The organism is Arcobacter pernae (assembly GCF_049472135.1).
Taxonomy (GTDB): Bacteria; Campylobacterota; Campylobacteria; order Campylobacterales; family Arcobacteraceae; genus Arcobacter_B.
This window is the reverse complement of the sequence record NZ_JBMOVV010000006.1, coordinates 1-57,671: the sequence shown is the minus strand read 5'-3', so window position 1 is coordinate 57,671 and position 57,671 is coordinate 1. Positions and strand designations below refer to the sequence as shown.

Genomic DNA, 57,671 nt, shown 5'->3' with positions numbered 1-57,671 from the left:
ATCAAAGCCTTATGAACCAAGAGAGTTAGTTCTAAGAATCGATGCTACACTAAAAAGATATAATGATAAAGATGAAATAGAAATCAATGATTTATTTATAGACTTAAGTAAAAAAAGAGTTTTTTTAGAAAATCAACAAATTGAGTTTACAAAAATAGAATCAGAGATTTTTTTTATGTTTATTGATAACATAAACAAAGTAGTATCAAGAGAAGATATAATAAATCAAACTTCATTAAAAGAAGACACAAAAAATAGAACTATTGATATGCATGTAAGTAATATCAGGTTTAAAATAAATGATGATTCAAAAGAGTCAAAATATATAAAATCCGTTTGGGGAATAGGGTATAAATTTTGTGATAACAATTAGACAAAGACTTTTTATCTCTTTTTCTTTTATTCTTTTTATAATTATATTTATAATTGGAGTATTCTTTTATACTTTATATAACCTAAATGAAATACATAAATCTCAAAAACATAGATATGACCAGATTCGAAGAGTTGAAAAACTAAAAGAGTTTAATAACTCTTTTTCTTGGGTTGTTCTTGATGTAATAACTGATTTTGAAAAAATAAATGTTGTAAAAAAGCGTTTAGATAAATCAGATAAACTTTTTAAAACACTTATCTTACAAAAAAAAGAAACGATAAATAATTCTGAAACATCAAATGAAAAACAGAACCTTCAAATGATATTTTCACATTTTGAAACAATTGAAAAACTAATTTCACTTGAACTTTATAAGCTTGTATTAGTAGCAAAAAGTGATGAGAGTTTTTCTACTTTTAATAAAGAGTTTGAGTCAGTAAGTTTTCAAATTGATAAGCTTTTAGAAGAAGAGATTGATTATCTTCAAAGTAGACTTGATCAAACACAAAAAGAAAGAGAACAGTTTATTGATACTATAAAAGTTGAATTAGTGATACTTCTTTTATTTGCTTTTCTTTTATCTTTTATAGTCTCTTCAAGAATTACAAAACAGATAAAAGATAAGTTAGATAAATTAAATAAGGGTGTTTTACAACTATTTAAAGATGATGAAAACACTATTAAAGTTGATATTGGTGAAAACAACGAGTTAAGCGAGATTACAAATAGTCTAAACTCATATTTAGAAAAGCAAGGTGATATTATTCATTCAAGAGAAGAGCTTTTAAGAAATATAAGTCATGAACTAAAAACTCCAATAGCAAAAGGTAAGTTTTTACTTGAAAACTTGAAAAATAGTAAAGATAAGAGTGAAATAGAACATATTAACAATGTATTTATAGATATAGAAGAGCTTACTAGTAAACTTTTACAAAGGGAGAAATTAAATTTTGCTAAAGTAAATGCTTCAAAATTTAAAGTAAGTAGTTTGATATTAGAATCTTTATCAAAATTATCAATTGATGATGAATCAAAAATAGTTTTAGATATAGAAGATGATTTTGATATTGAAGGGGATAAGTATTATTTAACAATAGCATTGAAAAATTTAATAGATAATGCAATGAAATATGCTTTAGAATATCCTATTGTAATTGAAACTAAAGATAATAAACTTTATATAAAAAATATAGCTGAAAAACTTACGAGTGATTTAATATATTATATTCAACCTTTTACAAGAGAACCTAATCAACAATTAGGTCACGGTCTTGGTTTAAATATTGTAAATAAAATTTTACAAATGCATGATTTTAAACTAGATTATACATATGATAATCCTTACAACACATTTTTTATTGTGTTTAAATGTCAAGAAAGTGTAAATAAAACTTACATTTAAAACTTGACAGTTATCTACTACAATTTATATTGAACATAAAGTATATCAATTAAAGGATTTAATATGGAATTTCTTAGAAATTTAATAGTATTAGTAGTAGTATCTTTTGCAGCAATTGGTTTTATCAGCGCTAGCTTCTAATTCCAATAAATATAGTTCCTAGTAAAGCTACCAAGTGTCAATGGTAGTTTTACATCTTTTTAAATAATCTTCATTCTATAATCAAATATTCGCTATTATGTTTTTTATGAATATAATACAAAAAGAGTTTAAACTAAAATCAAAACCAAGAGGTTTTCATCTAATTACAAATGAAATACTATCAAATCTTAATGAACTTGCTAAAATTAAAATAGGTACATTAAATCTATTTATTCAACATACAAGTGCAAGTCTTACTATAAATGAAAATTGTGATAGTAGTGTAAGAGATGATATGGAAAAATTTGTAAATGATGTAGTATCAAATAAGTCTTATTTTGAGCATACCTACGAAGGTGAAGATGATATGCCTGCACATATAAAATCTTCATTATTTAGTGTAAGTTTGACAATTCCAATAACAAATGGAAAGCTAAATCTTGGAACATGGCAGGGGATTTATTTAGGTGAACATAGAGATTTTGGTGGTAGTAGGAAAATTGTTGCTACTATTATGGGAAAATAAACCTTGATATTGATATAAATACAATATTAAGGTTTATTTGATTTAATCTTTTCCATACTTTTTTAATAATGACTCGTAAAGACCTTCTTCTCTTATCTCTTCAACAATTTTTTTAAGTTTTTTTCGAGTTTCTATAGGTAAGTCTTTTCTAACAAAAATCCATTGCTTCTTATTTTTTTCAATAGTAATTACCTTACCAAAATCATTTGAGGATAAGCCAAGCTCTTTCATCCAAAAATAGTATGCTGGCTCTGAGAAAACAGCGCCATGTAAACCTTCTCTTTTGTATAAGTTAATTAATGCTTGTTTATATCCTTTTATATAGGTAATACTTCTAGGTAAGTTCTTTAATTGCTTATAAGAAGCACTTTGATGATAGATCAAGTCTTTATCTTTAAAGTCATTAATAGTTTTAATATTTGAATCTTTTTTAGTAGCAGCAATTACATTAATATAGTGTTGAATTGCTAATTTATCACCAGCTTCAAGTGCTTTTTGATGTGCTTGAGATGATAAAAGATCTACATTACCTATTTTAAGTTCATATAACATTCTAGAAAATGGACGAATTTTATGAGTATAAGGAACCCCTAAACGTTTTGCAATTTCTTCAGTTAGTTCATATATGATTCCATGTGGTTTTCCATTTTTATCAATCCATCCATATGGTGGCAATTGCATTGTTACAAGTTTTAGTGAAGTTATTTCACTATTTTGAGTTTGAGCATTGGTTACAGAAAGAGAAAAAAAGTATAAGGTGCTAAATAAAAAAAGTTTAAAGAATTTTTTAATATTCATATCTTTCTCCTTTACTTTATATCTTTAAACTATTATAGGATAAAAGAACAATTTATAGCAACTTTATTTATTCTTTAGGTGAGGAATATCTTTTTTAAACTTTTTTGTAGCAATTCATTTATATTTAATTGATTAGTAAATTATTACATCTAAAATAGTTTATAGCAAACAGTTCACTAGATTTTAGTTGCTTTTTTAAATCTTATTATGCAACTAAGTTGCATTTTGATATTATAAGAAATAAATTTTGAGTGCAACTTACTTGCATAAAATTAGAGGATTAAATTAATGAATGAGTTTATAATAAATAGTGCTTTAGATATGCATCTTCACCTAAGAGATGATGATATGCTAAAGCTTGTAGGTCCAAAAACATCAAGTACTTTTTCAGGTGCTTTAATCATGCCAAACCTTTTACCTCCTATTACTACTAAAGAAGCTTTATTAGCATACAAAAAAAGAATTAAAGAAGCTTGTAAAGGTGATGAATTTGAACCTTATGTGACTATTTTCTTTCAAGTTGATTACTCATATGAGTTTTTAAAAGAGATAAAAGATGAGATTATTGCAGTAAAGCTTTATCCTTTTGGTGTTACTACAAACTCTGAAACAGGAGTTTCTTCTATGGATGTTGAGGTTCTAAGACCAACATTGGAATCTATGCAAAAACTTGGAATTCCTTTATGTGTTCATGGTGAGACAAAAGGTTTTGTAATGGATAGAGAAAAAGAGTTTTTACCTATTTATGAGTCATTAGCTATTAATTTTCCAGATTTAAAAATCGTGATGGAGCATATTTCTTCAAAAGAGTCAATTGATTTATTAAATAAATATGATAACCTTTATGCAACAATTACAGTTCATCACTTAACGCTTACTTTAGATGATGTTGCGGGAGGAATGTTAAATCCTCATGCCTTCTGTAAACCAATTGTAAAAAGACCTGAGGATAGAGAAGCTTTACTTCAATTAGCTCTTAGTGCTCATCCAAAAGTTATGTTTGGTTCAGATTCAGCTCCTCACCAAAAAAATACAAAAGAGTGTCATCATGGAGCAGCAGGTGTATTTACTTCACCAATTGCACTTCAAGTATTAACTCAGCTTTTTGAAAAACATGGAAAACTTGATAATTTAAATGCCTTTGTTAGTTTAAATACACAAAAAATTTATAATTTAAAACCCATAAAAAAAGAGATAAAACTAATCAAAAAAGATTTTGAAGTTCCACAAAGTTATAAATATAAAGAAGAAGCTGTTGTACCATTATTTGCAGGAGAAATATTATCTTGGAGTATAGCGAAAGAAAAATAGTTGTTATTACTAACTCGTATCATTTAAACTTTAATTAAAATTAAAAAATAAACTTAAAAAATAATTCTTATTTTTAATTAAAATAAACTTGGATAGATTAAAAATATAGGATTGTTATTTACCAAATGAAGGAGTTATAATGGCCTCTTTACTTCATTTACACATCGTTACTTTTTTTATTATTTTTATTAACTTTCTAATTTTTAATAAAAAAATGTCCAATGACTTAGGTACAAAATATTTTTTAATTAACTACATCTATCATAATCATAAACAACTTAGTTGCTTTCTTATTATATATCCATTTGTGATTATATTAATCTATTTTTTATGGGCAGATGTTTTTTTACTTAGTTGCTTTTTTATATCTGTTCTTCATGTTTATTTTTTATTTGAATTAACTTCAAAAAAGAATATCACTAAAAGAGAAGCTTATATTTCTTGGTACAAATATAATGCCAAACATAGTTTTTCAATGCATGCTTATGATATGTTAAGAAATGACTTTAAATTTTTAAATGAGAAATTACATAGAGTTTTATTATTTAAATTTGAGTTGATATTTTTTATATCTTTAGTTATAGAAAGTGAAGTTTTAAACGAAGTTTTCACGATTATTGATAATATGAAATAGATTTTTAATATGTAAATTTTTATATACTTCCTTGACAAACTTTATATATGATGATATTATCATATGAATAAAATATCATATGAGGAAAAATTATGAAAAAGACATTTAAATCAAATAATATATCTTGTGGAAGTTGTGCAAATTTAATAAAGGCTTCATTAGAAGAGGAGTTTGGAGAAATAATTGTTGATTTATCAAAAGAGCCAAAAGAAGTAATAGTTGAAATACAAAATGAATCAGATGAAATAAAATTCAAAGAAGAGATGAGTGATCTTGGATTTGAAATTATAGAAGAATGATATGTGTGCTTGTGAAGAAAAAAGACTTATAAGGTCTTGTTGTGAGGATATTAGTTATATCTCAGATATAAATAAAGTACTTCCTAGTGAAAATAGTTTGGTAGAAATATCAAATGTTTTTAAAGCTTTAGCTGATCCAACTAGAGTAAAAATGTTATATGCTCTAATTGATTATGAAATCTGCGTAGGGGAGATGTCTAATCTTTTAGAAATACCTCAATCACATGTTTCACATCAGCTAAGAACATTAAAAAAGTATGGAATAGTTGACTTTACAAAAGACAAAAAGATGTCTTTCTATTTTATAAAAGATGAATATATAAAGAGTTTATTAAAACTTATTTTAAAAGAAAAGCAGTAAGTTATGTCAAAAGAAAAGATAAATTTAAACATCTCAGGTATGACTTGTGTGAACTGTTCAAATGGAATTGAAAAATTTTTAAATAAACAAAAAGGTGTAGAACATACAAAAGTTAGTTTTGCTTCAAGTGAGGGTGAGTTTGATATAGATACTTCACTTATGACAAAAGAAAAACTAATTGAAAAGATTGAAATTCTTGGATATAAAGTAGAAGAGGATTTTTCTCACTTAGAAAAAGCCCAAGAAAAAGAGTTTAAAAAACTTAAAAATCTTTTTTCAATTTCTATGACAATAACAGCCTTTATGTTTATAATCATGTTTTCAAATCTGATTGATACTTCTGCAAAACAGTATGTGATGTTTTTCCTTGCAACTATAGTACAGTTTTTTTGTGGAGCTAGATTTTATAAGCTTGCATACAAGGCTTTAAGTAATAAAAACTACGATATGAATGTTTTAGTTGCCCTTGGAACAAGTGCAGCATATTTTTATTCTACTTTTGTTGTTTTTTTACCTTCTTTTTTTCCAGAACATTTAAAGTTTTTATACTTTGATGGAGCAGCTGTAATTATCTCTTTTGTTTTACTCGGAAGATTTTTAGAAGAGCGTTCAAAACAAAAAGCAAGTGATTTTTTAAAAAAACTTATGACTTTAGCTCCTTCTCTTGCAAACTTAATTGATGAGAAAGATAATATAAAAGAAGTTCTTGCAAGTGAACTAAAAATAGATGATAAGATTTTAGTTAAAACAGGAGAAAAAATACCTGCAGATGGTGAAATTATAAAAGGTAGTGCAGATATAGATACTTCCATGATAACAGGTGAATCCCTTCCTGTTTATAAAGAGTTAGGAGATGAAGTTTTAGCAGGAACTTTAAATACAAATGGAGTAATTACTCTAAAAGTTACAAAACTTGTAAATGATACTACATTATCAAAGATTATAAATCTTCTAAAATCAGCTCAAAGTAAGCAAATACCTATTAGTAGATTTGCAGATAAAATAGCAAATATTTTTGTACCTGCTGTTATTGTTATTGCAATTACTACATTTATAGTTTGGGCTATTTTAGGAGATATGCAAAATGCAATCTTAGCTAGTATTAGTGTTCTTATTATCTCTTGTCCTTGTGCTTTAGGTCTTGCAACTCCTATTGCAATTGTAAGTTCAGTTAGTAAAGGTGCAAAAGAAGGGATTTTGATTAAGAACCCTGAAGTTTTAGAGATAATAAAAGATATAAAATATGCAATATTTGATAAAACAGGAACACTAACAAAAGGTGAAATAGCTGTAAGCAAAACAGATATAGATGAAAGATATTTCTCTATGATTTTAGCTATTGAGAGTTTAAGTGAACATCCTATTTCAAAAGCTATTGTAAACTATTTAAAAGATATAAAAAAAGAGTCTTTTGATATACAAGATTTAGAGATTATAGCTGGAAGAGGAATAAAAGCTAAAATAGATAATAAACCTATTTTACTTGGAAATAGACAACTTTTAGAAGAGAATAATATTCAGATAAAAGCTTCGCATATGAAGTTTTATAATGAAAGATTAGAGTTAGCAAATGGTGTTATTTTAGCTTCATTTGAAGATAAAAGTATAGGCTCTTTTGCTTTAGAAGATGAATTAAAGCAAAATGCAAAAGAGTTAATTCAAAATCTTAAAAATCAGAATATTAAGCCTATTTTATTAACTGGTGATAATAAAATCACTGCTTCAAAAATAGCTTCAAAAATAGGAATAAATGAAGTATATAGTGAGGTTATTCCTACACAAAAATATGATGTTATAAAAAAAGTTCAAGAAAAAGGTAGAGTTATGTTTGTTGGAGATGGAATAAATGATGCTCCTTCAATTAAACAAGCAGATATTGGCGTTACTTTAAATTCAGGAGCTGATATAAGCAAAGATGCAGGAGATATAATCTTAGTAAATAATGAGCTTAACTCTATTTCAAAAAGTATCAATTTATCTATTGAAACTATGAAAGTTATTAAGCAAAATCTTTTTTGGGCATTTATTTATAATGCAATAGGTATACCTCTTGCAGCAGGTATTTTATATCCATTTTTCGGACTTATGCTTTCACCTGTTTATGCAGGAATTGCTATGAGTTTTAGTTCTGTTACAGTAGTTTTAAACTCTCTTAGACTTAAACTAAAAAAACTTTAAATACAAGTAGAAGCTATAAAGCTTCTACTTTATTTCTACCACCTTCTTTTGCTTTGTATAAGGCTTCGTCCGCTCTTTTAATCAATTCATTTACATTTTCATCTTTTTTATAAATAGCAACTCCAAAACTAGCTGTTTTTTGCTCTTTAATACTAAATTTATTTGTTTGAATTCTATCTTTTATTTTATTTGCTAAAGTTAATATACCTTCTAAATTTGCTTCACTACAGATGATTAAAAACTCTTCTCCTCCCCATCTTCCAACTGTATCTGTTTTTCTTGAACTCTCTTCTAGAATTTGTGCAAACTCTTTTAAAACTGTATCACCCATTTGATGTCCATAAGTGTCATTTACACTTTTAAAATAGTCTATATCTATTAGAATCACACCAAAAGATTTAGAACTTCTATTTGCTCTATTAACTTCGTCGATTAAAATCTCATCAAGTTTATTTCTATTGTAAAGATTTGTTAGTTTATCGGTAATTGAAAGCTTTAAAAGTAGTCTATTCTTTTCTTCAATTTGTGCAGTTCTGTTTTTTATTTCTTCTTCTAGTTTTGTATTGTATTCATTTGATAGCTCTTTTGCTAAAATCAGATTTTTAAGCATTTTAGAGTAGTTTGAAAATAGTTTTCCAATCTCACCTTTATAGCTTGTTTGTATTTTATGATTTAGATCTCCATGGGCAATTTTATTTGTGATTTTTGTTATCTCTTCAATTGGAACAAAAAATCTTACATAATAAACTACCCCAATAGTTAAGTATAAAATAGTTAATAAAATAGTAATTGCTATTTGCATTTGTCTATTACTACTATTTAATTCCCCAAGGATTATTTCATTTGGAACACTATTTATTATAATCCAATTTGTTGTAGGAATTTTAACAGCAGATACTTGATGTGTCTCATCTTTATCATTATTTGTGTTAAATTCAAAAGAGTCATATTGCTTATTTTTAAGTTTTTTCATAACTTCACTTGAAATATTGTTTAACCATGTATATTGTGAATTTACGACTTCATTGTTTTCAAGCTTTAATTCTTTTAAGTCATTTTCATTTAGATAGTATAATAAGCCACGATATGAATCTTTATTTTTTAACTCAATTTCATTATTGAAATTTTGATTATTTGTAGAAATAGCTTTTGCATTTTGTGAAATAACAAGTAAAGTAGAACCTTTATATAGTTCAATGTTTTTCATAAATCTTTCTAATATTTGTTGTATCGTAATATCATGAGAAACTACACCTTGTAATTTTTCATTTTTATCATAAAAAGGGTAAGAAACTGTAACCATTTGACCAACTCCACCTAAGTCACTATAAGGTTCTTCCCATCCAAAAGTTTTATTTTTAAAATCAGCTGCTTCATACCAGTGTTGTGTTGTTGGGGCTGCTGCATGTTTTTCATAAGCTAAGTTTACAGTAGGGTAAATGTGAAGAATATTGTTGTATGTGCTTATATAAATATATGAGTAGTTATAGTTTTTATAAATACCATGGAATAACTCTTTTATTTTTCCTGCTGCTTCAAGTCTAAATACTGCTTCTTTATCAAAGGTTGTAGTTTTATCAACAAAAGTTTGAAGTTCATGACTTAAGTGAGGAGTTTTAGCACTATTAACTCCATCATATATAAAACTTCTTGTGTGAGTGTTTTCAATTACTTTATTTTTCCACTCTTCAATAGAGTAATTGTGATTTCTTTTAATCTCTTCATAGTTTCTCATATATGCATCAGCAACTATTTTTGTTGTATATTGAACTTTTTTTAATTCTGCATCCACTTGTTCTGAAATTTTTAAGGACATAGTTTGCATATTTTTTAAGGCTTGATTTTTTGTTTGTTCTGAAAGTGAGGTAAAAATATAGTTTAAAATCAAAAAGATTGCTAAGGCTTCAAGTACTATAACTGAGAAAAATATTTGTTTTGTTTTAAATTTATATAAAAATGACATAGTAAAGTGTCCTTGTTTTTTTCATACTTTAGAAAAGTTGTGTTACTTTTTAAATACTAGTTAATTATATCCTTTGTATCTATACACAAGAATAAATCTAAATAGGAATTTGTAAAAAAATCAAGTATTATTTAGTTAGACACTGTATAATTATTTCATTAATATTAGGAGAATATATGGATTATAAGAAGTTTGCAGACTTTTCCCCTTGTGATTATGCAGGACCATTAAAACGAGAAAGTTTTATGGATGCAGGTATTAAAGAGTTATGGCCACAGATTCCAAGAATATCTGGACCTGCATTTACTGTTGAGATGCTTGCTGGTGAAAACTTAAGTTTACATAGAGCAATTTATGAAGCACCAGCTGGTTCTATTATTGTTGCTCAATCAAATACAGTAGATTACTCTGTAATAGGTGGAAATGTTACAGCTATTGCACAAAAAAGAGGAATTGCTGGTTTTGTAATTGATGGAACAGTAAGAGATATAAAAGAAATAAGAGAACATAAAATGCCAATGTTTGGTAGAGGCGTATTGCCAATGCCAGGAGGTAAAAAGAATGCAGTTCCTGTAAATGTTCCTATTATAGCAGGTGGTATTAGTGTAAATCCTGGAGATATTATAGTTGCAGATGAAGAAGGTGTTGCTGTTATTCCTAAAGACAGAGCTGAAGAGATTTATGAACAGACTAAAGCAAATGTAGAAAAAGAAAAAGCCATGAGTTTTGAACAATGGGCAGATAATCACAAAAAGAAAATAGACTCTTTTTATAACTAAATTAAAAACTACAATAAAAGATTTTACTCTTTTATTGTAGTGTTATTAACAAATTCTTTTTCTTTAACTTCATTTTTACCGATAAACTCTTTTGCATTTGCATTATCAACAACTCTTCTTGCAATAGTTTGAGTTTGAATTGCTATATCTCTTGTAACTTGTGCAACTCTTGCATTTTGTTGTGTCTGTTGGTCAAGTTCTGCAACGGCATTATTGATTTGCTCAATACCTTCATACTGCTCTTTTGAAGCATTTTCAATATCTTGAATAAGTTCCATTGATTTATTAATATTTTCACTTAGGTTATTATATCCTTCAATCATTTTATTTGAAATCTCTTTTCCTAAGTTAGCTTCTGTTGTAGCATTTTCTACTATTTTCTTTATTTCATTTGCAGCCTCTGCACTTCTTGTTGCAAGGTTTCTAACTTCTTGTGCAACTACTGCAAAACCTTTACCAGCTTCACCTGCTGTTGCTGCTTCAACGGCAGCATTAAGAGATAAAATATTCGTTTGAAATGCGATTTGGTCAATAATAGTAATTGCTTCGTTAATTGCTCCTACTTCATTATTAATTTTATCCATTGCATCAGTTGTTTTATTAGCAAGGTTTTGACCATTTTTAGAAGAGTTAGTTAGTTCATTCGCATATTGAGCCATTTTTGTTACATTCTGAGTATTATTTGAAATATTTGATGTAATTTCTTCAAGTGCAGCTGCAGTTTCCTCTAATGAAGCAGCAGCTTGTGTTGAAGCACTACTTAATGAATCTACATTATGCATTAAAGTTGTAGCATTTTTATTTAGAGTTAACCCATTTGATTTGTTTTCAACTAGCATGTCATTTATTGTATTTGCTAAAAGGTTTAATCCTTGTGATGTTTTACCTGTAGGATTATTCACTCTATGACTAAAGTCTAATTGTTGGAATTTTACTAAAGCATTTTCAATTTTAGTCATATTTCCACATACACTATTAGCCATAATATCAAGCATATCATTGAAATTGATTTTTAATTCTTCTAAATCATTATCTTCTGTTACTTTTTCTACTCTTTGATTTAGCTTACCATCTTTAACTTGATGAACAACATTTTTAACATCATCAATTAATAGTTTATTTTCTTCTATTATGTTTTTAGTTTTATGAATGTTTTTATTAATAACTTTTGACATTTGTCCTATTTCATCATTTGTTTCATCTTTTAGTAAATGTATTTCTTCTGTTTCTTTATTTAAATAGCTAAAGAAGTTTAAAAGCCCATCTTTAAAATCTTCAATTGAGTTACTAACTGTTTTGGAAATTGTAAAAATTAATATAATTGTTATAAGAATAATAATGCTTGTAAGAATTAAGCTTAAACTTAAAAGAGTTGTTTTTTTATTTTCTAATTGTGTTTTTAATGTATCTTCTAGTTTTTTAAGTAGTGTTTCTGTTTTATGAATAGTCTCTCTCATATCTCCTTGAATACCATCTTTACTTGTAAGACCAATTTTAATTTCGTCTTTAACTAAGTTAAAGAAATCTTTTTTATATTTTACTAGACTATTTAGTATTAAATCATTAGTGATTAAATCATTATTTGAAAGCAATTTATTTATTGTGTTCTCAAACTTATTTATATATTTAGTATCTCTTCTTAGCATAAAATCTTTTTCATGTTTTCTAAGTTCATATACAATAGTTAATAACTCAAAACTATTACTTTGTTTTGCATCATTTTGTACTTTATGAACACTATCTCTTAAGCTACCATACAAACCAGATTTTTCATCTAAGCCTATTTCTATTTGCGTATTTGTAAATAAAATAAATTTATTTTTATATTCATTTACAATATTTGAGAATTTATCTAATGAAGAAGTATCAAGATTATAATTATTCATTGCAATTTTTAAATTTTTATTTCTTTGAACTAATTTATTGTAGTTTGTTTCGAATTTTGTTTTGTATTTTAAGTCTTTTCTTAAAATAAAATCTTTTTCATTTCTCCTTAGCATTAACATATCACTTTTTAGATTTTCAATCTCTTGATGAATCTTTCCATAGTCATTTGTACTTGATACAGAAAAAAACATTAAAACTGTTAAAACAGTAAATCCTAAAATAGTTCCAGCTAAAAGAAAATACAATTTCTTTTTAATTGTCAGATTTTTAAACATAAATTCCACCTATTAGTTTTTGTTATTAAATAAATAATAAATAGTTATTTATTTAAAGGAGCCGGATTTTATCTTAAAAAGGTATCAGAATAGTAACAAAATAAAAGCTTTTATATCTTTACTATGAAAACTATGCCACTTTATGCAACTTTTACACAATTTTAAGTAAACTCTCAACTTTGTTTTTGAAACAATCATGAAATGTTTAACTAAAAGGAAAACAGATGAATTCTGTAATTATTGCCGTTATGGTTATGGTTTTACTCTCACTAGTTAGAGTAAATATTGTTATTGCTTTAATAATTGGAGCAATTGTTGGGGGGCTTAGTGCTGGCTTAGATATAAATGAAACTATCAAAGCTTTCAACGCAGGTCTTGGAGATGGTGCTACAATTGCACTTAGTTATGCTATGCTTGGAACTTTTGCTGTTGCTATTTCAAAGTCAGGTATTACTGATTTATTATCAAATATGATTATAAAAAAAGTAGGAAATAGTTCTTCTTCTATGCAGTTTATTTATATTAAATATTTAATGTTAACACTTATTTTATTAGCAGCTATTTCATCTCAAAACTTAATACCTGTTCATATTGCATTTATTCCAATTTTAATACCACCACTTCTTCACTCAATGGCACAATTAGAACTAGATAGAAGAGTAGTTGCTTGTGTAATTACATTTGGTCTTGTTGCAACTTATATGTTACTTCCTATTGGTTTTGGTGGAATATTCTTAAATGAAATTTTATTAAAAAACTTAGTTGATAGTGGTGTTGAAGCCGTAAGTGGACAGTTGCCAATTGCAATGTCTATTCCTGTTTTAGGAATGTTTATAGGTTTATTAACTGCTATGTTTTTTACATATAGAAAAAAAAGAGTTTATGATATTAGTAAGGTTTTAGAAACAGAGTCTCAAAAGAAAGATATTAATGGATTTTATATCTTAATTGCATTAGTATCAATCGTAACAGCTTTAGGTTTACAACTTTATACAAACTCAATTATTTTAGGATCACTTGCAGGATTTATTATCTTTATAGTTGCAGGTGTAATTAAGGCAAATCAGACACAGGATTTCTTTACAAAAGGTCTTAAAATGATGGGAATGATTGGTTTTATTATGATTGCAGCAAATGGTTTTGCAAATGTTATAAATGAAACAGGCGGAGTTCAAACTTTAGTTGCTTCAATAAGTGATTTAATTGGTGATAATAAATCATTAGCTGTACTTTTAATGCTAATTGTTGGTTTATTTATTACTATGGGAATAGGTTCATCTTTCTCAACTATTCCAATTATTGCAACAATTTATGCACCTTTATGTATGCAACTTGATTTTTCAGTAATGGCAACAATTACAATTATTGGAACAGCAGCAGCACTAGGTGACGCAGGAAGCCCAGCTTCTGATAGTACACTTGGACCTACATCAGGATTAAACGTTGATGGTCAACATGATCATATTTGGGATACTGTTGTTCCTACATTTATTCACTATAATATTCCACTTGTAATATTTGGTTGGTTTGCAGCAGTTTATGTATTTTAAAACTAAAGTAGATTTTCTACTTTAGTTTATTTTTTCACTAGGTTCACTAAATAAGTATCCTTGTGAATAGTTTATTCCTAGAGATTTTACTACTTCTTGAACTTCATTATTATGTACAAATTCTGCAACACAAGAAATATTTGCACCTTTAGCAAAGTTTGCTAGTGCTTTTGTGATTTCATAACTCTTTTTATTTGTATTTATATCTTTTATATATTTTGCATCTATTTTAATCGAATCAATATCCAAATCGATAATTCTTTCAAAGTTTGAGTATTCTCTACCAAAATCATCAATTGCAAGTTTTACACCAAGCTCTTTTAATGCCTTAAGTTGTTTGATATGGTTCTTTTTGCCAGTAGAACTAATCCCTTCTAGAATTTCTAAGGTTACTCTAGAAGCTTTTATATTATGTATTTGTAAGGCATTTTTTAAATAAGATACTAAATAGTTTTTACTTAAATCTTCTTCTGTAATATTTATAGAGAACATATAACTATTTTTACTCATATAATCAAAGCTTTTTTCTATTATTATTTTTGTAATTGCAGGTAAAAAACCAGAAAGTTTTGCTGCTTCTAAAAACTCAAAAGGTGAAATGATTTGATTGTCTTTTTTTATTCTAGCAAGAACTTCATATTTTGTGATTACATTCTTTTCGTTATCATGAATTCCTTGAAAGAAAGGAGTAATAAAACTTTTTTCAATAGCTTCTCTTACTAAGTTTGTAGCACTGATAAAAGATTGAGTCTTTTCATAATCAATATTGTCTTCTTTTTTAAAAATATAAAATCTATTTTTACCTAAATCTTTTGCTTTCTTTAAAGCAATAGAAGAGTCTCTAAGTAGATTTTTTTCTCCATACATCGCACCAATACAAAATGTAAGATTTATTTTTAAATCACCAATATTGATAGAGTTTGAAAAGAAATAGTCCTGAATTTCTTTTATTTTATCTTCTATATTAATCTTTCCTTCATAAAGTAGGGCAAACTCGTCTGAATTAAATCTAAAACTATTATGTTGTTCAAATCTCTCTTTTAAAACAGTTGCAAGTTTTCGTAACAGTTTATCACCTATTGTAAAGCCATAAGCTGTATTTATGTAGTTGAAATTATTTACATTCATTAAAAGTAAAGTTCTTGCTTTTGTCTCAAATGTGATTTTTTCAAAATAAGATTTATTATAAAGGTTTGTAAGACTATCGTTATATGCAAGATAGTTTGTTTTCTTTTCGTTCTCTTGGTTTTTTAATACAATTGTTACTATTGATGAAGCAATTTCTAAAAGTTTTTTATGAAAAGCAGTTGGCAATCTATGTTCAAATGAAGTTAAGGCAAAAGAACCAATAGCTTTCTTATTTGCATCTCTAATTGGCATAGACCAACAAGAACATAAATTAAAGTTTATAGCAAATTCTCTTACATCTTCCCATCTTTCATCAGTATTTGTATTTTTAACAAATACAGCTTCGTTCCTATGAACTGCATTTCCACAAGAACCAGCTTTTGGTCCTGGAATTAGACACTCTAATTCTTTTTGTGCTTCAAATGGAATTGATGGTGCAGCAATAATATTCATATGATTTTGTGTTTTATCTAAAAGCATGATAGAAGCAACAGAGTTAGGGAGAAGTGTTTCAGCAAGCTTACATAACATCTCTAATATGTTTTTAGTATCATGTTGCTCTGCTAACATATTTAAGACTTCTTGTTGGATTGTTAAGATTTTATTATACTCAGAAGGTTCGATTAAAACCTCTTCTTCTATTACATCTAGTTGTGAATATTGTTTACTTTTTCCCATGTGCACACTTTTATTATTTATAATGCTTCTATTATATATATTTAAATATTAAGAAAAGGTTTTGAAATGTTATTTTTTTTGTAAAATAGACTAAAAAAACGATGATTAAATGAAAAGTGTAAATTATATGTAACTAATATAAACTAATAATAGATTATTTATATAAATTATTAATAATATTTTTCTTACTATTATTTTTATTAGAAAATATATTTTCCTAAAGTTAAAACTTCAAAATAAATTTTGAAGTTTTAGATTACTGCTCCTGAAACCTCCATGATTTCTCTTCCTTCTTCACTCATTAAATCTTTTGACCAAGGAGGATTAAAAGTTAAGTTTACATAAGCTTCATCAACTTCATCAACTGCTAAAGTTACATATTTTACTTGTTCTACTAAACTTTCAGCTACTGGACAAGCAGGACTTGTAAGTGTCATTAAAACATTACAATGTAAGTAGTTTCCTTTTTCTTCAAAATCAATACTATATATTAATCCTAAATCGTAAATATTCACAGGAATTTCTGGATCGAATACTTTTTTTAAATTATCAATAATCTTTTCTTCAATAACTTCTTTATTTTCAAATAATGACATAAATTTTTCCTTTATGCGTTTTGCGCAAACTCTTTTATCTTTTTTATCATTCCTATTACACCACTTTGTCTATTTGGTGTAATAACTTCAGCTAACTGTAGTTCATGAATAATATCCATATCAACTTCTTTTAACTCTTCAATTGTAGAATTTGAGAAAATTTGTAAAATCATATAAACTAAACCTTTTACAATAATTGCATCACTTGTTCCATAAAAGAATAGTTTTCCATCTTTTTGTTCACAAATAAGCCAAACTTGTGAAGTACATCCATGTACTAAATTTGCTGGAACTTTGTGTTCATCATCTAAAGGTTCTAACTTTTTTCCTAAATCAATAATGTATTCATATTTTTGTAATTCATCTTCAAAAAAGTCTAAATCTTCTTTTATATCTTCTACTCTTGACTCTATAATACTCATCTTTTTTTCCTCTTATCTCAACATACTTATAGCTTTTTTTAGTGCAACAATTAGTGCATCTACATCTTTATAATCATTGTAAAATGCAAGTGAAACTCTAATAGTTCCTTTTATTCCTAACTGCTTCATAATAGGTTGTGCACAATGGTGTCCAACTCTTAATGCTATTTTCATTTTATCAACTAAAATACCAATATCATCATGAACTAAACCTTTAATATTAAAACTTCTACTTCCAATTGAGTCTTTTATATCATTATAAAACTCAATATCTGGTATTTTTCTAAGCTCTTCATCTAAGTAGTTATATACATCTTTTTCAATTGCTTCTATATTTTCATATCCCACATGATTTAAATACTCAAGGGCTGCTGCAAAACCTATAGTTCCAGCTATATTTTGAGTTCCTGCTTCAAACTTATAAGGAGAATCTAATAGTATCGATTTTTCAAAGTCAACTTCATGAATAGTAGCTCCACCTGTTTGATAAGGTTTTAAATCTTTTAGATATTTCTCTTTTACATAAATAGCTCCAACTCCTGTTGGTCCAAAAGTTTTATGTGCAGAAATAGCAAAAAAATCAGCATCTATATCTTGTATATCAACTTTCATATGAGCTAAACTTTGTGCGCCATCTATCATAACAACAGCTTTATATTTGTGTGCTAATTCACAAATAGCTTTTATATCATGGATTTTTCCAAAAGCATTTGAAATATGTGTAACTGAAACAAAAGCATTTGGATTGTTTTTTAATAACTCTTCAAAGTGAGCGAAATCAAAACTAAGGTTTTCATCACATCTTACAACTTCTAAACCATTTCCTAAAGTTCTTTCTTGCATATGCCAAGGAACTATATTTGAGTGGTGTTCTAGTGAAGAGATAATTACTGTTTTAAAATCTTTTGCAAAAGACTCAGCTATAAAGTTTATAGATTCACTTACACCTTTTGTGAAAATTAGTTCTTCATTTTTAGAAGCATTGATAAATTCTTTTAGAACTTTTCTTGCATTCTCAAAGTTTTGTGTTGCTTTATTTGCATGACCAAAATTACTTCTATGAGTATTAGAACAGTAGTGTTCATAATACTCAATTTGAGAGTTTACAACCTCTTTTGGTTTTTGAGTTGTAGCTGCATTATCTAAATATATAATATCTGAGTTTTGAAAATATGGAAAATCTTTTTTAAACATATCTATCCCTTTCATATGAGTCGATAAACTCTTTTATTAGTTCATCGCTGATATTATCATATATTTGTCCCTCAAAAGCGTTTAAAAGCATATCATATGCTTTATCTTTTTTTATACCTCTTGATTGAAGATATAAAAGTTGGTCTTTATCAAGTGTACCTGTTGTTGCTCCATGACTTGCTTCAAGTTCATCTATTAAAATCTCAAGATGAGGTTGCGCAAAGATTGTTGCGTCATTTGATAATAAAATAGTATTTGAATTTTGGAAAGCTTTAGAGTATAAAGCCTCTTTATTTACTATTGATTTTGCTTTAAATACAGCTTTTGCTTTATCTTTTAGTGAATGTTTATAGTTTATATCACTAGTTGAACTCTCGTTATTGTGAATAGTTTTTATTAGATTTGCTGTATTTGAACTATCTTTTGATTTTACTAAACCATTTAAGTTATACTCAATGTTTTTATTATAAATACTATTTTCATAACTGTTTACTATTAAACCAGTTCCAAGTTCAAAGTTTGAAATCTTACATTTTGAATTATCTTCTTGTTTAAATATTGCATTATATAAAAAACTATTTTCTTCACTAATATCTTGAACTTTTGCATACTCAAAATCTGTATCTTCTTCTATATGAAACTCTCTATTTACACAATATGCACTATTTTTTGAAGTATTTGTAAATACTTCAATAAGTGAGGCTTTTGCACCTTTTTTTACTTCTACTTTAATAGAGTTTGTATAAAAAGTCTCATCATCTTTTATCTTATGAACTAAACAAATAGGTTCTGGGATATTTGAGTTTATCGTTAGAACTATTTGTTTTTTCTCAAAGCTCTTTGTGATTTCAAATAATGGATTACTATAAACATTTTTATCTTCTACTGAGTTTAGTCCAACTATATCTAACTCATAAGTTTTAACATTTTTAAAATCGTATGAAAAAAGAGCTTCTAAATCTACTTTTCTAAACTCTTCATCATATTTTGAAGGAAGATTAATATTCTCTAAATCACTTATTCTCATCTTTTATTCCTATTCCCTCAAAACCTTTTTCATCAAGTTCTAAGGCTAGATTATAATCTCCAGTTTTTACAATTTTTCCATCATTTAAAATGTGTACATAATCAGGTTTGATTAACTCTAAAAGTCTATCATAGTGAGTAATCATAAGAACTGACTTTTTACCATCTAGCATACCGTTTATTACATTTGCAACTGTTTTTATGGCATCTACATCTAAACCTGAATCTATTTCATCAAGCATAATTAAATCAGGATTTAGTAATAACAATTGAATTAATTCATTTCTTTTTTTCTCACCACCACTAAAACCATCATTTAAATCTCTTTGAAGAAGTTTTTTATCAAGATTGTATTTAGAAGTCTCTTCTTTTACATGTTTTAGAAACTCCATTGCATCCATTTCTTCTTCACCATTATAAGCTCTTTTTTCATTGATTGCTGTTTTTAGAAAGTAGCTATTATTTACACCTGGAACTTCAACAGGATTTTGAAAACTCATAAAAATACCTTCATTAGCTCGTTCGCTAACTTCTAAATCTAATAGGTCTTTTTTCTTATAAGTAATAGTTCCACCTGTTACCTCACAATCATAGTGTGCACTTAAAGTTTTAACAAGTGTTGATTTTCCAGCTCCATTTACACCCATAAGTGCGTGGATCTCTCCTTCTTTGATTTCTAAATCAAGACCTTTTAAAATCTCTTTATCATTAATATTTACTTTTAAATCTTTTATACTTAACATTATATATTTCCTTAAAAATGTTTTATTTCTTTAAACTTATAGATATTGGATTTTTATCCAACACTTCCCTCAAGTGATATATTTAACAGCTCTTTTGCTTCAGCTGCAAACTCCATTGGTAACTCTTTTAATACTTCTTTACAGAAACCATTAACTATCATAGAAACTGCATTCTCAGGATTAATTCCTCTTTGTTCTATGTAGAATAGTTGCTCATCTGAAATTTTTGAAGTTGTTGCTTCATGCTCAATTTTCGCTGTCATATTTTTAACTTCATGGTATGGATATGTATGTGCATTACAGGCATTTCCAATAAGAAGTGAATCACACTCTGAAATATTTCTTGCATTGTGTGCATTTTTACCAACTCTAACTAATCCTCTATAGGCATTAACTCCATGCATTGCAGAAATACCTTTTGAGATAATAGTTGATTTAGTGTTTTTCCCAAGATGTATCATCTTTGTTCCCGTATCAGCTTGTTGGGCTTTTGATGAAATAGCAACTGAGTAAAACTCACCAACACTATTATCGCCTTTTAAAACACATGAAGGATATTTCCATGTTAAACTTGAACCTGTTTCAACTTGTGTCCAAGAGATTTTTGAGTTTTCACCTTTACATAAACCTCTTTTTGTTACAAAGTTTAAAATACCACCTTTACCTTGCTCATCACCTGGGTACCAGTTTTGAATAGTCGAATATTTTATTTGTGCATTATCTAAAGTAACTAATTCAACAACTGCGGCGTGAAGTTGTCTTTCATCTCTTGTGGGAGCTGAACATCCTTCGTTGTATGATACATAACTTCCTTCATCACAGATGATTAAAGTTCTTTCAAATTGTCCTGTATCTAAAGCATTGATTCTAAAGTATGTTGATAATTCCATAGGACATCTAGTGTTTGGTGGAATATAAACAAAACTTCCATCTGTAAATACAGCAGAGTTTAAACAGGCAAAATAGTTATCACCAACTGGAACAACAGAAGCTAAGTATTTTTCTAAAAGTTCTGGGTATTTATTTGCAGCTTCTGAGATTGAACAGAAAATGATTCCTAATTTTTCTAACTCTTCTTGATAAGTTGTTTTAACTGATACTGAATCAAATACAGCATCAACTGCAACACCTGCAAGTTGTTTTTGCTCTTCTAGGGGAATTCCTAATTTTTCATAAGTTTTTAAAATTTCAGGATCAACTTCATCAAGCGAATCTAAAGGCTTTTTAGGTGCAGAGAAATATGAAATATCTTGATAATCTATAGTAGGGTATTTTAAATTTGCCCAATTTGGCTCGGTCATTTTTAACCATTTTTCATATGCTTTAAGTCTAAAGTCTAAAAGCCATTGGGGTTCATTTTTCTTTGCTGAAATAGCTTTAATTACATCTTCATTTAAACCTTTAGGAAATGTATCACTTTCTACTAAAGTTTCAAATCCTAATTTATAATCACTATTAATAACATCATGTATCTGTTTATTTTGACTCATAACAGACTCCAATTTTTTAATTTTTTTAAATAGGACAAATATTGTCTTATTTGAAGAATATCAATAAACGATTTAAAATGAACTTAAATAGGATAAAAAAAGTCCTATTTAAGATAATCGCTACAATTTAACTATTTTATATTACTCTCTAATCTCTTAGTATAGTATGAAATAGGGTAGGTTAATAATAAATAACCAATAGCAAGAGGGATATAGCTTTCTAATGTTGAATAAGTTATTGCATCAACTTCCTGAGCATTCATAGTAAACTCAGAAATAGCAATAATAGATAATAAAGATGAGTCTTTAATGATTGAGGCAAACTGTCCTGTTAAAGCTGGGAGCATCCTTTTAAAAGCTTGTGGAAAGATTATGTATCTATACATTTGATAATTTGACATACCAAGACTTAAGCTTGTTTCAAATTGTTCTTTCTCAATAGATTGTAATGCAGCTCTTATAATTTCACTTACGTAAGCTCCTGAAAAAATTGCAAGAATAAATGTTCCTACAATATATCTGTTTTCAAAACCTAAGTTATTTGCAAAGACATAGAAAAAGATTAATATTTGAACTAAAAGAGGTGTACCTCTTATAATCTCTATATAAAATCTTGCAAAAAATCTTAATATAATAAGTTTAGAGTTTTGTGCATAAGCAAAAAATAAACCAATTATAAAGCTTAAAATAAGAGCAAAAAATGAGATTATAATAGTCATTATAAAGCCATCTATAAACTTTTGTTTATATTCATACACATGTGCCCAGTTAAAATCATAAGAGATATTTGAGAACATTATATATACAGGAGTTATTACAATAAATGCTAAAAATAGTAAATTAAAAAGATAAACCAATTTTGAAAGTGGTTTATCTTTTTTGTAGTTTAATTCATGAATAAAAAAATCTTTTAGTTTGATAATGCAGTCCTAAAAAAAGAATGGAATATTAAGTTCATCAAAAGTAGCTTTTGCTTCTTTTAGATGTTTATTTGCAAACTCATTAAATGTTCCATTTTCTTTTGCTTCTTTTATAAACTCATCAACTTTTGTTTTTAAAGGATCATTCTTTCTTAAAGCAACACCCCAGTATTCAAAATCTTTTTGAAATGGTTTTAAAAGCGCAACTGTTGTATCTGTGTGTTGTACATAGTTCTTATAAATAGTTAATTGGTCATATAAAAAACCATCAGCTTTACCTTGAACAACTTCTAGAACACAAGCATTCTCTTTATCAAATACTAATATCTCTGCATTCTTAAGATTTTTTGTTGCATATACATGACCAGTTGAACCTTTTTTCACTGCAATTTTTTTACCTTTAACATTTAATTCATCAATTGATTTAACACCTGACTCTTTGTTTGCTAAGATAGCTAGTGATGATTGTGCATATGGAATTGAGAAGTCAATTGATTTTTTTCTCTCTTCTGTTATTGTCATAGATGAAATTATTAAATCAATCTTTCCTGTTTTAAGTGATGGGATTAATCCCGCCCAAGCTGTATTTTCTATTATAACTTCTCTACCTAAGTGTTCACCAAGTTTTTTAGCAAAATCAACAGATACTCCCTGAGGGTTTCCTTCTTTATCACTCATTTCAAAAGGAGGGTAGGCTAATTCCATACCAACTTTTAGAACCTCTTTTTTTGTTTCATCTTTTAATTCTGTTTTATTTTCGCATGCAGTAAACAAAACAGAAGCAAAAAGTGTTATAAGTATTAATAATTTATTTCTCATTATATTCCTTAAATAAAAATTTTTTTATTATCTCTACTCTTAACTTAACATTTCTTTATTTAGAATTTGTAGAATTTATCAATATTACAATATAATAAGCGCGAAATTTTTATATCAGAGATTGAAAATATAGTATTTATTACATTTTTTTGTTACAAAATGGAATAAAATTTATTTAATAGTTTTAATTAAGACAAATTTTATCCTATTTAGATTAGAATACAAAAAATTAAATGAAATATAAATAATAATTATAATTAAAACTGATAATTGTTATCAAAAAAGAATAGGAAATTAAACAATGATGGAAGTTTATTTAGACAATAATGCAACAACTATGGTTGACCCAAAAGTTTTCGAAGAGATGAAACCATTTTTTTGTGAAAAATACGGAAACCCAAACTCTTTACATAGATTTGGAGCAGGAACTCACCCTAAAATGGTTGAGGCATTAAACTATTTATACGAAGGTATTAATGCAGCAGATGAAGATGATATTGTAATTACTGCAAATGCTACAGAGAGTATTAATACTGTAATTAAAGGTATTTGGATTGATAAAATCTTAAATGGTGATAAAAAACATATTATTACTTCAGAAGTAGAACACCCAGCAGTTACAGCTGCATGTAGATTCTTAGAAACACAAGGTGTAGCAGTTACTTATTTATCTGTAAATGAAGAAGGTGTTTTAGAAGCTTCACAAGTTAAAGATTTTATTAGAGAAGATACTGCATTAGTAACAATTATGTGGGCTAATAATGAAACAGGAAAAATTTTCCCAATTAAAGAGATTGGTCAAATTTGTAGAGCAGCTGGTGTTCCTTTCCATACAGATGCAACTCAAGCAATTGGAAAAGTAAAAGTTGATGTTCAAGATGCAAATGTTGATTACTTAACTTTCTCTGCACATAAATTCCATGGACCAAAAGGTGTTGGTGGATTATATGTTAAAAAAGGTTTTGCTTTAACTCCATTAATGCACGGTGGTGAGCAAATGGGTGGTTTAAGAGCAGGTACTGTTGATGTTGCTTCAATGGTTGGAATGGGTGTTGCTATGAAACTTGCTACATCTCCTATTGCATTAGCTCATGAAGATGGACACATTAGAAGATTAAGAGATAAATTAGAAGCTGCAATCTTAGAATTACCAGAAACAATTGTTATTGGTGGTACTGCAAATAGAACTCCAAATACTACTTTAATTTCTATTAGAGGTGTTGAGGGTGAATCTATGTTATGGGATATGAATCAAAAAGGTGTTGGTGCATCAACAGGTTCAGCTTGTGCTTCAGAAGATTTAGAAGCAAACCCAGTTATGAATGCATTTGGTAGTGATAGTGAATTAGCTCATACAGGTGTTAGATTCTCATTAAGTAGATTTAATACAGAAGAGCAAATTGATTATGCAATCACAGTTATTAAAGACGCAATTGTTAGATTAAGAGCAATCTCTTCATCTTATGCTTACGCTCCAGAGTCACATAAATCTGGTTTATAATAGATATAAATAAATATAAAAAAGAATTTTAAAAGGATAAAAAATGGCTAAAAATGATTTAATTAGCGGTTCAATTTGGGATGAGTACTCAAACGAAGTAGTAAATAGAATGAACAATCCACAAAACCAAGGTGAGATTACAGAAGAAAGAGCAAAAGAATTAGGTGCAAAACTAATTGTTGCTGATTTTGGAGCTGAATCATGTGGTGATGCAGTAAGATTATACTGGGCTGTTGAAGAATCAAGTGATAAGATTTTAGAGTCTAAATTTAAATCTTTTGGTTGTGGTACTGCAATCGCATCTTCTGATGTAATGGCTGAATTATGTGTTGGTAAAACTGTTGATGAAGCTGTTAAGATTACAAATATTGATGTTGAAAAAGCTTTAAGAGATAATCCAGATACTCCAGCTGTTCCACCTCAAAAAATGCACTGTTCTGTAATGGCTTATGATGTTATTAAAAAAGCTGCATCTGAGTACAAAGGTGTAGATATGGAATCTTTTGAAGAAGAAGAGATTATCTGTGAGTGTGCTAGAGTATCTTTAGCTACATTAAAAGAAGTTATTAAAATTAATGATTTAAAAACTGTTGAAGAGATTACAGACTTTACAAAAGCTGGTGCTTTCTGTAAATCATGTATTAAGCCTGGTGGTCATGAAGAAAAAGATATTTACTTAGTTGATATTTTAAAAGACACTAGAGCTTCAATGGAAGAAGAAAAATTAAAAACTGCTGCTGATGCAAGTGCTTCTGGTTCATTATCATTTGATAAAATGACTTTAGTTCAAAGAATTAAAGCAATTGATTCATTATTAGATGAAGAAATTAGACCAATGTTAGCAATGGATGGTGGTAACATGGAAATTATTGATATTAAAGAAAATTTACCACACTACGATTTATACATTAGATACTTAGGTGCATGTTCAGGATGTGCTTCAGGAAGTACTGGAACACTATATGCAATCGAGTCTGTTTTACAACAAAAAATTGATGAGAACTTAAGAGTATTACCAATCTAATTCTCTAATAGATATAAATAAAAAGGTCTGTGCTTTTGCATAGGCCTTTTTTTATGTACTTAATCTTATAATGTTATAATATATTTAAATAAAAAAGGAGTTGTTATGACAGCACAAGATAAAGAGTTAGAACAGTTACATGATACAATTGTAGATGATGTTGAATCTTTAGTTTCTAAATATATGTCTATTGTTGGATGGGATGTTCCTGAAAATGATGAAGATGAAGCTCAACGAAAAATATTAAATATTGTAAAAGAAGCTATTAAAGCTATAGAAAATAAAAACTCATAATATCACTTATGTTATAATACGCCAAAATAAGCTTATTATAATATAGGGATATAAATGTCAAATCAAAATAATCAAATATTAAAAAATACAAATGCTCAAATACTAGATGAATTTAATGCATCTATTATGTTTGATAAAGAGTTATATGCTCAAGATATCAAAGGAAGTATTGCTCACTCTCAAATGTTATGTGAACAAGGAGTTCTTACAAAAGAAGAACAAGAAGCTATTGAGAATGGTTTACTTCAAGTTAAAGAAGAGATAGAATCAGGTAAGTTTGAATTTACTCTAGCTACTGAAGATATTCATATGGCAGTTGAATCAAGACTTACTGAAATTATTGGAGAACCTGGTAAAAAACTTCATACAGCAAGAAGTAGAAATGACCAAGTAGCAACTGATTTTAGACTTTATGTACAAGAAAAATCTTTAAGTATTAAAGATCAATTAAAACAACTTGTAGAAGTTTTTGTTGATGTTGCTTCAAAACATACAGAAACATTAATTCCTGGAATGACTCACTTACAACATGCACAGCCTTTAAACTTTGGTTATCATATGTTAGCATATGCAAATATGTTTAAAAGAGATTTAGAAAGATTTGAAAGCTCTTATGAGAGAAATAACTACTCTCCTTTAGGAAGTGCAGCTTTAGCTGGAACACCACATAATATAGATAGAAATTCAACTAGTAGCAAACTTGGATTTACAGCACCAACTGCTCATGCTATGGATACAGTTTCAGATAGAGATTTTGCTTTAGAGATTTTATTTAATATCTCAACTTCTATGATGCATATTTCAAGAATTTCAGAAGAGTTAATTACTTGGTCTTCATATGAATTCCAGTTTGTTAGAATGTCTGATGAGTATGCTACAACTTCATCTATTATGCCTCAAAAGAAAAACCCTGATGTACCTGAGTTATTAAGAGGTAAAACTGGTAGAGTTTATGGAAACTTAATATCTTTATTAACTGTAATGAAAGGTTTACCATTAGCATACAACAAAGATACACAAGAAGATAAAGAGGGTGTTTTTGATTCTGTTAAGACGATTGAAATCTCACTTAAGATTTTAACAGAAGTTATTAAAACTATGATTGTAAATGTTGATAAAATGGAAAATGCTTGTAAAATTGGGCACTTAAGTGCTACTGACTTAGCTGATTACTTAGTTCAAAAACAAAACATGCCATTTAGAACAGCTTACTATATTACAAAAGATGTAGTTGCAAAAGCAAACTCTTTAAATAAAGATATAAGTGAACTTACAATTGATGAAATTAGAGAATCAAGTGATGAATTAAAAGATATAAGTGAAGAGATTGTAATGTATTTGGATTTAAGAAATTCTATGAATGCAAGAACATCTCTTGGTGGAACATCTACTAAGCAAACAGTTTATCAAATTGAAGAATTTAAGAAATGGTTAGCTTCTAAATAAGAAGCTAGCAATAAGTTTAGTAAAAAAAAAGGATGAGTGAAAACTCATCCTTTTTTTTTATAAGAATTTTTTTGTCATATCATACAGGGATTGAATATCAGTTTTACCTACAAAACCATCAACACCTATTTGTTTCATTTTTCCTCTTACTGCATCTGTAGTCATAGATGAGTTTACAATAACAGGAATATGTTCATATTTACTATTGTTTTTGATAAATGAAGCTACTTGGAAACCATCTGTTCCTGGCATTTCAATATCAGTAATAATCATACCAATTTTATCAGGAGTTAATTCTTCTACTCTTTTTAACAGTTGTGTACCATCTGTATAAACTTCAAATCTTACACCTGTTCTTTTGAAGAATTTATTTAATACTTCTCTTGCAACACCAGAATCTTCTGCTGCTAAAATAAGTTTTTCACTATCAAGTTTATCTTCAACATATTTTCTAACATCATCTTCACCATCATCAGTCCAACCAACATCTCTTAATAATTGCTCTGCATTGAAAACTGTACAAAGTTCATCATTGTTATCAACTTTTACATATGTTGTATAAGTAATTCTTGAGTTTGTTTCTTCCGAGTGTCTTAGTTGGTCAGTAGTTTTTTCTACGATGTCTAACATATCTTTTACTAAGAAACCTATTTTTTTGTGATTAAATTCACAGTAAATGATAAGCTTGTATTCTGAAATGTCTAATGCAGGTAATCCTAACCAAACGTCAAGGTTGATTAGTGTTACAGGTTCCCCTCTAATAGTTGCTATTCCTGCAATTACATCACTCTCTTTTGGCGTATCATTAATAGTAACTTCATCTCTAATTATAAAAGCTTTAACTTTCGCTATATTAATTGCATAAATATTATTATGACCAGTGTAAAAAACAGCTAATTGCTGAACGTTTCTTAAATGACCTTGAGTCATTTGTTCAACACTACTACTAATACCACTCATTGAGAATCCTTTTTTTATTATACTTATTTATTATATATCTTTTATTCTTTAAGTAACTTTAAGTTATTTTTCCATTTTCTTCAATAACTTTTGCATTGTAACCGACGCCATCATTAGTCCAAAAGAACCAGTTACTGCCTCAAAACTACCTTTTTCAATACAATTTGGGTTTTCAGATGAAAATATTACTTTAAATTTTCTTTTAAACCCTTCTTTTTTTAATTGAGTTCTTATCTTTTTAATAAAAGGATCATTAAAAGTATCCCATATTGATTTATACTCAATCTTACTAGGGTCTAGTCTTTTTGCACTACCACTTGTAGTAATAACCCTTGTGTAATATTTTTTTATAAGATGAACTTTTGGTGTTACATCGTCTATAGCATCTAATATATAATCATATTGTGAAAAATCAAAATTGTCAATCCATTCTGGTGTAATTTTTGCATGTATTGCTGTAACTTCTGGATATTTTTCTTTTAATGCATCAACTTTAACTCTACCAATATTACCGTGACTTCCCATTTGTCTATTCATATTAGACTCTTCATATGTATCAAAATCAACAATTGTAATATTTTTTATTCCTGTGTTATAAAGTGCGTCTAAAGCAAAGCTTCCAACTCCACCAACACCTAATAAAATAAGTTTAACATCTTTAAATTTGTCAAATGTATCTTGACCAAAAAGTTTTATAGTTCTATCATACTGCATATAATCTACTCTTTTAAAATTTTTGGGTATTATATCATAAATTAATTTATTGGAGATGTTGATGGAAAAAGAACCTATGACAAATGCAGGATATGAAAAAATTACGGGGGAATTAGATTTTTTAAAATCTAAAGAAAGACCTCATACTGTAATTGAATTAGATGAAGCTAGACAGCTTGGAGATCTAAAAGAAAATGCAGAATATCATGCAGCAAAAGACAAACTAGCATTAATTGATGCACAGATTGCAGAGCTAGGGTCGATTATTTCAAAGGCAGTGATTATTGATCCTTCAACACTTCCTCATGATAAGGTAAGTTTTGGTTCAACTGTAAAACTAGTTGATCTTGAAAGTGATGAAGAGTTTAAATACTCAATCGTAGGTGGAGTTGAATCAAGTGCTGAAAAAGGTTTAATCTCTTTTAACTCACCATTAGCAAAACAACTTCTTGGAAAAGAAGAGGGTGATGAGATTACTGCAACACTTCCTGGTGGAACAAAAACTTTTGAAGTTTTAGAAGTATTTTATGAGGAGTTTAACTAATAATGAATGTAGCAATTATTGGGGCTAGTGGTTATACTGGTTTAGAATTAATTAAAATTTTAATAAATCACCCAAAGTTTAATATTACATATATTGCAAACTCAACAGGTGAAGAGAATGTTCAAGATTTACATCCATGTTTAAGAGATGTGTTAAACATTGAAGTTAGTAAAGCTGATGCAAAAGAAGTATCACAAGTAGCTGATTTAGCATTTTTAGCGTTACCTCATAAAACATCAATGTTTTTTGCAAAAGAGTTGTTAGATTTAGGTGTTAAAGTTGTTGACTTATCAGCTGATTATAGACTTGAATTAGAAACTTATGAAAAACACTATTGTCCTCATGAAGATAAAGAACATATAAAAGATTCTGTATATGGTTTACCAGAATATTATAATGAAGAGTTAAAAGATGCAAAACTTGTAGCAAACCCAGGTTGTTATCCAACGGCATCTCTTTTAGCTTTATTACCATTTGTTGATTATATTGAAGAGGGAACACCAATTTTTATTGATGCAAAATCAGGTGTAAGTGGAGCTGGTAAAAAACTAAGTGAAGTTGCACATTTTGTAAACTTAAATGAAAATCACCATGCTTACAATCCTTTTAAACATAGACATATGCCAGAGATTGAAGAAAAAGTTAAAAAAGTAAAAGGAAAAGATTTCCAAATTAATTTTGTTCCTCATTTATTACCTGTTACAAGAGGTATGTTAGTTTCTGTTTATGCAACACTAAAAGAAGAAGTTGATGTAAAAGAGATTTTAAACAATGCTTATTCAAATAGTGAATTTGTAAGAGTTAGAGAAACACCTGTTGATTTAAAATCAACAGCAGGAACAAACTTCTGCGATATTTTTGTAGAAAGAAATAAAAAAGCTTTATTTATTAATTCTTCAATTGATAACTTACTTAGAGGAGCTTCATCTCAAGCTGTTGTAAATGCAAATATAATGTGTGGCTTTGAAGAGGGTGAAGGTATTCCAAAAATCGCATATGTACCATAATATACAATTAGAAGAGTCAGCTATTTTTGTAGCTGATTCTCACTTCAATAAAAAAAATAGACAATTCCTAAACTTTCTTAAAAAACTTGAAAATCAAGATATAAAAACTAAGCAACTTTTCTTAATGGGTGATAATTTTGATTTTATTTCAGCTGAAAGCAAATATTTCATCAGACAAAATCAAGAATTAATTGATATTTTAAATAAATTATCAAAAAAAATTTCTATTGTTTATTTAGAGGGAAATCATGATTATAATTTATCAAAACTTTTTCCAAATATCTTAGTAGTAAAAAGAGAAAAACAGCCATTAATAATAAATTATAAGCAACAAAGCGTTGCCTTGTCACATGGGGATAACTTTATAAATTGGCAATATGATTTATATTGTAAGATAATTAGAAATGGGGTTTTATTAAAGTTTCTGAATTTAATTGATTTTAACAATTTTATTTCAAAAAAAATTGATAATGCTTTACTTCAAAAAAACATTTGTCATGTAATGGATGACTTTAAAAGCTTAGTTATTAAAAGAATTAGTAATTATAAAACTGATATAATTATTGAAGGTCATTACCATCAAGGTAAGACTTTTTACATCGATAATAAAACTTATGTAAATATACCATCATTATGTTGTGACGATAAATATATGGTTTTTACAGAAGGGAAATTTAAAGGAGAACCTTTATGAACATAATGTTCTTTGGTTTTATATTTCTTGTTCTAATTCTTATATCTTTTCTAGTTTATTTTATAGTAAAAAAAAATAGTAACTGTTCTTCACAAACTTCAAAAATTGAAGAGAAGCCAAAAGATAAAGTAGATATTTCTCACCTTCCAATACCTTCAAAAGTTCAAGATTTTAATAGTTTAATGCTTATGAAAGCATCTAGTAAAATCTTTGATATTTTTAAAGCAGTTGATTATGCTAATCGATCTGAACATGGATTAAATAAAATAGAGTGGCATGCTTGGCAAGTGTCGATTCTTTTATATTTATTAAAAATGGATTACAATTTAAATGTAGAAGTTTCAAAAGAGAATTTTCATCCTTTTATATATAGAATGAAAAAAGAAGAGTTACTTACTAAATTTGATGAAATCTTAGAAAAATATTTATATGAAGTTGATATAAGTCAAACAAAAGATGAACTTTGCAAAGATATGCTTCTTTCAGGTAGAGAAATATCAATACTTTTCTTTTTTATACTAAATAAAAAGAGTTTTTTAAAATAGTTAAAAAAGCTTCAATTCGATATAATCGCCCATGGCAAAATTTAAAGTAGAATCAGAATACTCTCCAGCAGGAGATCAACCAAAAGCAATTGAAGCTTTAAGTAATAGTATCCTAGAAGGAAATCAATATAATACCTTATTAGGGGTAACAGGTAGTGGTAAAACATACACTATGGCTAAGGTTATTGAGAAGACTCAAAAGCCAACCCTAATTATGACTCACAACAAAACTTTAGCTGCTCAGTTATACTCTGAGTTTAAGCAGTTTTTCCCAAATAATCATGTTGAATATTTCATCTCTTACTATGACTATTATCAACCAGAAGCATATATTCCAAGAACTGATTTATTTATAGAAAAAGATAGTTCAATTAATGCTGAGTTAGAAAGATTAAGATTAAGTGCTACTGCTTCACTTTTATCTTTTGATGATGTTATTGTAATTGCATCTGTTTCAGCAAACTATGGTTTAGGAAATCCAGAAGAGTATAAATCTATGGTTCAAAGAATTGAAGTAGGTTTTGAATATTCTCAACGTGAGTTTTTATTAAAACTTGTGGAAATGGGTTATAAAAGAAATGATAAGTTTTTTGATAGAGCTGATTTTAGAGTAAATGGTGATGTTATAGATATTTTCCCTGCTTACTTTGAAGATGAGTTTATTAGAGTTGAGTTCTTTGGAGATGAAGTTGAATCAATTACAAAACATGAATACTTAACAAATACAAAAACAAAAGAGTTGAATGAAGCAATTATTTACTCTGTAAATCCTTTCGTAGTATCAAATGATAAATTAGCAACAGCAGTTAAACAAATAGAAGAAGAGTTAGAAGAAAGACTTATTAATCTAAAAGAGAATGATAAATTAGTTGAGTATCAAAGATTAAAACAAAGAGTTGAATTTGATTTAGAGATGATTGAAGGTACTGGTATGTGTAAGGGAATTGAAAACTATGCAAGACACCTTACTGGTCAAAAGCCAGGTGAAACTCCATACTCACTTATGAACTATTTTGAATCAATGCATGATGAGTTTTTACTTATAGTTGATGAGTCACATGTATCACTTCCACAGTTTAGAGGAATGCACGCAGCAGATAGATCTAGAAAAGAAGTATTAGTTGAATATGGGTTTAGACTTCCAAGTGCACTTGATAATAGACCTTTAAAATTTGATGAGTTTATTAGTAGAAAAGCTTCATATCTTTTTGTATCAGCAACTCCAAATGAATTAGAAATAGAAAAAAGTGCAGTAGTAGCAGAACAAATTATTAGACCAACTGGACTTCTTGATCCAAAAATTGAGATTATGGATAGTGAACATCAAGTTGAAAAACTTTATGATGAGGTTAAAAGAGTAATTGAAAAAGATGAAAGAGTTTTAATCACAGTTTTAACTAAAAAAATGGCAGAAGAGTTAGCTTCATACTATTCTGATTTAGGAATCAAAGTTAAGTATATGCACTCTGATATTGACGCAATTGAAAGAAATCAAATTATTAGAGAGTTAAGACTAGGGGAGTTTGATGTTCTTATTGGTATTAACTTACTTAGAGAGGGACTTGATATTCCAGAAACTTCCCTTGTGGCTATTTTAGATGCAGACAAAGAAGGGTTTTTAAGAAGTAGAACCTCACTTATTCAAACAATAGGTAGAGCTGCTAGAAATCAAAATGGTAAAGTAATTTTATTTGCAAAAAGAATTACAGACTCAATGCAGTATGCCATAGATGAAACAGCTAGAAGAAGAAAACTTCAAGATGAACATAATAAAAAGCATGGTATCACTCCTACATCAACAAAAAGAAGATTAGATGAAAATCTAAAACTTGAAGAGTATGATGATTTAGCATGGAAAAAAGATAAAATGGAAAAAATGCCAGCAGCTGAGAGAAAGAAAATTTTAATTGAGTTAAATAAACAAATGAAAAAAGCTGCAAAAGATTTAAACTTTGAAGAAGCTATTAGACTAAGAGATGAAATAGATAAGATAAAAAAAATATAAAAGAGTTAAAATAAGAGTATGAAAAAAGCAACAAAAAAAGATATAGAGATTATAAAAGAAGCATTTGTACAAAAGTATTCAGATGCAGTTACAGAGTTAAATTATAGAAATGATTATGAATTATTAATAGCTATTATTTTATCAGCTCAATGTACTGATAAAAGAGTAAATATTATAACACCTGCGCTTTTTGAAAAGTATCCAAGTGTAAAAGAGCTTGCAGTTGCAAATTTAGAAGATGTAAAAGAGTTATTAAAATCATGTTCTTTTTTTAACAATAAATCAAAAAATATTATCAAAATGGCTCAAAGTGTATTAGAGGATTTTAATGGTGAAATTCCACATAATCAAAGAGAGCTTATGAAACTTGCAGGTGTTGGTAATAAAACTGCAAATGTGTTTATGATTGAGTTTGAGGGTGCAAATTTAATGGCTGTTGATACTCATGTATTTAGAGTTTCTCATAGATTGGGACTTAGTGATGCTAAAAATGTTGACCAAACAGAAGCTGATTTAGTAAAAAGATTAAAGGGTGATGATTTACATATTTTCCATCAGGCGATGGTTTTATTTGGAAGATATATTTGTAAGGCTGTTAAACCAGATTGTGATAACTGTCTTTTCCCTCATGTTTGTAAAACAAAGTCATCTTTTAAGCCTCAATAATTATAAAAATAGCAGATAAATATTATCTGCTATTTTAATCTACATTTTTCTTTAAAGTCTTTGAAAACATACTCATCTTCTATTAGTTGAGCTTCCACACCTTTTGCTTCACAAACTAACTCTTTGCCATCTTTATTTATAATATAAATGAAATCATAAATTTGTTTGCTACTGCTTAAAACTTCTAAACTTGTTTGGTTAATTGAAAGCTTTTCAATTTTAATGCCTTTCTCATCTAAATAGTTTGATTTAAAAGCATTTGGTAGTTTGTTTTCTTCTAAATGATTGAAATAAAAGATTCCAATGATAACTATAACTGCAATACTTGCAAATGAAATCAACTCTTTTTTCGTAAAAGTTTTCTTTATTTTGTAAATCACATAAATTATTAATGCAATAATAAATAGTGAAAATATTAAAATTTGCATTTTTATCCTTTATTTTTTTTTAGTCTTTCTTTGAAAGCATCTTTTGATAGATATTTTGAATTAGTAGGTTTTGCAATAAACTCATCTTCAAGTATAGCTTGCTGTTTTACCAATTTTTTCTCTTGCATTTTATTTACAATATTTTTTTGATCAATATCAATATTTTTAATAAGTCCATTTTTTAGATTTTTTAAAATTACTAAAACCGTATCTAGATTTTGTTTATCAACATCAAGTGTAATTTTGCTCAAATCCTATCCTTTTTTTATTTGGATTATAACAAACTTTCATAAAACTTAACATTTATTTAACTAATAATTAATATTAAATTAACACCTCTATTGCATAATTTCCAAAAATATTTATCAAGGAAAACTATGAAAAAAATAACGACTATTTCGTTTTTATGTGCTGCTTCACTTTTAGGAGCAAATGACACAATAGAATTAGAAAAAATTGAAGTACAAGAAAAGATAAATAGTAAGATAGTAAAAGATGTAAGTAATGAGCAAATTAAAAGTGCAGATTTAGCAGAGTCTTTATATAAAAATGTGCCATCAATATCATTAGTAAGAAGAAGTGGTATTGCAAATGATATTATTTTAAGAGGTCAAAAAAAAGATAATATTAATATCTTAATTGATGATGCAAAAATATATGGGGCTTGTCCAAATAGAATGGACCCGCCAACTTCTCATGTATTATCAAATAACATAGAAAGTGTAGAAGTAATTGAAGGGCCTTATGATGTTGAAAACTTTGGTACTTTAAGCGGTAAAGTAAAAGTAAATACAAAAGAGCCAGCAAAAGATTTCAAAGGTGAAATAAATGCAGGTTTTGGAAGCTTTGGTTATCAAAAGCTAAGTGCAAATGTAAGTGGTGGAAATGATAAGGTAAAAGTTTTAATTTCTGCTTCAACTGAAAAAAGTGATCAATATGAAGATGGAAATGGGAACGACTTCTTAGAGCAACAAAAAGCAAATGGAATTCCTTTTGATAATCAATACTCAAAAAGTGATTTAGAAGCTTATGAAAAAAAGACACTTTTAACAAAACTAATTTTTAATATTGATGATAGTAGTGAAATAAAACTATCTTACAATGCAAATAGAAGTGATAATGTTTTATATCCAAATACTCCAATGGATGCAAATTATGATGATTCAAATATTTATACTTTAGGATATACAAAAAGAGATTTAGGAGAGTATTCTAAAGAGCTGAGTTTAGATTATTATTATTCAAATGTTGATCACCCAATGAGTACTATTTATAGAAATAATGGTGCAATGCAAATGACTAATCATATGAAAAGTTCAATTTGGGGTGCAAAGATAAAAAATTCTATGGATATAAATGATAGTTTAATTACATTTGGACTAGATACTAGTACTAGAAATTGGAGAGGGAAATATCTAAATAAAAACAACCCTTATATTGGTGACTCTATTGCAAGTACAGATACTATAAATAAAGCACTATTTTTCAAAGCTCAAAGAACATATGGAAAAGTAGATTTAGAAGTAGGTTCAAGATATGATTATACAGAAGTTGAAACACTTGATTTAGCAAAACAAGATAATAAGTACACTTCAATAAATGCAAATATTTTTGCTACATATAATGCAGATGAAAATACTAAGTATTTTGCTGGATTAGGAAAAGCCTCAAGAGTTCCTGATGCAAGAGAACTTTACTCTAAAACTTCAATAGGAACATATACTGGAAATGATGATTTAGAACAAACAAAAAACTACGAGTTAGATTTAGGATTTGAGAAAACAATAGGGGCTTTTAATATTAGAACAAAAGCCTTTTATTCTAAACTTGAAGACTATATTTATAATACAGGAACATTTACAAATATTGATGCAAAAATTTATGGTTTAGATATTAGTGGTTTTTACTATTTAACTGATGAAGTATCTTTTGATTATGGTATTGCATATCAAAGAGGAAAAAAAGATGGAGATTATACTGATAAAGATTTAGCTGAAATTGCACCACTTAAAGGTAACTTTGCTATTAACTATGAAAAAGGTGATGCTAAATTTACTACAGAAATTATAGCTGTTGATAGCTGGGATAGCTTTGATTCAGATAATGGAGAACAAGAGTTAGGTGGATATGCTGTTGTAAATACAAAGTATAGTAATAAAATAAATAAGAATATTGGATTTACTTTAGGTGTTGATAATATTTTTGATAAAACATATACATCAACAAATACTTATAATGATATTAGATATATAGGAGTAGGGCAAACTGAATTACTTAATGATCCAGGAAGATATTTCTATGCAAATTTAAAATATAGCTTTTAATAGCTATATTTTAATCAAAATCAATTCTAACTTGAGTTTGACCAGTAGTTCCAAACTCATGGTCTATTCTTTTTGCTATGTCCTTAAAATCAATTCCTTGAACAGTTTTAAGACTATTTAGTATTTGTTTTTTACCATTTATTAACTCTTTTGATTTTATACCATGAGAGATAGATAAACTAGCTTCCACAAAAGCAGAAAGCTTATCACACTGTTTTAAAGCTATGCCATCAATTGTGTTGTATTTATCACTATTATATTTTGAGGTATCTTCTACAACTTTTATTTTATCTTCATAGATTTTATTTAAAAACTCTTCTTTTTGTCCATCATATAAACCTAGTATATAAGAAAATTCATCATGTAAAGACTCCGGAATAAAAGGAAGAATATCATCTTCGATTTTTTGTATTTCATATTCAGCAATAATATCAGATAAATTATCAACTGAGTATTTAACAGGTGTGATAATATCTCTTGTTAAAGCTTCTGGTAAGTCATGAAATAGTGAAGTGAAGAAATTGTTTTGAAGCCTTTTATCGCAAGCATTTATATCTATTGAGAAAAAGTAGCTAAAAACAGCAACTGTTAACATATGACCTAAAACAGATGTTTCTGGAACCCTTGGAGTTTGAGCCCATCTTTTCTGAAATCTTAGTCTACCACTTAAGTCTACTATTTTTGCAAGCTTTTTATTTAAAGCAATTTTTCTAACACCTATTAATTCATAATAGTCCTCAATCTCTTCTTCAACACTTTTTTTAACATCTTCAATATCAGATAAAAAAGTTGAGGTTTGATAAACAATAGAAAATTCCCACTTAGTTGCTAAATAAGAAGCTGCTTTTAGTATAAATCTCTCTTTTTTATACATGTCATTACAGCTTAAGTACTCTTCAAATTTTAAAAGGAAGTTTCCATTATCTATATCTTTTAAAGATGGGCTTAGTTTTGAAATAACCCATTTGTTAATTTCAGCAGATTTTTTTTGTAAAGCTTTTCTAAATACATCAGGTCTTATATCAGTTACAACAACTCTTCTTAGAAACTCAAATATTCCAGCTTCTATTAAGTGCGTAAAGTTTACATCTTTTTCAAGTTTTGCAATAAAGTAAGCGATGATGAACTTATGAGCTTGCTTATCAAGCTCTACAAGTTCAACCATTCTTGGGTAGTCATTCCATCTCTGGATTGAAGCAGATGAAAAAATATCATCTATAATCTTTGGATTTATCATTCTTTATCCTTTGGGTCTTTTTTATCATCACCAAAAAGCATCATTTTCTTACCTAGTAACATTAAAGCTACAACGACAAACATCATTAAATATACTTGCCATGGCTCTCTCATGAAAAATCCTTTATTAATTAGTTTTATGCTCTACAAGAACCCATTTTTCCTAAAGCATTAATTTTCTCTACTCTTCCTTCGTGTCTTCCACCTTCAAAAGAAGCGTTATTCCAAGCATCAACTATAGCTTCAACCATTCCATAACCTGAAACTCTTTCTCCTAAACAAATAACATTTGCATCATTATGTTCTCTTGCCATTTGTGCAGAGTATTCGTTATGACAAAGTGCAGCTCTAATACCATCAAACTTATTTGCAGCCATACTCATACCAATACCAGAACCACAAATTAAAATACCTTTACTCTCTTCATTAGCTAATACATTTTCACAAACTTTTGCAGCAAAATCTGGATAATCAACTCTATCTTTAGTATTTGGTCCTAAATCAATTACTTCATGACCTCTTTTTTCAAATAACTCTTTTACATAAGCTTTAATATCAATACCAGCATGGTCAGCTGCAATAAAATACTTCATTAATAAATTCCTTTTTTATGTTCTATTTTAAACTCTTTATTTTCCATTTCTTCTTCTATTGTTTCAATAGATTTAAACATTCTATCCCATCTAATTTCATAGTTGTCATCCCATGAGAAGTAAATAAACCATGGTTTACCAACTATATATTTATAAGGAACTGTTCCCCAAAATCTTGAATCATTTGAGTGGTCTCTATTATCTCCCATCATAAATGTTTCATCTTCAGGAACTTTAATAGGCATCATATTGAACAGTTCACTTGGGTTTAATCCATTATTTACAACACTTGGATCTGTGTGAATTCCTGGATGATCTTTTTTATATGGATTTACTACCCATAATCTATCACCAACTCTAATGATATTTTCTTTTGGATAGTTTTTTTCTACAAATTCATTTCCTTCTTTTGGATGTAAAAGAAGATTTTTATTTTGAATTGCAATGATATCTCCACCAGTTGCCACGGCTCTTTTTACATAATGAATTTTTTCATTTTTAGGGTATCTAAATACTACGATATCACCTCTTTTAGGTCTATCTCCTTCAATTAAATGACCATTATCATTAAAATCAGGTAGTACTTTTACTTCTAACCATGGAATTCTTGGAGTTGCTATACCATAAGAGAATTTTTTTACAAATAACATATCTCCAATTAATAAAGTGTTCTTCATAGAACCACTTGGAATTACAAATGCTTGTGCAACAAAGAAAATAATTGTTAGTACTATTACTATAGTACCAGTCCAAGAAGCGGACCAGTCATATATTTTTCTAAGCATTTGTACCTTCTCTTTTATCTCTTAATTTTGCAGCTTTAAGAGTATTTTTAAGTAACATACCAATAGTCATTGGTCCAACTCCACCTGGAACAGGAGTAATAAATGAACATTTGTCTTTACAATCTTCAAAATCAGCATCACCTGTTAACTTACCAGTATCAAGTCTGTTAATACCAACATCAATAACAACAGCACCATCTTTTAACATATCACCTTTAAGTAAGTGTGGAACACCAACTGCAATAATTACAATGTCAGCAGCTTTTGTATGAGCACTTAAATCTTTTGTTCTTGAATTACAAACAGTTACAGTTGCTTTTGCATTTGTAAGTAGTGATGCCATAGGTTTACCAACAATATCAGATGAACCAATAACTACACAGTTTTTACCACTTAATTCAATGTTGTGTTCTTCAAACATTCTCATTACACCAAATGGAGTTGCAGGTAAAAATGCATCTAAATTTGAAACCATTCTTCCTACATTGTATGGGTGGAAACCATCAACATCTTTAAGTGGATTGATTGCTTCTAATACTGTAGTAGTATCAATATGTTTTGGTAATGGTAATTGAACTAAAATACCATCAAGTTTTTCATCTTTATTCATTTCATCAATTAGAGCTAATAACTCTTCTTGAGTTGTAGAAGATGGTCTTGTATGAACAACAGAGTAGATACCAGCTGCTTCACAAGCTTTATGTTTACTATTTACATAAGTTGCACTTGCTGCATCGTCACCTACTAATACAACAGCTAAACCTGGAGTGATTCCTTCTTTACTTTTAAGTTCTTCAACTTCAACTCTTACTTCTTCTTTGATTTTTGCAGATAATGCTTTCCCGTCTATTAATGTCATGGAGTTTAACCCTTATTTCTTTATTAATTTTAATGGGATATATTATCTAAAAATCGATTACAAAAAGTTAAACTTAAATTTTAGTAAAACTTAAACAAACTTAAAGTTAATTTCAGATAGAATCGCGCTTCAAATTTAAAAAAAGGATCGTTATGTTAGAGGGTATCGTAAGAGATAGTATGACAAAACAAGCAACTAAAACTTTAAGAAGAGAAGGTTTCTTAATTGCAAACATCTACGGAAAAGGTTTAGAAAACATTTCAGCAGCATTTAAAACAAATGACTTCATTAGATTTATGAAAAACAAAGATAGTTTAGCATTTGATGTAAAAGTTGGAGATAAAGAATTAAAAGTAGTAGTTCAAGAGTACCAAAGATGTCCAATCACTTCTGATTTATTACACGTTGATTTAATGGTAGCACAACCAGGTGTAAGAGCAGCTTACAAAGTTCCTGTAGTAGCAACTGGTATCGCAAAAGGTCTTAAAAATAAAGGTCTTTTAATGATTCACACTAAAAGAGTTCCTGTTAAGTGTACAATTGAAGACTTACCACAAAACTTTACTTTAGAAGTAACTGATTTAGACGTTGGTAACAACATCTTAATTAGAGATTTAGAATTCCCAGAAAATGTTACTTGTTACTTAGACCCAAGAGTTCCAGTTGTTGGTGTAATTAAAGCTAAGTAATTTTAGATTTATGAACTTAATAGTTGGTCTTGGAAATATTGGTGAAAAATACCAATTAACACGACATAATGTAGGATTTTTAGTTATTGATGAGATAACTAAAAATCTTGCTACTGCAAATATAAATAAAGCAAACTTTCACTCAACACTTTTAAAATCAGGTTATAGCCTATATTCAAAACCTACAACTTATATGAATAACTCAGGATTAGCTGTACATGCTATCAAAGAGTATTATAAAATTGATTTAGAAGATATTATTGTTATTCATGATGATTTAGACTTACCTTTTGGAGCTGTAAAGTTCAAAATAGGTGGAGGTCATGGTGGACATAATGGTCTAAGATCACTTGATTCTCATATTGGGAAAGATTATATAAGAATTAGAATTGGTATTGGGAAGCCATCAAATAAAAGTGAAGTAGTAAATTACGTATTAGATAACTTTTCAAAAGAAGAATTAAATAAACTACAAGATATAATACCTCATACTATTAAAGCGATAGAAGCACTTAAAAGTGGGGAAGACATCGCTCAAGTAAAATCTAAATTTACATTGAAATAAGATGAGCATATTAACTAAATATATTTTAAAGAAATACTTACTAAATTTTATTATTGTTTTAATTTCACTTGAACTTTTTTTCGTAGGAATTGATTTTTTACAGAATTTTAAAGATCTACCTAATTCTGCAAACTTACAGTTATTATATCTATTATATAATGGATTTTTTACTTTGACACTTGCTTTACCTTTATCTATCATATTTGGTTGGATAATTACACTTGTATTATTTATTAAAAATAATGAACTTGTTGCTTTTCATGCAGTTGGAAGTACTAGTAGTACAATATATGCACCAATAGTAAAAGTATCGCTGTTTTTACTTACTTTACTTGTTTTAATGCAAGCAACACCTCTAGCTTACTCTTATGACCAGAAAAGAAAGATTGCAAATGGTGAGTATTTTACAAATACAAAATCAGATATTTTTTTAAAATATAACGATAATTATATATATTTTAAAAAACTATTGCCTTTAGAAAAAAAGGCTGAGAATATCCATATTTATAAAGTAAAAGATGGTGATATTTCTCAAACAATAATAGCTAAAAATGCTTATTTTCAAAATGATAGATGGTATGTAGTAGATGCAAAAATTATTACAAAACCATCTAATTTAAATCTTGAAAGCTCAAAATTAGATATAAAATATGAGAAGTTTTTACATACTTTAGATGGATTCAGACCAAAGATTTTAGATAATGTTTATGAGTCAAAATCTAATTTTTCTATTTTTGATGCTACTTCTGCATTAATTTTATTAACAAATCAAGGAATAAATACTGACAAAATTAGAGGGGCTTTATATAATCAAATATTTGTTCCATTTTTTGTAATACCAATTATTTTACTTACATTTGCATATGCATCATTAAATAGTAGGTTCTTTAATATGGGTAAATTTATTTCATTTTCAATTTTTGGAACATTAGTAATTTGGGGTATTTTCTTTATGCTTTTCAAGTTTACAAATGGAGGAATAGTTATTCCTGAAGTATCAATCCTACTTCCAATGATAATTTGGGTAGTATTAGCACTTTATATTTATAATAGAAAAATTAATTCTTAAAAAGGTTTGGATAAAAATGAAATCACATGCAAAAGCATATGGGGTAGTTCCATATTTAGTAGAAAAAAATGATATTAAAATTCTACTATGTAAATCTGTGATGAGTAGAAATAAATGGGGTTGTCTAAAAGGTGTTAAACTAAAAGAAGAAACAGCTTTTGAATGTGCAAAAAGAGAGTTTTTTGAAGAGAGTTCTATTGATATTGAAATTGGCATTTTTGAGGATTATTTTGAACAAATAAATCTGGAAAAGGATGTTGGTATTTGGTTAGTAAATGCTAATAATATAGAAGGTTTACATGAGAAGTTTACAAACTATACTTTAAAAACTAACTATTTATCTTGGGAAAACTCTAAGGTAAAATTCTTTTCTTTAGATGACTTACCTTCATTAAAGAAAAAACAAGTAAAACTTATAAATGAGATTAAGGATTTTTTAAAAAGTAAGAGTCTATACCATTAGCAATTCCTTGTGCTAATAGTTTTTGATACTTACTGTCATAAAGCCTTCTACTCTCAACAGGATGTGACATATATCCTAACTCAACTAATATAGAAGGCATTTGTGCTCCTACAAGAACCCAAAATGGTCCTTCTCTTACTCCTGAGTCTTTTACACCTTTATAACTTGATTTAACTGATTGCAGAAGTCCTGCTTGTACATCAATTGCAAGTTTATGAGATGCTGTAATTCTTGGTCTATTAAGTGACTCTAAAAAGGCTGCTTTTGTTGAATCGCTCATTTTTCTTACATCAACACTATTTTCCTTAGCTGCAACTCTTTTTGCTCTTTCACTCCTTGCAGGACTTAAGAAGAATGTTTCTATTCCAGAAACTTTATTTGCTTTGCTTTTTGGAACAGAGTTAGCATGAATTGATATAAATATATCTGCATTTTTGTCGTTAGCAAGATTTGTTCTATTTCTTACTTTTATAAAGCTATCTCCATGTCTTGTTAGATAAACTTTATAGCCTTTTTTCTTAAGTATATAGTATAGTTGTTTAGATACCTTTAAAGTTACAACCTTCTCATATCTTTTATTTGGTCCAACAGCTCCAACATCTTGTTTTCCATGTCCAGCATCAATTACTATAACTTTGTCTTTAAATGGATTATATGAGCTTTTAACAGCTTGTTTCTTTGGAAGATTTGTTGGTAAGTTCAGAATTTTTATTACTAATTGTTTTTTGTTTACTACATAGATTAGTTTTAAATCTTTTTTATTACTAAGTCTTAGTCTTAAAGTATCTGATTTTATCTGCCCAATAGATATTTTGTCAATTCCTGGCATATCTAACTTAATAGGTTTTGCATAAGCAAATTTACCTTTGATGTCAAAAACTTCATCAATATTTCCTCTGTTTTTATAACTAACATAATCTATGTCATTTTTAGAAACATTTTTATTAAACTCAACAATAATCTTATTATCTTGCGTAAATAGAGTTCTAATAGAGTTTTTTTCATCGATATATTGATTTTTTGCTTTAGTTACTTCAATATTTTCTTCTTTTTTAGTTTCTTGTTTTTCTTCTTTTTTAGTTTCTTGTTTTTTTTCTTTTTTTATAACAATGTCATCAATAGTCAAAATTATTTGTTTATTATCAACAAGATATGAGGTCTTAAGATTTTTTTTATTAGCAATAACAATTCTTAATGTATATGGTTTAAACTGTCCTACAACAATTTTATCTACACCTTTAATAGATATTTTTGTTTCTTTTGCAAAAGGATAATTCCCTTTTAAATCGTATACATCTTTTGTTAAATCTTTATTTTTAAGTTCAAAAAATCTTAACACATCATCATTTGTAACTTTATTTGAATAATTAATTACAACGCTATTTTCAAGTGTGTAAATAGACTCAATTTTATTTTTAGTAGATGTTTGTATAGGTTTAGAATCATTTGATTCTGAAATTTCTTTGCCAATAATTAGAGTTGGATTTTGCTTCTCAAGTAAAATCTCTAACTTCTTTTTATCAGGAGTAGTGTCTTTATTTAGCTTTTCACCTAAAATAATTAGTTTTTTTAATGACTCTATTTTTTGTTCATCATCTTTTTTCAGAACTGCTTTTAGGTAGCTCATTTTAGATGAATGATATTCATCTTTTAAGCTATCACTAAAAGCATTTAAAGTAAATGCTATTAGTATAAGATTAAGAATAAAAAATTTTTTAAAAATTTTTATTCTCCCTTAGTAAGTTTTTCCATTAATTCTTTAACACTAATGATTTTATTGATTCTATATCCATTAGCACCAGTAAAGAATAAACCAGTATCAAGATCACCATTATATGCAGCTCCAAGTCTATCTGCAATACAATAACCAACTGCTTTAGCTTCAACACCTCTATTACATGGTGCTACACAGTTAGAAATACATTGTACTTTTGGAGCTGTATTATTCTCCATTGAGAATTGTAAGTTAGTTCTTACAGACCTAGCAGGTAATCCAACTGGAGATTTTCCTAATTTAATGTCTTTTTCTTCTGCATTTAATAATACATTTTTTAAGTTTGCATGGGCATCACACTCGAAAGTACCAATAAATCTTGTTGCCATTTGTACTCCTGTACAACCTAAAGCAATAAATTTATCAATATCATTTTTATCCCAAACTCCACCAGCAGCAATAATTGGAATATCTTCTCCCCAATTTTTAGCCTCTTCAATTACAGGTCCCACAATATTTTCTAATTGGAACTCTTCTTTGAAACAATCTTCATATTTAAATCCTTGGTGTCCTCCACTTAAAGGACCCTCAACGATAATTGCATCTGGAATTCTATTATATTTTTTCCATTTTTTACAGATTAGTTTTAATGCTCTAGCACTTGATACGATTGGAACTAGTGCTACATCTGGATAATCTTGTGTAAATTCAGGCATATTTGTAGGAAGTCCTGCTCCTGTAATAATAATATTAATACCAGCTTCACATGCATCTTTTACCATTCTTCCATAGTCATTACACGCATATAAAATATTACAAGCTAATGGAGCATCTCCACAAATTTTTCTTGCATTTTCTACAATTTCAAAGAATGCATCTCTTGAATAAAAATTCATTACATCTTTTGGCTTGTCTTTTCTCATTACAACTTGAACATTTTCACTTTTGTTTCTATAGTAACCAGTTCCTACAGAAGAGATAACACCTAAACCACCTTCTTTACTTACGTTTCCAGCTAATTGATCCCAACTTATTCCTACACCCATTCCTCCTTGGATAATTGGATGTTTTATTTCATATTTACCTATTTTCAAAATTAGCCCTTATTTATTTTATTAATATCTTAGCGAAATTCTTTTTACCTTTTTGTAAAATATACTCACCTTTTTCTAAATTTAGTTTATCATCTGTTACTTTTTGTTGATTTATTTTTACGGCACCAGCTTTTACATCTCTTCTAGCTTGAGATGTAGAATTTACAAGATTAGAGTCAACTAATACTTGACAAATCCAAGAATCACCATCAAAAGAGTATTCATCCATTTCTGTTGGTATATCTTTTTTAGCAAAAACTTTTTTAAACTCTTGTTTCGCTTTTTCACCTTCACCTTCACCATGATATCTATCAACAATTTCAACAGCTAACATATCTTTTGCATCTTTCGGGTGAACTTCTTTTGTTTCAACAGCATTTCTTAACTCTTCAATCTCTTTTAAAGATTTAGAAGATAATAACTCAAAGTATCTCCACATTAATTCATCACTAATTGATAACACTTTACCAAACATATCAAATGCTTCATCAGTTACACCAATATAGTTACCTAATGATTTAGACATCTTTTGAACACCATCTAAACCTTCTAAGATTGGCATCATTAAAACTGCTTGTTGTTTTTTACAGTTATAAGCTTTTTGTAAAGTTCTTCCCATTAATAAGTTGAATTTTTGATCTGTTCCACCCATTTCAATATCTGTATTCATTGCAACTGAATCATATCCTTGTAATAGAGGGTATGTAAATTCACTTACTGCAATTGGAGTGTTTGATGCATATCTTTTTGCAAAATCATCTCTTTCTAACATTCTAGCAACTGTTAAGTTTGAAGCTAAGTTAATCATTCCTGCTGTTCCTAGCTCTTTTAACCATTGCGAGTTAAACATAACTTTTGTTTTTTCTGGGTCTAAAATTTTAAATACTTGTTCTTTATATGTCTCTGCATTTTGTAAAACTTGCTCAGTACTTAAAACTTTTCTAGTTTCACTTTTTCCTGTTGGATCACCAATTGTTGCTGTAAAGTCACCAATTAAGAACTGTACAATACCTCCAAATTTTTGGAAAGTAGCCATTTTTTGAATTAGAACTGTATGTCCTAAGTGTAAATCAGGAGCAGTTGGATCGAATCCAGCTTTTACATAGAAGTTTTCACCTGTTTCAAAATATCTTCTTACAAGCTTTTCAATTCTTTCAGTATCAATTATTTCAGCAGTTCCTCTTTGGATTTCTGCTAATGCTTCTTGTATTTTCTGTTCCATAAACTTCTTTTATCCTTTGCTTAATTTTTATATGCGTCTTTTTTTGAAAAAAACTCTATTACTTTTACTTTTTTCTCTATAAGTCGTCTAACTTCATCTATATTTGATTTATTAATCTCAAACTCTATATCACAGTATTGTCTATATGAGTGCTTTTGTCTACCATAATCTATTGATAATATATAACCTTCATATTGACTCATATAAGTTAATAGTCTTGCTAGTTCACCTTTTGTATTTGGAAGGCTTACAAGCATTTTATATTGATACAGAGTATCTCTTGTCCATTTACAAAATAGCATTTGATGTTTTTGTTTGATTCTTTCATATGCTTTATCACACATTTTGTGATGTAAAATAGCTTCATTGCCATTTCTAAATGCTACTATGTCATCACCGAATTTAGGGTGACAACAGTGGTCAAATGATACAGAATTAATACTAAAATTTGAATATACTAATATATTGTCAAATTTATACTCTTTAACTTTACTAGTTAAGATTTTAAATCTTGTAACAATTCCTTTATCTTTTACTATACTTTTTTCAACAGTTTGCTTTACATATTTAAAGTATTCAAGTATTTCTGGTACTTTATATGGAGCTTCAAAAGGATATTTTTTTGATACTTCATTATGATATCTCGAAAAAATAGTATCAATAATATTCTTTCCAGACATTTCATCTATCTCTTTTTTTCTGTGAGTACATAAAAACTTTATTTGTTTTCTTGCTCTTGATGTTTTAACCATATCGTACCAAGTACATCTAGCAATTTCATGTGTCCCTGTTTCAATTGAAACTATATCTGTACTTTTAAGTTCAGTTAATAAAGGTTTTTTTATTTTATTGATATAACAAGCAGTTGCTTTTTTACCAATATCACTATGAATAGCAAATGCAAAATCATATGCTGTTGAACCTAAAGGTAAATTAAATGTTTCACCTTTTGGAGAATAAACTACTATATCTTCTCCATGTAAATCATTTTTTGTATCTTGATAAAACTCTTCAATATTTTCGTTTGAAAACTCTAAAGATTTTAACCAATTAAGATTTGTAGTATTTTTAGCACCTGATTTATATTTCCAGTGTGCTGCAATACCAAACTCTGCAACTTTATTCATTTCAAAAGATCTAATTTGAATTTCATAAATCTTTGAGTTTGAGAATACTGTTGTATGAATAGTTTGATACCCATTCTCTTTTGGTGTGGCTACATAATCTTTAAATCTTGATATTAGTGGTTTAAATTCTAAATGAATAAAACCTAAAGCTTTATAACAAGCAATATCATCTTCAACTAAAATTCTAATAGCAAATAAATCTAGTACTTCATCTATAGAAATACCTTTTCTTTGCATTTTTAAATAAATAGAGTAGTGGTGTTTTACTCTACTGTAAATTTTGAATTTATCTGGATCAAAACCATTTTTTTCTAAAAGTTTTGTTGTTGTTGAAATAAAATTATTGAAGTTTAATTGCATTGCATGCTGTTGTTCTTCTAAAAATTGATCAATCTTTTTATATTCATTTGGATAGATATAATAAAAGGCTAAATCTTCTAATGCATTTTTTAAAGTAGAGATACCTAGCCTATTTGCAATTGGTACATAAACAACTAAAGTCTCTTCAGCAATTCTTTTTTGCTTATTTGCAGGAAGTGCTGATAAAGTTAGCATATTATGTAATCTATCACAAAGTTTTACAACTAAAACTCTTACATCATCAATAGAAGCAATAAGCATCTTTCTAAATGTTAATGCAGAAGATATAAGTTTTGAATCGTTTGTACTATTAGATGGGATAAATTCACTCTCTCTGATTTCAACAATTTTTGTTAAACCATCAACCATATGAGCAACATCGCTTCCCCATTGCTCTTTTATATAATTAAGTGAAAACTCTGTATCTTCTACAACATCATGAAGTAGGGCAGTTGCTATAATAGCCTCTTCTTGAGAAAAATGTGCAGTAATACAGGCAACTAGAATAGGATGGACACTATAAGGTTCACCACTCTTTCTAAACTGACCTTCGTGAGCTTCTATGATAAAATTGATTAAATCTTGTAGTTTAGGGGAAAGGTTTGTTTGATTTTGAAGTTCTGCAAGTGCATCTTCAATAGTATTAATTTTTTGAATTTTTGTAATAAATGGATCCATGATCACCAACTATGTTATAAAAGCTTAACGCTTTTATAACTATTCTTGCTCTACAAAACCATCAATTTTTAATAAACCATTTGCAATTTCATCAATTGCAATATCAGTATATTTCATGTTTTGTGTATTTTGTTCTAATAATGGCTTTGCACCTTTACTTAATTCATCAGCTCTTTGACCAACAGCAATAGCTAGAATGTATCTATCATTATTTACTTGTTTTAAGGCTTTAGTCATTCTCTCTTCTAATCTCATCATTGAAAATCCTTTTTAATTTCTATTTTACAATTGAACATTTACTGTAATCACCATTGATGATGTTAAGTAAATTATGTTTTTCATTCATGTTTGCTACAACAATTGGAAGGTTATTGTCTTTTGCAAGTGCAATTGCAGTATCATCCATAACTTTGATATGATCTTCTAAAGCTTTATCATATGAAATTGTGTCAAGTTTAACTGCATCATCATATTTCATAGGGTCTTTATCATATACTCCATCAACTTTAGTAGCTTTGATTAGCATAGATGCTCCAATCTCAGTAGCTCTTAAAGTTGCAGCTGTATCAGTTGTAAAGTATGGGTTACCAGTTCCCGCACTAAAAATTACAACTCTACCTTTTTCTAAGTGTCTCATTGCTTTTCTTACAATAAATGGTTCAGCAATTTGTTCCATTTTGATTGCAGTTTGTAATCTTGCACTTAAACCTTTATGTTCTAGTGCTTCTTGCATTGCAACACCGTTTATAACAGTTCCTAACATACCCATATAATCAGCACTAGTTCTTTTAATAACACCATCAGCAGCAGCAGAAACACCTCTAATGATATTTCCACCACCAATAACGATACCAACTTCAATACCATTATCAACTAGTTCTTTAATCTCATCTGCGATATAGTCTAAAATCTTAGTATCTATACCGTAACCTTCAGCACCAGCTAATGCTTCTCCAGAAAATTTTACAAGTACTCTTTTATTCATCTATGTTCCTTTACAATTTTGCGATTATATCTAAGTTTAGATTAATATTTAATTAACAAAACTTTAACTTAATGCCCATTCATAAAAGGGAAGAACATTTACTTTGAATTTTTTATGTTTTATTATTTCTGTATTTGAAATAGTAATAATAAAAAGTTCTTCAATATTATGTTCACTCATATTTCTATAGATTTTTTTTAGTGCAGAATTCATTAAAAAAGTATTGAAAAATGGAATTGCAACAATTGCTTGACTATCTTCTTTTATATAAAAATCTATATAGTCTAAGTAAAAAATCTCTTTATTTTTATGAATAAGTTCTAAAAAAACCATATTAGTAAACTCATTTTTAAACTTTTTTGTATGACTTATTACATTTAAAAATGAGTGATTATATGAGTATATTTTTTTTGTGGCTTTTTCTTGATTATATTTTGCCAAAAAATATATAGAACTCTCTTTTTCTAAATTTTTACATGTTTCATAAAACTTGTCTTTTGATATTTTTATTTTAGTTTTTAAGGTATTGAACATTTGAAATAAAGATTTTTTTTCATCAATATTTTCAAATAAAATATTTAAAATTTCATAGTGAGTATCATCTTTTGCTTGAAGTTTAATAATCTCTTGCAATCTTTGTATTTTTCTATGCTCGTCAAAGTTTAGAATCTCAGGTAAGTTACCGTATTTAAGGAAGTTATTAAAACTTTGTGTTGTGTTTTGGTATCTTTTATCATGAAGTAAATACTCTTCAAAATCAAGAGGAAGTACTGTAATATATCTAAAACCTTTTAGAGTTTTTTCAATATTCGAACTTATAATAATACTTTCACAATAAGGAATATTAAAACTAAAATCAAAGTTTTCAAGTACTAATACTTTTATTTTTTTTTCTCTTAGAAATTCATCTAAAAAAATTTCAATCTCTTTTTTATCATTTCTTGGATCATTAAAATCTATATAGATATATTCTTCTGTTTTAAAGTTTGATAAGTAGTCATAAATTAAAAAACTTTTTCCTACTTTTGAAGCACCTTTTATAATGGTTTTTGGATGTGTAACTCTTATTTTTCGCTCTATGAAATTAATTTTTGAGAAATTAATTTCATAACAAGCTTCTAGTGTTTTCATTTATTAGTTGCTAAAAAAACAGCCTCTTTTATTGCATTTACATAACTTTTAGTATTAAGTTTTTGATTCTTATATGCAATATTAAAAGCTGTCCCATGATCTACTGATGTTCTAATAATTGGCAGGTTTAAACTTACATTTATACTTTGGTCAAAGTATAAAGCTTTTAATGGAGCTAAACCTTGGTCATGATACATAGCTACGAAATATTTATAGTTTTTTCTAGACATTGGTGAAAATGCAGTATCTGGAACTAAAGGACCTTTAAAAATCTCTTTGTTTAGAATTTTATTAGCATTTTTAATTGCTTTAAATATTTGAACTTCTTCTTCTCCTAAAACTCCATTATCACTTGCATGGGGATTTAATCCTAGTACACCAATATTTTCTGATTTAACATTTTTAAAATAATCTATTAAAAATTGTGTTAAATCTTCTTCATTAACTTTTTTAGCTACTTTTCTTAATGGTATATGTTCTGTAAATAAACCAACAAAAAGTTTTTTACATCCAAGCATCATTATCGCATTTTTCCCAAAGTAGTCTCTTAATACCTCAGTATGTCCCTTATATTTTATATCTGCTTTGTTCCATGACTCTTTATTTATAGGAAGTGTACAAATAGCATCTACTTCTTTCTTGTCTGCTAATGTGATAGCTTCCATAAAAGAATCATAAGAGTATTTACCAGCTTTTTTAGTAACAATACCTGGCTTTATATCATGTTCACCTTTTACTTTTGTAGTATTGAAATTATTTGGAATTTCAAGGTTTAATTCACTTGCTGCTTTTTTAAGCATTTTGTTACTAATACAATAAATGGGCTCACAATATTTTGTAATCTTATCATGACATCTTAAGGCAATTTCAATACCAATACCATTTAAATCACCAATACTAATAGCTATTTTAGGTTTCATTTCTTACCTTACTTAGTTAAGTTTTTCATTTCAATAATTGCATCTTTAAGGCCTGTAAATACAGATCTAGCAACTATGCTTTGACCAATATTTAACTCTTCTATTCCATCAATATTTGTAATTAAGTTTACATTTTGATAATTAAGACCATGTCCAGCAGCAACTTTTAAATTTAAAGTTTTTGCATAAGACGTAGCTTCGTCAATCTCTTCAATAGAATTATCAAGTTTAGTTTTAAGTTCACTTTTTGGTAGTTCAAGTTCTTTAATACTATGATGAGTATTCTTAAGATTTGAGTTTAGCATTGCATAGATATTAGCAAATGTACCAGTATGTAATTCAATCCATTCTACTTCAAGACCTTTAGATAGTTCAATCATTTTTAAATCAGGGTCAATAAATAAAGATACTTCAATTTCATTTTCATGAAGTTTTTTTACAGCATTTTGAATTTTATCAAAATATTTAGATAAGTCTAATCCACCCTCTGTTGTAACTTCTTCTCTTTTTTCTGGAACTAAAGTTGCACGTGCTGGTTTTAAATCACATACTATATTAATAATATCTTCATCAATTGCACACTCTAAGTTTACAGGAAGTGCAGATTGTTCAATAATAACTTTTGCATCATTATCATGAATATGTCTTCTATCTTCTCTTAGGTGAATAGTAATCTGGTCAGCACCAGCTAATTTACAAATACTTACAGCATCTAATGGGTTGGGGTCGTTGATTTTTCTAGCTTCTCTTAATACAGCAATGTGGTCTATATTTACGCCAAGTAACAAAGTAGGTCCTTTAATATTGGATTATTTCAATGATGAAATCATATCCAATATTAAATAAAGAAGAGAATAAAGTTTAGTTTTTTAAGATAAGCCTTTTAGTGTTGCAATATTTGCAGCAAGTTTATTATGAACTTCTAGATATTCATCTTCAGGTTTAGAGTCAGCAACAACTCCTGCACCTGCTTGGAAGATAACTGTATCATCTGTAAGCATAGTAGTTCTAATAGTAATACAGCTATCCATATTTCCATCAAATCCAAAGTATCCAATACTTCCAGAGTAGAAGTTTCTTTTTATACCTTCAAATTCAGCGATAAGTTCCATTGCTCTAATCTTAGGAGCTCCTGTCATAGTTCCAGCTGTGAATGTTGCCATAAATAAATCAAACATATCATATTTTGAATCATCAATAACAGCTTCAACATCAGATACAATATGCATTACATGTGAATACTTTTCAATTCTCATTAAATCTGTAACTTTAACTGTTCCTGGTTTTGCAACTCTTCCTACATCATTTCTTCCAAGATCAACTAGCATTAAATGCTCAGCATTCTCTTTTTCATCATTTTTAAGTTCATTTTCCATTTGAAGATCTTTTTCTAAAGTTCTTCCTCTTTTTCTAGTCCCTGCTATTGGTCTTAATAGTAAGTGACCATCAACAAGTTTTACCATAACCTCAGGTGAACTTCCTGCTATACAGAAGTCCTCAAATTCAAGGAAAACTAAATAAGGACTAGGATTTTTACTTCGAAGTGATCTATAAAAACTTAAGTTATCAACTTTTGCTTTTTGTACAAATCTGTTTGACATTAAAATTTGGAAAACATCTCCAGATTTAATCATTTCTTTAGATTTTGCAACCATTTCAAAAAATTCATCTTTTGTGAAGTTGAATTTTCCTTCATCTAAAATTTCAGCTTTTTTAGGTGCTTCATATTTGTAAGGTGTATAAAGTTCTTGTTCAATTTTATCTAATTCTTCTTTTGCTGAATCTACAGATGTAAGCATAATAAGTTTAGATGTCTTATGTGAAAAACCTAAAATAATTGTAGGTCTAATTAAGTCTAAATCAGGAATATTCAGTTGGTCTTCTAGTTTATCCATTGATTTTTTAAGTGTTGGTTCAAACTCTTTTCCAATATCATAACCAATATTTCCAATAAAACCATCCACAAAACCAATTCCTAGTTCTTGAGCTTTTTGTTTATAAAAATCTTTATCAAAGTTTTTATAATAGTTTTGTAGAAATTTTAAAGGGTTGGAATCTACTTCTTTTACAAGACCCTCTTCATTTTTAAAGTAACATACACCATCTTTGTACCAAACCCTCTCTCTATCTTTAATAACTATAAAAGAGTAGTTACCATCACTAGAATTGATAGTACTTTCAAATAAAAATGTTACATCATTTTTATATAGGGCTTTAACCTTTTCATAAATTGAAACAGGTGTAAATTGGTCTAAAAACAGTTCTTTACTATAAAAATTCATTAATCATCCAGTTTAAAATTTAAGAACATAAGCACTGCTTAGGTTCAGTTTTTTCTTAATTTCATCAATACTCTGTTTAGCAATAGCTCTTGAAGAGTATGGACCTATTAGTACTTTATTGTACATTTTACCTTTTACTTCAACTTTATATATTTTATATTTTAAATTAGCATCTCTAATTTTACTTATATAATTAGCACTTGGAGTTTTAGTAAAGGCACCAATTTGTACAAAGTAACCTTTTGGTGCTGCATCAGAAGTGCTTTGCATTAAATCTTTAATACTCTTTTTAGGCTCTTCTTTTTTTACTACTTTAGGTTCTTCTTTGATTATCTCTTTTTTTATTTCTTCTTTTTTCTCTTCTACTTCTTTTTTCTTTTGCTCTTTAATTTTAGCAATTGTAGCATCTAAGTCACTCTCTTGAATAGAAGACTCTTCTTTTGGTTTTTCTTCTTCTTGAATAACACTTTGTTTAATTTCATTTAGTTTTTCTTCAGAGATTATCTCTTCATCATCACTACTTTTTTTAACTCTGTCATTCATGATTTTTTGGAAGTTTTCTTCAATATTTGCATCTTCTCCAGATTGAGAGAACTCTGTTCCATTTTGATTTGATGTAAAAGGATCTTCTTTTGGACTATCAGTTAAAAGGCGAATTACTATGATAGTTAATAAAAATACAACAACTAGTACTAAACCTAAAATTAAATATTTTTTCTTATTCTCTTCATTTGATTTTGAAGATTGAAGCATAATATTATCTAATTCTTGTTCAGTTGGGTCTTCATGAACTCTTTGAGATTTAGCAGAAACATTATTTAGATTAGGAGAAGTTGAAGAACCAATTTGGCTCTCAACTTCTTCTAATTCATTTAGTTTTTGTTCTAATTCTTCTCTTTCTTGATGTACTTGGATTTTTTTTAAAAAATCATCGCCTTTAATTTCCATTATTGATCCTTATTTATCAAAATTTAGTAAGTAGACTGATTGTAAATAACAAAGTTAGAAGCTAAGTCTTTAAGTTCAGCTTTAACACTTGCTTGTAATTCAGTGTTTTCAATATCATCTAATACATCAGCAATTTTGTTTGCAATGAATTCAAACTCTTTCTCTTTCATTCCTCTTGCTGTTAATGCTGGTGATCCAATTCTAACACCTGATGTTACAAATGGTGATCTTGTTTCACCTGGTACTGTGTTTTTATTTACTGTGATACCTGCATTTTGTAATGCTGCATCTGCATCTTTACCTGAGAAATCTTTGTTTAAGAAAGATACTAATACTAAGTGGTTATCTGTTCCACCTGATACTATGTCATATCCTCTTGAAACTAATACTTCACCTAATTTTGCTGCATTTGCTTTTACTTGCTTAGCATAGTCTTTCCACTCAGGAGCTAAAATCTCTTTAAATGCTACTGCTTTTGCAGCCATTACATGTACTAATGGTCCACCTTGTAATCCTGGGAAAATTGCTGAATTAATTTTCTTTGCAATCTCTTCATCATTAGTCATAATCATACCACCTCTTGGACCTCTTAAAGTCTTGTGAGTTGTAGTAGTAACTACGTCTGCATATGGGAATGGAGATTGGTGCTCACCTGCAGCAACTAATCCTGCAATGTGTGCGATATCTGCAAATAAAATTGCTCCTACTGCATCTGCAATTTCTCTGAATTTAGAAAAATCAATCTCTCTTGCGTAAGCTGAAGCTCCACATACAATGATTTTTGGTTGAGTAATTTTAGCAATTTCCATTACTTTATCATAGTTAATTCTACCATCTAATTCAACACCGTAGTAGAATGCTTGGTAGTTTTTACCTGAGAATGATGGTTTAGAACCGTGAGTTAAGTGACCACCATGAGATAAATCCATACCTAAGATTTTATCACCAGCTTTTAATAATGCAGCATAAACTGCACCATTTGCTTGAGAACCTGAGTGAGGTTGAACGTTAGCATAGTTACATCCAAAGATTTCACAAGCTCTGTCAATTGCTAATTGCTCAGCAGCATCAGCAAATTCACATCCACCATAATATCTTTTATAAGGGTAACCTTCTGCATATTTGTTTGTAAAAACAGAACCCATTGTTTCCATAACTGCTGGAGAAGTAAAGTTCTCTGATGCAATCATTTCTAAATGTGTTGTTTGTCTTTCTAACTCTTGCTCAACGATATCAAATATCTCTTTATCTGCCTCTTTTAATGATGCGCTTGATATGTAGCTCATTTTCTACCTTTTTAATT

The 57,671-nt window shown here is 28.2% G+C and carries 57 protein-coding genes (1 of these 57 running past the window's edge); 25 read left to right on the top strand and 32 right to left on the bottom strand.

Going from position 1 to position 57,671, the window contains the following annotated elements:
* The 3 genes from ACH5BF_RS08360 to ACH5BF_RS08350 all read left to right on the top strand — a co-directional run.
* Positions 1-373, top strand: the 3' portion of a protein-coding gene (locus ACH5BF_RS08360) for a response regulator transcription factor (protein ID WP_423273757.1). Its footprint begins 308 nt before the window's first position; only the last 373 of its 681 coding nucleotides appear in the window; the start codon falls outside the window, past its left edge; the stop codon is at positions 371-373.
* Positions 360-1,778 carry an ATP-binding protein gene (locus ACH5BF_RS08355; RefSeq protein ID WP_423273756.1) on the top strand — a complete coding sequence of 473 codons (1,419 nt, stop codon included), beginning with the start codon at positions 360-362 and terminating at the stop codon, positions 1,776-1,778. The genes ACH5BF_RS08360 and ACH5BF_RS08355 overlap by 14 nt, the downstream gene beginning before the upstream one ends.
* 247 nt (positions 1,779-2,025) lie before the next feature.
* Positions 2,026-2,445, top strand: a complete 420-nt coding sequence (locus ACH5BF_RS08350) for a secondary thiamine-phosphate synthase enzyme YjbQ (protein ID WP_423273755.1) — start codon at positions 2,026-2,028, stop codon at positions 2,443-2,445.
* A 42-nt stretch (positions 2,446-2,487) separates the two neighbouring features.
* Here the strand turns inward: ACH5BF_RS08350 and ACH5BF_RS08345 are convergent, their stop codons facing one another.
* Positions 2,488-3,243: a substrate-binding periplasmic protein gene (locus tag ACH5BF_RS08345; protein ID WP_423273754.1), complete on the bottom strand. Its 756-nt coding sequence runs from the start codon at positions 3,241-3,243 to the stop codon at positions 2,488-2,490.
* 288 nt (positions 3,244-3,531) lie between these two features.
* On the opposite strand from ACH5BF_RS08345, the gene pyrC reads away from it, so the two are divergent.
* From pyrC to ACH5BF_RS08320, 5 genes are all read left to right on the top strand, one after another.
* Positions 3,532-4,554: a dihydroorotase gene (gene pyrC / locus ACH5BF_RS08340; protein ID WP_423273753.1), complete on the top strand. Its 1,023-nt coding sequence runs from the start codon at positions 3,532-3,534 to the stop codon at positions 4,552-4,554.
* Positions 4,555-4,693: 139 nt separating this feature from the next.
* A complete protein-coding gene (locus ACH5BF_RS08335) occupies positions 4,694-5,188 on the top strand; it encodes a hypothetical protein (protein WP_423273752.1) in 495 nt (164 codons plus the stop codon).
* A 92-nt stretch (positions 5,189-5,280) separates the two neighbouring features.
* Positions 5,281-5,487: a heavy-metal-associated domain-containing protein gene (locus ACH5BF_RS08330; protein WP_423273751.1), complete on the top strand. Its 207-nt coding sequence runs from the start codon at positions 5,281-5,283 to the stop codon at positions 5,485-5,487.
* Position 5,488: 1 nt separating this feature from the next.
* Entirely contained in the window at positions 5,489-5,848 is a 360-nt protein-coding gene (locus ACH5BF_RS08325; RefSeq protein WP_423273750.1) for an ArsR/SmtB family transcription factor, read from the top strand.
* Positions 5,849-5,851: 3 nt separating this feature from the next.
* Positions 5,852-8,026: a heavy metal translocating P-type ATPase gene (locus ACH5BF_RS08320; RefSeq protein ID WP_423273749.1), complete on the top strand. Its 2,175-nt coding sequence runs from the start codon at positions 5,852-5,854 to the stop codon at positions 8,024-8,026.
* A gap of 13 nt (positions 8,027-8,039) precedes the next feature.
* On the opposite strand, the gene ACH5BF_RS08315 is transcribed toward ACH5BF_RS08320, so the two are convergent.
* Positions 8,040-9,989, bottom strand: a complete 1,950-nt coding sequence (locus ACH5BF_RS08315; RefSeq protein ID WP_423273748.1) for a diguanylate cyclase — start codon at positions 9,987-9,989, stop codon at positions 8,040-8,042.
* A gap of 176 nt (positions 9,990-10,165) precedes the next feature.
* Between ACH5BF_RS08315 and ACH5BF_RS08310 the strand changes: the two genes are divergently transcribed.
* Positions 10,166-10,768, top strand: a complete 603-nt coding sequence (locus ACH5BF_RS08310) for an RraA family protein (RefSeq protein WP_423273747.1) — start codon at positions 10,166-10,168, stop codon at positions 10,766-10,768.
* Positions 10,769-10,791: 23 nt separating this feature from the next.
* On the opposite strand, the gene ACH5BF_RS08305 is transcribed toward ACH5BF_RS08310, so the two are convergent.
* A complete protein-coding gene (locus tag ACH5BF_RS08305; protein ID WP_423273746.1) occupies positions 10,792-12,930 on the bottom strand; it encodes a methyl-accepting chemotaxis protein in 2,139 nt (712 codons plus the stop codon).
* 224 nt (positions 12,931-13,154) lie between these two features.
* On the opposite strand from ACH5BF_RS08305, the gene ACH5BF_RS08300 reads away from it, so the two are divergent.
* Positions 13,155-14,480: a Na+/H+ antiporter family protein gene (locus ACH5BF_RS08300; protein ID WP_423273745.1), complete on the top strand. Its 1,326-nt coding sequence runs from the start codon at positions 13,155-13,157 to the stop codon at positions 14,478-14,480.
* 21 nt (positions 14,481-14,501) lie between these two features.
* Here the strand turns inward: ACH5BF_RS08300 and ACH5BF_RS08295 are convergent, their stop codons facing one another.
* The 9 genes from ACH5BF_RS08295 to ACH5BF_RS08255 all read right to left on the bottom strand — a co-directional run bounded on the left by ACH5BF_RS08295 (position 14,502) and on the right by ACH5BF_RS08255 (position 23,496).
* A complete protein-coding gene (locus ACH5BF_RS08295) occupies positions 14,502-16,286 on the bottom strand; it encodes a sensor domain-containing diguanylate cyclase (protein WP_423273744.1) in 1,785 nt (594 codons plus the stop codon).
* A gap of 251 nt (positions 16,287-16,537) precedes the next feature.
* Positions 16,538-16,882: a metal-sulfur cluster assembly factor gene (locus ACH5BF_RS08290; RefSeq protein ID WP_423273743.1), complete on the bottom strand. Its 345-nt coding sequence runs from the start codon at positions 16,880-16,882 to the stop codon at positions 16,538-16,540.
* 11 nt (positions 16,883-16,893) lie between these two features.
* Complete coding sequence (locus ACH5BF_RS08285; RefSeq protein WP_423273742.1) at positions 16,894-17,304, bottom strand: SufE family protein; 411 nt, start codon at positions 17,302-17,304, stop codon at positions 16,894-16,896.
* 12 nt (positions 17,305-17,316) lie between these two features.
* On the bottom strand, positions 17,317-18,498 hold the full coding sequence (locus tag ACH5BF_RS08280) for an aminotransferase class V-fold PLP-dependent enzyme (RefSeq protein WP_423273741.1): 1,182 nt from the start codon (positions 18,496-18,498) through the stop codon (positions 17,317-17,319).
* Positions 18,491-19,525 carry a SufD family Fe-S cluster assembly protein gene (locus ACH5BF_RS08275; RefSeq protein ID WP_423273740.1) on the bottom strand — a complete coding sequence of 345 codons (1,035 nt, stop codon included), beginning with the start codon at positions 19,523-19,525 and terminating at the stop codon, positions 18,491-18,493. The genes ACH5BF_RS08280 and ACH5BF_RS08275 overlap by 8 nt, the downstream gene beginning before the upstream one ends.
* Positions 19,512-20,267 carry a Fe-S cluster assembly ATPase SufC gene (gene sufC / locus ACH5BF_RS08270; RefSeq protein ID WP_423273739.1) on the bottom strand — a complete coding sequence of 252 codons (756 nt, stop codon included), beginning with the start codon at positions 20,265-20,267 and terminating at the stop codon, positions 19,512-19,514. Before sufC ends, ACH5BF_RS08275 begins: the two co-directional genes overlap by 14 nt.
* 53 nt (positions 20,268-20,320) lie before the next feature.
* Positions 20,321-21,757 carry a Fe-S cluster assembly protein SufB gene (gene sufB, locus ACH5BF_RS08265; RefSeq protein ID WP_423273738.1) on the bottom strand — a complete coding sequence of 479 codons (1,437 nt, stop codon included), beginning with the start codon at positions 21,755-21,757 and terminating at the stop codon, positions 20,321-20,323.
* Positions 21,758-21,888: 131 nt separating this feature from the next.
* The gene (locus ACH5BF_RS08260; protein ID WP_423273877.1) at positions 21,889-22,554 is read right to left on the bottom strand and encodes an amino acid ABC transporter permease; all 666 of its coding nucleotides are present in this window, start codon (positions 22,552-22,554) and stop codon (positions 21,889-21,891) included.
* A 132-nt stretch (positions 22,555-22,686) separates the two neighbouring features.
* Positions 22,687-23,496 carry a transporter substrate-binding domain-containing protein gene (locus ACH5BF_RS08255; RefSeq protein ID WP_423273737.1) on the bottom strand — a complete coding sequence of 270 codons (810 nt, stop codon included), beginning with the start codon at positions 23,494-23,496 and terminating at the stop codon, positions 22,687-22,689.
* Positions 23,497-23,800: 304 nt separating this feature from the next.
* Here ACH5BF_RS08255 and ACH5BF_RS08250 point away from each other — a divergent pair, with 304 nt between their 5' ends.
* The 4 genes from ACH5BF_RS08250 to argH all read left to right on the top strand — a co-directional run bounded on the left by ACH5BF_RS08250 (position 23,801) and on the right by argH (position 27,761).
* Complete coding sequence (locus ACH5BF_RS08250) at positions 23,801-24,997, top strand: NifS family cysteine desulfurase (protein ID WP_423273876.1); 1,197 nt, start codon at positions 23,801-23,803, stop codon at positions 24,995-24,997.
* 43 nt (positions 24,998-25,040) lie between these two features.
* Positions 25,041-26,021 carry an iron-sulfur cluster assembly scaffold protein gene (locus ACH5BF_RS08245; protein ID WP_423273736.1) on the top strand — a complete coding sequence of 327 codons (981 nt, stop codon included), beginning with the start codon at positions 25,041-25,043 and terminating at the stop codon, positions 26,019-26,021.
* 105 nt (positions 26,022-26,126) lie between these two features.
* Positions 26,127-26,315, top strand: coding sequence for a hypothetical protein (locus tag ACH5BF_RS08240; RefSeq protein WP_423273735.1), 189 nt, complete (start codon positions 26,127-26,129; stop codon positions 26,313-26,315).
* Between the two features lie 54 nt (positions 26,316-26,369).
* On the top strand, positions 26,370-27,761 hold the full coding sequence (argH, locus tag ACH5BF_RS08235; protein ID WP_423273734.1) for an argininosuccinate lyase: 1,392 nt from the start codon (positions 26,370-26,372) through the stop codon (positions 27,759-27,761).
* Positions 27,762-27,818: 57 nt separating this feature from the next.
* Here argH and ACH5BF_RS08230 read toward each other — a convergent pair whose 3' ends face one another.
* Positions 27,819-28,721 carry a chemotaxis protein CheV gene (locus ACH5BF_RS08230; RefSeq protein WP_423273733.1) on the bottom strand — a complete coding sequence of 301 codons (903 nt, stop codon included), beginning with the start codon at positions 28,719-28,721 and terminating at the stop codon, positions 27,819-27,821.
* Positions 28,722-28,784: 63 nt separating this feature from the next.
* On the bottom strand, positions 28,785-29,435 hold the full coding sequence (locus ACH5BF_RS08225; protein ID WP_423273732.1) for a tRNA threonylcarbamoyladenosine dehydratase: 651 nt from the start codon (positions 29,433-29,435) through the stop codon (positions 28,785-28,787).
* A 61-nt stretch (positions 29,436-29,496) separates the two neighbouring features.
* On the opposite strand from ACH5BF_RS08225, the gene greA reads away from it, so the two are divergent.
* Genes greA through nth form a run of 6 tightly spaced genes read left to right on the top strand, consistent with a single transcriptional unit; the run spans position 29,497 to position 34,896 of the window.
* Positions 29,497-29,979: a transcription elongation factor GreA gene (gene greA, locus ACH5BF_RS08220; protein ID WP_423273731.1), complete on the top strand. Its 483-nt coding sequence runs from the start codon at positions 29,497-29,499 to the stop codon at positions 29,977-29,979.
* Between the two features lie 2 nt (positions 29,980-29,981).
* The gene (gene argC / locus ACH5BF_RS08215; RefSeq protein ID WP_423273730.1) at positions 29,982-30,986 is read left to right on the top strand and encodes an N-acetyl-gamma-glutamyl-phosphate reductase; all 1,005 of its coding nucleotides are present in this window, start codon (positions 29,982-29,984) and stop codon (positions 30,984-30,986) included.
* A complete protein-coding gene (locus tag ACH5BF_RS08210) occupies positions 30,976-31,680 on the top strand; it encodes a UDP-2,3-diacylglucosamine diphosphatase (RefSeq protein ID WP_423273729.1) in 705 nt (234 codons plus the stop codon). The genes argC and ACH5BF_RS08210 overlap by 11 nt, the downstream gene beginning before the upstream one ends.
* Positions 31,677-32,225: a hypothetical protein gene (locus ACH5BF_RS08205; protein WP_423273728.1), complete on the top strand. Its 549-nt coding sequence runs from the start codon at positions 31,677-31,679 to the stop codon at positions 32,223-32,225. Before ACH5BF_RS08210 ends, ACH5BF_RS08205 begins: the two co-directional genes overlap by 4 nt.
* Before the next feature lie 31 nt (positions 32,226-32,256).
* Complete coding sequence (uvrB, locus tag ACH5BF_RS08200; protein WP_423273727.1) at positions 32,257-34,230, top strand: excinuclease ABC subunit UvrB; 1,974 nt, start codon at positions 32,257-32,259, stop codon at positions 34,228-34,230.
* A gap of 18 nt (positions 34,231-34,248) precedes the next feature.
* Positions 34,249-34,896 (top strand): endonuclease III, encoded by a 648-nt coding sequence (nth, locus tag ACH5BF_RS08195; protein WP_423273726.1) that lies wholly within the window; start codon positions 34,249-34,251, stop codon positions 34,894-34,896.
* A 29-nt stretch (positions 34,897-34,925) separates the two neighbouring features.
* Here nth and ACH5BF_RS08190 read toward each other — a convergent pair whose 3' ends face one another.
* The gene (locus ACH5BF_RS08190) at positions 34,926-35,324 is read right to left on the bottom strand and encodes a hypothetical protein (RefSeq protein WP_423273725.1); all 399 of its coding nucleotides are present in this window, start codon (positions 35,322-35,324) and stop codon (positions 34,926-34,928) included.
* Positions 35,325-35,326: 2 nt separating this feature from the next.
* The gene (locus ACH5BF_RS08185) at positions 35,327-35,575 is read right to left on the bottom strand and encodes a hypothetical protein (protein WP_423273724.1); all 249 of its coding nucleotides are present in this window, start codon (positions 35,573-35,575) and stop codon (positions 35,327-35,329) included.
* A gap of 126 nt (positions 35,576-35,701) precedes the next feature.
* Here ACH5BF_RS08185 and ACH5BF_RS08180 point away from each other — a divergent pair, with 126 nt between their 5' ends.
* Entirely contained in the window at positions 35,702-37,648 is a 1,947-nt protein-coding gene (locus ACH5BF_RS08180) for a TonB-dependent receptor plug domain-containing protein (protein ID WP_423273723.1), read from the top strand.
* A gap of 10 nt (positions 37,649-37,658) precedes the next feature.
* Here ACH5BF_RS08180 and ACH5BF_RS08175 read toward each other — a convergent pair whose 3' ends face one another.
* From ACH5BF_RS08175 to folD, 4 genes are all read right to left on the bottom strand, one after another.
* Entirely contained in the window at positions 37,659-38,885 is a 1,227-nt protein-coding gene (locus ACH5BF_RS08175) for an HD domain-containing protein (protein WP_423273722.1), read from the bottom strand.
* Between the two features lie 136 nt (positions 38,886-39,021).
* A complete protein-coding gene (gene rpiB / locus ACH5BF_RS08170) occupies positions 39,022-39,477 on the bottom strand; it encodes a ribose 5-phosphate isomerase B (RefSeq protein ID WP_423273721.1) in 456 nt (151 codons plus the stop codon).
* Positions 39,477-40,262, bottom strand: coding sequence for a signal peptidase I (lepB, locus tag ACH5BF_RS08165; RefSeq protein ID WP_423273720.1), 786 nt, complete (start codon positions 40,260-40,262; stop codon positions 39,477-39,479). The genes rpiB and lepB overlap by 1 nt, the downstream gene beginning before the upstream one ends.
* Positions 40,255-41,121, bottom strand: a complete 867-nt coding sequence (gene folD, locus ACH5BF_RS08160; RefSeq protein ID WP_423273719.1) for a bifunctional methylenetetrahydrofolate dehydrogenase/methenyltetrahydrofolate cyclohydrolase FolD — start codon at positions 41,119-41,121, stop codon at positions 40,255-40,257. The genes lepB and folD overlap by 8 nt, the downstream gene beginning before the upstream one ends.
* Before the next feature lie 152 nt (positions 41,122-41,273).
* On the opposite strand from folD, the gene ACH5BF_RS08155 reads away from it, so the two are divergent.
* The 4 genes from ACH5BF_RS08155 to ACH5BF_RS08140 are packed head-to-tail and all read left to right on the top strand — an operon-like array spanning position 41,274 to position 43,907.
* A complete protein-coding gene (locus ACH5BF_RS08155) occupies positions 41,274-41,810 on the top strand; it encodes a 50S ribosomal protein L25/general stress protein Ctc (protein WP_423273718.1) in 537 nt (178 codons plus the stop codon).
* 10 nt (positions 41,811-41,820) lie between these two features.
* Complete coding sequence (pth, locus tag ACH5BF_RS08150; RefSeq protein ID WP_423273717.1) at positions 41,821-42,375, top strand: aminoacyl-tRNA hydrolase; 555 nt, start codon at positions 41,821-41,823, stop codon at positions 42,373-42,375.
* A 1-nt stretch (position 42,376) separates the two neighbouring features.
* The gene (locus ACH5BF_RS08145; RefSeq protein ID WP_423273716.1) at positions 42,377-43,444 is read left to right on the top strand and encodes an LptF/LptG family permease; all 1,068 of its coding nucleotides are present in this window, start codon (positions 42,377-42,379) and stop codon (positions 43,442-43,444) included.
* 16 nt (positions 43,445-43,460) lie between these two features.
* A complete protein-coding gene (locus ACH5BF_RS08140; RefSeq protein ID WP_423273715.1) occupies positions 43,461-43,907 on the top strand; it encodes an NUDIX domain-containing protein in 447 nt (148 codons plus the stop codon).
* On the opposite strand, the gene ACH5BF_RS08135 is transcribed toward ACH5BF_RS08140, so the two are convergent.
* The 12 genes from ACH5BF_RS08135 to ACH5BF_RS08080 form a co-directional block, all read right to left on the bottom strand.
* Positions 43,870-45,534, bottom strand: coding sequence for an N-acetylmuramoyl-L-alanine amidase family protein (locus tag ACH5BF_RS08135; RefSeq protein WP_423273714.1), 1,665 nt, complete (start codon positions 45,532-45,534; stop codon positions 43,870-43,872). The two genes, ACH5BF_RS08140 and ACH5BF_RS08135, sit on opposite strands and share 38 nt — an antisense overlap.
* A gap of 98 nt (positions 45,535-45,632) precedes the next feature.
* A complete protein-coding gene (locus ACH5BF_RS08130) occupies positions 45,633-46,715 on the bottom strand; it encodes a nitronate monooxygenase (RefSeq protein WP_423273713.1) in 1,083 nt (360 codons plus the stop codon).
* Between the two features lie 13 nt (positions 46,716-46,728).
* Positions 46,729-47,937, bottom strand: coding sequence for a tyrosine--tRNA ligase (gene tyrS / locus ACH5BF_RS08125; RefSeq protein ID WP_423273712.1), 1,209 nt, complete (start codon positions 47,935-47,937; stop codon positions 46,729-46,731).
* 20 nt (positions 47,938-47,957) lie between these two features.
* Positions 47,958-50,102, bottom strand: coding sequence for a RelA/SpoT family protein (locus tag ACH5BF_RS08120; RefSeq protein ID WP_423273711.1), 2,145 nt, complete (start codon positions 50,100-50,102; stop codon positions 47,958-47,960).
* 39 nt (positions 50,103-50,141) lie between these two features.
* Entirely contained in the window at positions 50,142-50,360 is a 219-nt protein-coding gene (locus ACH5BF_RS08115; protein WP_423273710.1) for a DNA-directed RNA polymerase subunit omega, read from the bottom strand.
* A gap of 19 nt (positions 50,361-50,379) precedes the next feature.
* On the bottom strand, positions 50,380-51,087 hold the full coding sequence (gene pyrH / locus ACH5BF_RS08110; protein WP_423273709.1) for a UMP kinase: 708 nt from the start codon (positions 51,085-51,087) through the stop codon (positions 50,380-50,382).
* Between the two features lie 63 nt (positions 51,088-51,150).
* Positions 51,151-52,218, bottom strand: a complete 1,068-nt coding sequence (locus ACH5BF_RS08105) for an AAA family ATPase (protein WP_423273708.1) — start codon at positions 52,216-52,218, stop codon at positions 51,151-51,153.
* On the bottom strand, positions 52,215-53,138 hold the full coding sequence (gene pdxA / locus ACH5BF_RS08100) for a 4-hydroxythreonine-4-phosphate dehydrogenase (RefSeq protein WP_423273707.1): 924 nt from the start codon (positions 53,136-53,138) through the stop codon (positions 52,215-52,217). Before pdxA ends, ACH5BF_RS08105 begins: the two co-directional genes overlap by 4 nt.
* Before the next feature lie 8 nt (positions 53,139-53,146).
* The gene (locus ACH5BF_RS08095) at positions 53,147-53,926 is read right to left on the bottom strand and encodes a pyridoxine 5'-phosphate synthase (protein WP_423273706.1); all 780 of its coding nucleotides are present in this window, start codon (positions 53,924-53,926) and stop codon (positions 53,147-53,149) included.
* 81 nt (positions 53,927-54,007) lie between these two features.
* The gene (locus ACH5BF_RS08090; RefSeq protein ID WP_423273705.1) at positions 54,008-55,420 is read right to left on the bottom strand and encodes an anthranilate synthase component I family protein; all 1,413 of its coding nucleotides are present in this window, start codon (positions 55,418-55,420) and stop codon (positions 54,008-54,010) included.
* Between the two features lie 12 nt (positions 55,421-55,432).
* On the bottom strand, positions 55,433-56,368 hold the full coding sequence (locus ACH5BF_RS08085; protein ID WP_423273704.1) for an SPOR domain-containing protein: 936 nt from the start codon (positions 56,366-56,368) through the stop codon (positions 55,433-55,435).
* Between the two features lie 23 nt (positions 56,369-56,391).
* Positions 56,392-57,654: a serine hydroxymethyltransferase gene (locus ACH5BF_RS08080; RefSeq protein WP_423273498.1), complete on the bottom strand. Its 1,263-nt coding sequence runs from the start codon at positions 57,652-57,654 to the stop codon at positions 56,392-56,394.
* Positions 57,655-57,671: the final 17 nt, after the last annotated feature.

What these genes read in the sequence shown, in the direction of transcription:
- ACH5BF_RS08180 (WP_423273723.1), top strand. Translation starts at nt 35,702, where the DNA reads ATGAAAAAAATAACGACTATTTCGTTTTTATGTGCTGCTTCACTTTTA.
- ACH5BF_RS08345 (WP_423273754.1), bottom strand. Translation starts at nt 3,243, where the DNA reads ATGAATATTAAAAAATTCTTTAAACTTTTTTTATTTAGCACCTTATAC.
- ACH5BF_RS08245 (WP_423273736.1), top strand. Translation starts at nt 25,041, where the DNA reads ATGGCTAAAAATGATTTAATTAGCGGTTCAATTTGGGATGAGTACTCA.
- ACH5BF_RS08225 (WP_423273732.1), bottom strand. Translation starts at nt 29,435, where the DNA reads ATGCAGTATGATAGAACTATAAAACTTTTTGGTCAAGATACATTTGAC.
- ACH5BF_RS08310 (WP_423273747.1), top strand. Translation starts at nt 10,166, where the DNA reads ATGGATTATAAGAAGTTTGCAGACTTTTCCCCTTGTGATTATGCAGGA.
- ACH5BF_RS08260 (WP_423273877.1), bottom strand. Translation starts at nt 22,554, where the DNA reads ATGTTCTCAAATATCTCTTATGATTTTAACTGGGCACATGTGTATGAA.
- argC (WP_423273730.1), top strand. Translation starts at nt 29,982, where the DNA reads ATGAATGTAGCAATTATTGGGGCTAGTGGTTATACTGGTTTAGAATTA.
- ACH5BF_RS08105 (WP_423273708.1), bottom strand. Translation starts at nt 52,218, where the DNA reads ATGAAAACACTAGAAGCTTGTTATGAAATTAATTTCTCAAAAATTAAT.
- sufB (WP_423273738.1), bottom strand. Translation starts at nt 21,757, where the DNA reads ATGAGTCAAAATAAACAGATACATGATGTTATTAATAGTGATTATAAA.
- sufC (WP_423273739.1), bottom strand. Translation starts at nt 20,267, where the DNA reads ATGTTAAGTATAAAAGATTTAAAAGTAAATATTAATGATAAAGAGATT.
- ACH5BF_RS08205 (WP_423273728.1), top strand. Translation starts at nt 31,677, where the DNA reads ATGAACATAATGTTCTTTGGTTTTATATTTCTTGTTCTAATTCTTATA.
- ACH5BF_RS08155 (WP_423273718.1), top strand. Translation starts at nt 41,274, where the DNA reads ATGTTAGAGGGTATCGTAAGAGATAGTATGACAAAACAAGCAACTAAA.
- pth (WP_423273717.1), top strand. Translation starts at nt 41,821, where the DNA reads ATGAACTTAATAGTTGGTCTTGGAAATATTGGTGAAAAATACCAATTA.
- ACH5BF_RS08085 (WP_423273704.1), bottom strand. Translation starts at nt 56,368, where the DNA reads ATGGAAATTAAAGGCGATGATTTTTTAAAAAAAATCCAAGTACATCAA.
- ACH5BF_RS08120 (WP_423273711.1), bottom strand. Translation starts at nt 50,102, where the DNA reads ATGGATCCATTTATTACAAAAATTCAAAAAATTAATACTATTGAAGAT.
- ACH5BF_RS08135 (WP_423273714.1), bottom strand. Translation starts at nt 45,534, where the DNA reads ATGAGCTACCTAAAAGCAGTTCTGAAAAAAGATGATGAACAAAAAATA.
- ACH5BF_RS08320 (WP_423273749.1), top strand. Translation starts at nt 5,852, where the DNA reads ATGTCAAAAGAAAAGATAAATTTAAACATCTCAGGTATGACTTGTGTG.
- ACH5BF_RS08115 (WP_423273710.1), bottom strand. Translation starts at nt 50,360, where the DNA reads ATGATGAGATTAGAAGAGAGAATGACTAAAGCCTTAAAACAAGTAAAT.
- ACH5BF_RS08175 (WP_423273722.1), bottom strand. Translation starts at nt 38,885, where the DNA reads ATGATAAATCCAAAGATTATAGATGATATTTTTTCATCTGCTTCAATC.
- pyrH (WP_423273709.1), bottom strand. Translation starts at nt 51,087, where the DNA reads ATGAATAAAAGAGTACTTGTAAAATTTTCTGGAGAAGCATTAGCTGGT.
- uvrB (WP_423273727.1), top strand. Translation starts at nt 32,257, where the DNA reads ATGGCAAAATTTAAAGTAGAATCAGAATACTCTCCAGCAGGAGATCAA.
- ACH5BF_RS08280 (WP_423273741.1), bottom strand. Translation starts at nt 18,498, where the DNA reads ATGTTTAAAAAAGATTTTCCATATTTTCAAAACTCAGATATTATATAT.
- ACH5BF_RS08305 (WP_423273746.1), bottom strand. Translation starts at nt 12,930, where the DNA reads ATGTTTAAAAATCTGACAATTAAAAAGAAATTGTATTTTCTTTTAGCT.
- ACH5BF_RS08350 (WP_423273755.1), top strand. Translation starts at nt 2,026, where the DNA reads ATGAATATAATACAAAAAGAGTTTAAACTAAAATCAAAACCAAGAGGT.
- ACH5BF_RS08080 (WP_423273498.1), bottom strand. Translation starts at nt 57,654, where the DNA reads ATGAGCTACATATCAAGCGCATCATTAAAAGAGGCAGATAAAGAGATA.
- ACH5BF_RS08250 (WP_423273876.1), top strand. Translation starts at nt 23,801, where the DNA reads ATGGAAGTTTATTTAGACAATAATGCAACAACTATGGTTGACCCAAAA.
- ACH5BF_RS08240 (WP_423273735.1), top strand. Translation starts at nt 26,127, where the DNA reads ATGACAGCACAAGATAAAGAGTTAGAACAGTTACATGATACAATTGTA.
- tyrS (WP_423273712.1), bottom strand. Translation starts at nt 47,937, where the DNA reads ATGGAACAGAAAATACAAGAAGCATTAGCAGAAATCCAAAGAGGAACT.
- ACH5BF_RS08255 (WP_423273737.1), bottom strand. Translation starts at nt 23,496, where the DNA reads ATGAGAAATAAATTATTAATACTTATAACACTTTTTGCTTCTGTTTTG.
- pdxA (WP_423273707.1), bottom strand. Translation starts at nt 53,138, where the DNA reads ATGAAACCTAAAATAGCTATTAGTATTGGTGATTTAAATGGTATTGGT.
- ACH5BF_RS08300 (WP_423273745.1), top strand. Translation starts at nt 13,155, where the DNA reads ATGAATTCTGTAATTATTGCCGTTATGGTTATGGTTTTACTCTCACTA.
- ACH5BF_RS08145 (WP_423273716.1), top strand. Translation starts at nt 42,377, where the DNA reads ATGAGCATATTAACTAAATATATTTTAAAGAAATACTTACTAAATTTT.
- folD (WP_423273719.1), bottom strand. Translation starts at nt 41,121, where the DNA reads ATGACATTAATAGACGGGAAAGCATTATCTGCAAAAATCAAAGAAGAA.
- ACH5BF_RS08140 (WP_423273715.1), top strand. Translation starts at nt 43,461, where the DNA reads ATGAAATCACATGCAAAAGCATATGGGGTAGTTCCATATTTAGTAGAA.
- ACH5BF_RS08315 (WP_423273748.1), bottom strand. Translation starts at nt 9,989, where the DNA reads ATGTCATTTTTATATAAATTTAAAACAAAACAAATATTTTTCTCAGTT.
- ACH5BF_RS08285 (WP_423273742.1), bottom strand. Translation starts at nt 17,304, where the DNA reads ATGAGTATTATAGAGTCAAGAGTAGAAGATATAAAAGAAGATTTAGAC.
- pyrC (WP_423273753.1), top strand. Translation starts at nt 3,532, where the DNA reads ATGAATGAGTTTATAATAAATAGTGCTTTAGATATGCATCTTCACCTA.
- ACH5BF_RS08090 (WP_423273705.1), bottom strand. Translation starts at nt 55,420, where the DNA reads ATGAATTTTTATAGTAAAGAACTGTTTTTAGACCAATTTACACCTGTT.
- ACH5BF_RS08325 (WP_423273750.1), top strand. Translation starts at nt 5,489, where the DNA reads ATGTGTGCTTGTGAAGAAAAAAGACTTATAAGGTCTTGTTGTGAGGAT.
- rpiB (WP_423273721.1), bottom strand. Translation starts at nt 39,477, where the DNA reads ATGAAGTATTTTATTGCAGCTGACCATGCTGGTATTGATATTAAAGCT.
- ACH5BF_RS08290 (WP_423273743.1), bottom strand. Translation starts at nt 16,882, where the DNA reads ATGTCATTATTTGAAAATAAAGAAGTTATTGAAGAAAAGATTATTGAT.
- greA (WP_423273731.1), top strand. Translation starts at nt 29,497, where the DNA reads ATGGAAAAAGAACCTATGACAAATGCAGGATATGAAAAAATTACGGGG.
- ACH5BF_RS08275 (WP_423273740.1), bottom strand. Translation starts at nt 19,525, where the DNA reads ATGAGAATAAGTGATTTAGAGAATATTAATCTTCCTTCAAAATATGAT.
- ACH5BF_RS08210 (WP_423273729.1), top strand. Translation starts at nt 30,976, where the DNA reads ATGTACCATAATATACAATTAGAAGAGTCAGCTATTTTTGTAGCTGAT.
- lepB (WP_423273720.1), bottom strand. Translation starts at nt 40,262, where the DNA reads ATGCTTAGAAAAATATATGACTGGTCCGCTTCTTGGACTGGTACTATA.
- ACH5BF_RS08190 (WP_423273725.1), bottom strand. Translation starts at nt 35,324, where the DNA reads ATGCAAATTTTAATATTTTCACTATTTATTATTGCATTAATAATTTAT.
- ACH5BF_RS08335 (WP_423273752.1), top strand. Translation starts at nt 4,694, where the DNA reads ATGGCCTCTTTACTTCATTTACACATCGTTACTTTTTTTATTATTTTT.
- ACH5BF_RS08230 (WP_423273733.1), bottom strand. Translation starts at nt 28,721, where the DNA reads ATGAGTGGTATTAGTAGTAGTGTTGAACAAATGACTCAAGGTCATTTA.
- ACH5BF_RS08295 (WP_423273744.1), bottom strand. Translation starts at nt 16,286, where the DNA reads ATGGGAAAAAGTAAACAATATTCACAACTAGATGTAATAGAAGAAGAG.
- ACH5BF_RS08330 (WP_423273751.1), top strand. Translation starts at nt 5,281, where the DNA reads ATGAAAAAGACATTTAAATCAAATAATATATCTTGTGGAAGTTGTGCA.
- argH (WP_423273734.1), top strand. Translation starts at nt 26,370, where the DNA reads ATGTCAAATCAAAATAATCAAATATTAAAAAATACAAATGCTCAAATA.
- nth (WP_423273726.1), top strand. Translation starts at nt 34,249, where the DNA reads ATGAAAAAAGCAACAAAAAAAGATATAGAGATTATAAAAGAAGCATTT.